This is a genomic window from Bradyrhizobium sp. 164 (genome assembly GCF_023073715.1).
In the GTDB taxonomy this organism is placed as follows: Bacteria; Pseudomonadota; Alphaproteobacteria; order Rhizobiales; family Xanthobacteraceae; genus Bradyrhizobium.
This window is the reverse complement of sequence record NZ_JADPKA010000066.1, coordinates 221,756-278,345: the sequence shown is the minus strand read 5'-3', so window position 1 is coordinate 278,345 and position 56,590 is coordinate 221,756. Positions and strand designations below refer to the sequence as shown.

The window sequence follows — 56,590 nt, the reverse complement described above, 5'->3', positions numbered from 1 at the left end:
TTACGATCGTTGCGTCGTGCAGCGATGGTGCAAGCTGTCTTGAGGCAATCCGATTTCTTGTGCCGGACATCACGCTTGTCGATGCTGCACTGCCCGATGTCAGCCGACAGCAGATCCTCGCTCTTGCAAACACTGTAGGCCCAGGTGTCCCGATAATCTTCTTCGCGGGTATCGCGGGCGACAGTGAGCTACAGAGGCTGGCCTTGGACGGCGCCTGCATCATCCTCCCGAAGGACGCGAATCCGGAGATGCTGGTCGCAACCCTGCGAAAGGCTGCCCAAGGCCTAGCAGCAGGCTTGCCGAGCACCGGGAACGGCAACCAGGAGCCCCGTGCTGGTGAGAAGAGGCCGCTGACACAACTGACGGGCCGGGAGCGCCAGATCATGCGGCTCGTGTCGGAGGGGCTATCGAATAAGGAGATTGGGCGTCGCTTGAATATTGCCGACGGTACGATCAAAGTCCACCTTCATCACATCTTCCAGAAGCTGGATGTCAGCAATCGTACAGTTCTCGCGGCATTGGCGATTTCGCGAAACGAGCTGCATACAGCGCCACGTGAGCCGGATCCCCCGGATCTGTTGCGTCAGGATCCGGCCAGCGTGAAATGACGAGGACGTCTGCCGTGCTCGTGCGCGGGGGCGCGCTATGGTAGCGCCAGATGCTCAATCATATTGCGGCAAGCCCCTTCGGCCTCGGCTAATGTTCCAAAGGGCGAGCCGCCAATCTTGATTGCGGCTTGGTTCTTGTGGAGCGGACGCCAACTCGCCAAGTAGCCGGAGCGTCCGTGAAAACCCGAACCTCCAGGGCTTTCAAAACTGATCACGAACGAGAAGCCGTGGCTGCTTGCGCTCCAGATCTCCATGTCCCGGACGGATCGGTGGAATTGCAGTGGCATCACAATGATCCATTGCAGCCGAACGGCGCTCGGCCAGTTAAAGACAAATTAACTATATTAAATGCCGAGGCGCAACTCAATTCGCGCAGCAAGCCACAATGTGGGGGCGCGCCGAGAGGAAAACACGGAATTTGGAGCCGTTCTGTCGGAGCGGCGCACGTTCAGTAACTCCCGCCGGGCAAGGAACATTCCCTGGTTGAAAACTCATTTAATATATAATAAGGTATTTAAAGTTTTAAATCGAGGAGAGCGCGTCGTGACCCGGGATGGTAATGAAGATGACGACCGGCGGGCGTTTTTGAAAACCTGCGGAAGATTTGCAGCCGTGACGCCCCCTGTCATGACCCTGCTTCTGTCCACTTCCCTGACCTCAAAAGCCATTGCAAGGTCAGGCGGCCTGCACGCGGAGAGGCAGAACGACAGGGGCCAGTCGTTCTTCGACAACGATCGGTCGTCCGCGGCGGGGCCGGGGAACTCGAGCGGAGGGTCATCTGGGGGCGGTGGAGCAGCTGGCGGTGGCCCTGCTCGATCATCTCGTGCCGGAGGGACATCCGGCGGTGGCGGCGGTAGCGGCGGGTCCGGTGGTGGCGGAGGCGGTGGCAAAGGGCCGTTCGCGACCGGCGGTAGCTCTGGAACTCCAAGCGCGGAGGGCGGGGTCGATTGCGCCGACGAAGAGAACGAGGAAAAGCGCAAGGCCGATTGCCCCAGGGCTGATACTCGGATTTCGAGCGCAATCGAATCCAGCCGGTAGGAGTCTTCTCAGCCCATGCATGAGCGCTATGGGTCGCCGTACGGCCAGCAATGTCCGGGCCTTTGCTCCGGCATGCTGGAAAGTGTGGCCGAAAGCGCACCTGAGCAATCTATGGTCGGCTTCGGCGAGGGCTCGGCCCTCTAAACCGCCAAGTTTCTGAGCTCGCTTCCGCGCAGGAGTTGGAATTTGTAACGACAGAGTCCCGCGCACTTTTGCCGAATCGCGATGGTACACGCGACTGGTTCGCGAAAGCGAACCGGCTCTACGAGCCTGTCCCGGCTACTCGGCTACCGGGCGAGTGGGAGGCCCGCCGCGCTGGCGCCCCATGAACGAGTCCGACCGCGCCCTGCGAAACTATCCGATCGATTTTGCGGCTCATCACCTTGTAGCACTCGCATGCCACGGCTTCGAGCCGCGGCCGATCAATCTCGAGCTGGCCGCGCCGATTGGACTTCAGCGCTCTTGACGCGCGCATTGTGCTTACGACATGTGTGACGGTGGTGCGGCGGACGCCCAGCAATTCCGATAATGTTTCCTGGGTCAGCGGGAGGAGATCGCCTCCATTCGCCCGGTCGTGAATGTGAAGCAGCCAGCGCGCCAGGCGGGCTTCGACGGAATGCAGTGCATTGCAGGCGGCCACGTGCTGAAGCTGCGTCAACAACGATCTCGTGAAGACCTGCACCATGGATGTGATTGGAGCGCTGCGATGTTGCACTGCCAGAAATTGCACCGCCGAGATCTGCAGCGCGAACCCTGGTATGCGAACGACTGCCGTCGCGGGCGAATTGGATGCGCCGAGCGCTGACGTCAGGCCCACAGCCCCCTCGTGGCCGATGATCGCTGTGGCAACTGTCTGGCCGTTCGGCAGCGCCATGATAGCGGCGATCGCGCCGCTCAGGGGGAAGAGGAGATGTTCGACCCGGTCGCCCGATCGGGCCAGCACGGAATCGCGCTCGATCTCGACTTTCCGCAAATGAGGCGCAAGCAAAGCAAAATCTGCTGGCGGCAACGCTGCTAACAACCGATTACCAACTCTGGTCGCGTGGTCCATCATGGGATTGGTCCCCGACGGATGCTCGGCCTAGGACTCATGCCGGTTTGTCGAGCTGCTCTGCAGAGTGACAGCTCAACGGCAAGCCAACCGGCCGCCACAGATATGGTTCCTATGATGGATGGTGAGCATGCGCAGGACCCACAGCCGCACGCTGTAGCGGAGATCCTATGCCTCTGGCTTCAGCTGGCGCTCGGCAAGGCCGCCGCGGACATCACAACCGATCGCATCAAACTTTGTCGCGAGCAGGCTGCGCGAGTGCAGAAGAGTGTCCTCGCCAGGGAACGCTCTCCGAACGAGCTCTTCGACCACGATTAGAGAAGCGCAAGACGCCTGCAAACGCGCTCTGAATCACTCAGTGACAGTATCGAACTGCTTCCAGGAAAGTTTTCTGACCGATCGGACCAACACTGGTGGAAAGACGGTCATGAATGCGCCGCGATGCCCATATTCTGCCAGACGATCCCCGGGACGCGATCGGCAAGTCATTGATGGTCTTCAACCCGTTGCTATCTCTTAATCAGCGGGTCCCAGATTCGAGCCCTGGTGCGCCCACCATTCCATGGCTTCGCCTCCCAGCTCGGCTGAGCCGCGTGGATAATTGACTTTGATCGGCTGAGCGGATGTCCGCTTCTCAACTGGGATCCGATCCAACGAGAAGCGCGTTGATCTTAATCCGCAATCTTGAGCATGCCGCGCGTCGGACCTCTCTTTCGCCGTGCAAGAGCCGGCACCAGCGTCGGTGACTCATCCGCGACGCGCAACGCGAAATAGGCGATCGTCGCCTGAAGACCATCCTTCAGCGCTACGCGCGGACGCCATCCCAGAAGTCGCGCGGCGGTGTCGATGACCGGCTTGCGACGCTTCGGATCGTCCTTCGGCAGCGCCACGAAGCGGAGTGGGGAGGCCGACTCCGTGTACGTCAGGACCTCCCGGGCTATGGCCTCGATCGTGACCTCGTGCGGATTGCCGAGGTTGCAGGGGCCGGTTACCGAGGCCGGGCTTTCCATCAGCAGTTGAAGGCCCCGCACCAGATCGTCGACGAAGCAGAAGCTCCTTGTCTGCGTGCCGCCGCCATAGATCGTGATCGGCTCGCCGCGCAGCGCCTGCACGATGAAATTGGAGACGACACGGCCATCGTTCTCCAGCATGCGCGGGCCATAGGTGTTGAAGATGCGCGCGACCTTGATCTCGGTTCCGTGCGTGCGGTGGTAGTCGAACATCAGCGTCTCGGCGGCGCGTTTGCCCTCGTCGTAGCAGGCCCGCGGCCCGATCGGGTTGACGTTGCCAAGATAGGATTCCGGCTGTGGATGCACCTCCGGATCGCCGTAGACTTCGCTCGTCGAGGCCTGCAGGACGCGGGCGCCCTTGCGGCGGGCGAGCTCGAGCAAATTGATGGTGCCGAGCACGCATGTCTTCATCGTGCCGACCGGATCCTTCTGGTAATGCCGGGGTGAGGCGGGGCAGGCGAGACTGTAGACCCGGTCGATCTCGTCGTCGATCTCGATCTCCTCGCGCACATCATGTTCGATGAAGCGAAAGTTCGGATGGTTCAGCAGCGGCCTGATATTGTCGATTGTGCCCGTGAACAGGTTGTCGAGGCAGATCACCCTGTTGCCGCGTTGCAGAAGCGAATCGCAGAGATGAGAGCCGATGAAGCCGGCGCCGCCGGCGATGAGCACTGTCGGCGAGCGACGGAGCGTGGGAATGCGGGTCTGGAGTGTCATGGCAAGCTCCCTCAGAGTTCGGCGACTTGAACCGGTCGGCCAGCCGGTAGCCGCGCCGACTTGCGGCGGCGGCGCGCGGTTGCTTCGGCGCAGTAGACCTCCAACTGGCGGGCTCGATGGTCGGAGGTGTGATCGGTCAGAACGCGGCGGCGCGCGCTCTCGGCGATAGTGCGTCGACGTTCCTCGGGCATGTCGCGCAGGATCTCGATGACGTCGCGCGCCGTTGAGGCCAGCAAGATTTCCCGCGACGGCTCGAAGATGGTCTCGATCCCCGGCCATCGGTCGGAAATCACGGGCGTGCCGCAGGCGGCAGCTTCGAACAGCCGAACGCTCGGCGAGAAGCCCAACGCGCGCATGTCGGCGCGGGTCGCATTCAGGGCGAACCGCTGCTCCGCGTAAAACATCGGGTGCTGCTTTGGCGCGAGGTGCTCGATCCGCATGACATTGTCGGGCCAGGCGATATGTTCAGGATATTGCGCGCCCGCGACGGCGAATTGCTCGGACGGCAGCATCCGCGCCGGGGACAACAGCAGTTGTTCAAGGACGGGCTGCCGATCCTCGCTATAAGTTCCGAGATAGCCCAGTGCCCATTTCGTCTTGGCCTGTTGCGGCACGTAGGCGTCCGCGTCGGCGCTGCAATAGAGAACCCGTGCCATCGGGCTGCCGTAACGCGCCTCGATCATGTCGGGCACCGGGCCACCGGCGAACGATAGATAGAGGTCGAAACGCGGGATCATCGCAGCGGAGAGATAGTCGAGGCCCCGGTCGAGTCTCGCCAGCGTCACCGGCGTGTCGATGTCGTAGAAGGCGGTGATCCCTCGCGCTTGGCTCGTGATCCATTCGGAGATGGCGATACCGTCGGGCACATAGGAGCCGATGATGACGAGGTCGGCGTCCCGGATCAGCTTTCCGAAGCGGCGAGGGACATCCTTCAGTGATTGATAGAGCTCGACAGTCCATGACGACGGCTTGGTGAGATCGCGATGCTCGCGATACCAGGCGACGTCGCGCTCCAGGAAGGTGACATGGTGGCCTCGTCGCGCGAGGGCCTCGATCAGGGCGCGGTAGGTCGTGGCGTGACCATTGCCCCATGATGACGTGACCGAAAGACCGACGACGACGATGCTAAGGTTCATTCTGCTGCCTCGATGTGCGAGCTGCTTCCGACGAAGAGATCGTTGAATTGGCGGGCGCGATGCCTGTAGGTGTGTTGGCTGAGAATGTGCGCGCGGGCACGGCTGGCGATCGCGGCGGCCCGATCAGGGCTGAGGGCGCCGAGATGGCCGGCAATCTCGGCTCCATTCGCGGCCACCAGCACTTCGCGATCCGGCTCGAGGAAATGGTCGATGCCGACCCATTGATCGGTGATCAAGCAGGCGCCTGCGCCGATCGCCTCGAATACCCGCGTCGGCGGCGAGAATCCGTATCGCGCCATGCTGTCGCGATTGACGTTGAGCGTGGCAAGGCCGGAGCCGAAGAATGCGTTGTGCTCGCCAGTGCCGACATGCCCGACCTTTCGGAGGTTGCCGGACGTATCCTTGGTCTCCCAGCCGGAGCCGCCGAGAACGAACGTCTTGTCCGGCAACTGGCGCGCGATGTCGAGGAAGAAGTGCTCGACGCGCTGCTCGCGATCAGGCAGGCGATTTGCCAGCAGGCTGAGATCGCAGGTGAAGTCCGGCTTGGGCGGCGATGGAAAATGCGTTTCGGGGTCGAGGGCGTTGTAGATCGGAACGCAGTCTCGCGCACCAATAGCGCGGTAGGCCGATACGACGCCATCGCCGCCGCCGTAGGTCAAGACCATGTCGTAGGATGGAATCGCACGGCGCAGATGATGCTCCGGATCGTTTGCCATCGCTTCGAGCGTGGCGGGAGCATCGACATCCCAGTAGATGCGCATGGTTCGGGAGGGTAAGGCAGCAACGGCGGTCTCCAGCTCCTGATCGAAGACGCCGACGCCGCTGGCCTTGATCAGCATGTCGGCCGATCGCGCCGCCGCATCGAGCGAGCCGCGCCAGCCGTCGGCGGTCGCGGGGTACACGACGACCCTGGCCCAGCCGGGGTCGTCGATGTCGCGGTGGGCCTGCCGCTCGAAGGCGTCAGGCTCGAAGAAGATGACGTCGTGTCCGAGCGCCGCAATCTGCTTGAGCATGCCGCGATAATAGGTGGCGGCGCCGTTCCAGTAGGACGAGACAAGGCTGGATCCGAAGAAGCAGATCTTCATGCGGAGGCTCCGATGTAACGCAGCGGCTGTGACGAGCTATCGGAGGCACAAATGGCCTCCACGATGCCCACAAGCTGTTGTGCGCGGTGACGGCAGGTATGGCGCTCCTGAATGGTCCGAAGGCCGGTCTCCACCATCGCGGAAGACAGCTCCCGATCGTCGAGAACGGCGCCGAGCGCGCGCTTCATCTCCGCGCCATCGGCCGCCTGGAGATAAGCGCCGTCCGGAAACAGGCTTTCCGCATCGGACCACGGCGCCGAAAGCAGAGGAATGCCGCAGGCGAGGGCCTCGAACACACGGATGGTAGGGATGCCCGGAAGCGACCGTACATAGGGCCCGCGCGGGACATGAATGGTCGCGCGCGCGCCGGCGAATGCCACCGGAGCCCAATGCGCAGGCAGCCAGCCGCCGTGGCGGATACCTGTGGCCCGGATGGCCTGGAGCGCGGCATCCGAGTAACGCACGCCATAGACGCTCGCGCGCAAATTCAGCTCGGCAACAGGCTCGACCAGGAATTCGTTGAGCTCAGTGCTGCGTTCGCCGTCGCCCCAATTGCCGATCCAGACCAGATCGTCGGTAGGTTCGACATTCGGCAGCGGGTGGTACAAGGCGATATCGGCGGCTTCGTGCCAAGTATAGGCCCGGTCGGCCCAGCCGAGCTTCACGTAGATCTGGCGAAGCACCTCGCCGAAGGCGAGCACGCCGTCGAATGCATCGAGGTCAAATTGTGCAAGTTCGTCCGGCGCTGTAATCGCACGATGGTGGGTATCGTGGAACAATAATGTGAAGGGAGCGCCGTGCGCGCGCCTGTGCCCGATCTGCTCGATCACATCGGGCGAGTTCCATTCGTGCACGACGACGAGATCGGCGCCATCGAGCGCTTCGTCGAAATCGAGCGAGGCATCATAGCGACGAATGGAAATGCCTGGGAAGAGCTGTCCGATGTCTTGCAGGACCTCGCTGCCGCTCTCGCGGATGGCATTCAACCGACTCCAGCCGTCGATCGGCTCGAAAACGACGACCTCGTGACCAAGCGCATGCAGCTCGCGGGCGTAGCCGCGCAGGAAATGAGCGTTGCCATTGTTCCAGCAGGAGGTGAATGCGTGGTAGAACAGGACGCATTTCATGCGCGCACCTCGATCTGGCCGGCTTGAGGTGTCGTGCGGTTGGCAGCGAGCAGCCCTTTGTAGAGCTTCAGATAAGCGCCGGTCGTGCGCGACAGCGAATAGGTCAGGGAACGCTCGTAGGCGGCGCGTTGCAGCTGTGCTCTTTCGAGATCGTCCGCACAAAGTTCTGCGAGAGCTCGGTGCAACGCCTGACTATCGCAGGGATCGAAAAACAGCGCGGCTCCGCTCCACAATTCCCGGAACGTCGGGATGTCCGACAGCACGAGCGCGCAGCCGGCGGCGGCTGCCTCCAAAACGGAGAGGCCGAACGGTTCATAAAGTGCTGGGCTTGCAAAGATCGCCGCGCGCTGGAGATGTCCGCGCAAGGCGCTGTGCGGCAATTGCCCAAGCCAAGTGACGCCCACGGACGGATCTGCTTCAGCGGGTCCTGCGACCTGAACCGGCCAATCCAGATCCGGTGCAGCCGCAGCCAATACTCCGATGTTCTTGGCATGATCCCACAGCCGGCCGGCCGCGAAGATCAGCTCCTGCTTTCGAGTTGAGAGGTCCCCAGCAGTAGTCCCGTTCCAGATCACGGCGCCGGGAGACCGTGGCCGATAGATCTCCATGATGTCATCGTGGAACGACCGGCTCGGGCAGACCCAAGCTTGCGTGCTGTTGAGCGCCGCGGCCACCCGTTCCGTATAACGCGCCCAACGGGGCTCGCCGAGCCAGGTCGTATCCCGACAGGCCAGCGCCCATGAGTTGACGCAGGAGTGCGCCACGAGAACGGTTGGCGCACGCCACGACAGGGTTGCCTCCCGGAAACTGTTGAGGTGGACAATGTCCGGCCTGAACCGTGCTTCGAGCCCTAGAAGGACACGCCTGGCATTGCAGAGGTCACGCCCTTCCGGGTCTTGCCATTCCAAAGCGAGGTCGGTTTCGATGAGGCGAACCCCCGAGCCGTGCAGCATCTCGCGCTGGTCCGCGCGCGCGGATGGACCCATCGTCGCCAGCGTCAAGTGGGCGCCCGCGGCGGCAAGGCTCGAGGCGAGTGAGCAGGAATAGGTCCACACGCCGCCCACAGTGTCGGTCGTCATCAGGATCCTGATGTCGGAACCGCGGCTCATGGCGCCACCGGATGTTCGAGGGCGTCGAGCGGGACCGGCCGATCGTTCTGCACGTCGCTGAACTGGTCGAACATTCCAAGATAGTGCTGATGCGCGCGCTCCCAGGCGAAGTCGTCGGCCTCGCCCCACAGCTTTCGGTAGTCCGGCGAGCCGGGGTAGGGATAGAGCGGGACCGGGTCGTTCGCCCAGATGCCGGCATCCTGCATCTTGCGGCGCCAGCGCTGCACTACGGGATCGTCGTCCTCGGGGAGCTCGATCAGATTGGCCTGCACGAAGGGGACGTAGCGTCGGGCTTCGACCAGGCGGTCGGCGAGCTGGTCGGTGGTCATCTTGCAGTTCTTGGCGAGTGCCGCGCGGCCCTCGACGGTGAGACTTTCGATGCCAGCCTCGATCGAGACGCAGCCTGCGCGACCCAGCAAGGCGAGCATGTCCGGCTTCCAGAGATCGATGCGGGTCTGGACACCGAATTTGAGGCCCCGCGTACTCAGCCCTTCCAGAAGTTCTGGGTTCGGAAGGAAGATTTCGTCGATGAAGTAGACATATTCGACGCCTTGGCCGCGCAGCCGATCAATCTCGTCGAGAATGATCGAGGGTGGCCGTTTGCGGTAGGCGTTGCGGAAATTCTCCTTGGCGCAGAACGTGCAATTGTAGGGGCATCCCCGCGACGCCTCGACCTCCGCGCCGGGGCCCACCGGTTCGGCCTCGAAGCGATGATGGTGGTGACGATGCCGCCGGATCATCTCGTCCGGCCAGTCGAGCGCTGGCTGATCCTTGAAGTCGACCGCCTGCGGGCCGCCATTGACCCGGACCGTGGCGCCGTCCGCCAAGCACAGGCCGGGGAAGTCCCGCTCCCCGTTGGCCAACCGCAGCAAAGATGCTTCGCATTCACCCATGACGATTATGTCGACCGCGAGCTTCTTCAGGGCCGCCCGCGGCGTGGTCGAGCCGTGCGGCCCAACGGCGACCAAGACCGGTGCAAGATCCCGTACCGCCAGTGCAAGCTCCTGCGGAACGCGCAGCTCCGGCGGTGCGCAGCGCCAGAACAGGTAGGTCGGTGCCGTCGTGATGACGATCAGGTCAGGCTCGAAGGCGCGCAGCTCAGCCTCGACGTCCCCGAATGACAGATCGAACATGTGCGCATCGAGCAGCAGCGTCCGGCGCCCGGCCGCTTTCAAATAATGCTCGGCGATCCCGAGCTCGAGCGGAAGGTGGGGGGACCGGCAGCCGAAATAGATGCTGCCGCCAAAATCCCAGTTCGGATTGATCAGGGCGACGCGCGTCATGCGAGAGCCTCGCGGTTGCCCCGAGTTGTTCCGAAGCGGCTGTCCAGCCAGGCATGAAGCGAGCGAAGGCCCTCGGCGACTGAGACCTGCGGTGCCCATCCGAGGGCGGTAGACAGCGCACGGGTGTCGGTGACGTACCAAGGCTGATCGCCCGGACGCCAATCGGCAAAGCGGTATGTGACCTGATGGCCGGTCAGTTCGGCAATGTGGTCGATCAATTCCCGGAGGCTGACCGCATTGGCTGGTCCGCCGCCGAGATTGAACACGCGTCCACGCGCTAGCGAGATCCGGTCGAGTACTGCGAGCCAGGCAGAGGCTGCATCCGACACATGCAGCGCGTCGCGGACCTGATAACCATCGCCGTAGATCGTCAGTGGGTTGCCGCGGATCGCGCTCAGCAGGAAATGTGCGATCCAGCCCTGGTCCTCGGTGCCGAACTGGCGCGGCCCATAGATGCAGCTCATGCGCATCACCACGGTCTGGAGCCCGTAAACCCGCGCATAGTCGTGGACGTACTGATCCGCCGTCCCCTTGGAACAGCCATAGGGGCTGTAGAAATCGAGGGCAGCGTTCTCGGAGACGCCTTCGGCCAGCAAGCCGCTGGTGGGCGTATAACGGCGGCCGGTGAGTGCGATCTCGCTGTCCTCGATCAGGCGGCCATAAACCTTGTTGGTGGAGGCGAACACGACCGGAGCGGTGCTGTTGTGCAGCCGAACCGCTTCAAGCACGTTCAGGGTGCCGCGCGCGTTGATCTCGAAATCGGCGGCGGGATCGCTCACGCTGCCCGTGACGGCGACCTGAGCCGCCAAATGCAGCACCGCGCGGGCCTCACGCACGGCATCGATCACCGGAATCGGCTCACGAATGTCGGCCACCGCGATGGTGATGAGGTCGCGATGCCTGGATTTCAGCCATTGCGCGTTCTCGCGCACGCCGGCGCGGGCCAAGTTGTCCAGCACCAATACGCGCTCGCCGCGCTCCGCCAGCCGGTCGGCAAGATTGCAACCGATGAAGCCGCAGCCGCCTGTGATCAGAACCGGCCTATTGTCTCGCTCATTCATCACGCAACCAATCCTCGTTGCAGCAGCTCCTGGGTCGCCCGCTCGGCCTGGTCGTCGGCGATCTGGTCTGCGAGATATTCCGCGAGCTCCTCCAGGCCTTCCCTGAAAGCCACATGCGGCTCGAAGCCGAGAAGGTCGCGCGATTTGCCGATATCTGCGAAGCAGTGCCTGATGTCGCCGGCGCGGTATTTCCGCGTGATCTCGGGCGCGATGTCGCTCCGGCCCATGACCTCGGCGAGGTCCTCGGCGACCGACAGAATGGTCCGGCTTTGGCCCGAGCCCACGTTGAAGACGTCCTGCGCCTGCTCCACTTGCAGCGCGATGCGGCAGGCGCGGGCGACGTCGTGCACGTGAACAAAATCGCGCCGTTGCTCGCCGTCCTCGAAAACAAGCGGCGGCCGACCGTTGAGGAGCCGCGCGGCAAAGATCGCGAGTACGCCGGTGTAGGGATTTGACAGGGCCTGACGGGGACCGAACACGTTGAAGAAGCGCAGCGCCAGGGTCGGGATGCCGTAAGCCTTGCCTGTGATCAGGCACATGCGCTCCTGCGCAAACTTGTTCAATGCGTAGACCGAGCTCAGTGACGGCAGCTTGCTCTCCGGCGTCGCCACGGGGACGAGTGGGTGACCCGCGCTGTCGCGCAACTCCCATTCCCCTCTGCGCAGCTGCTCGATCGGCCGTTCGTCGCAGGCGACGACGCTTTGATCGGGCCTGCGATAGAGGCCCTCGCCGTAGATGCTCATGGAGGAGGCGACCACCAGCCGTTCGACTGGGCGCCTCGACAGCGCCTGGAGCAGCACCGCTGTGCCGAGCTCGTTGGTCCGCACAAAAGGCTCGATGTCGTACATGCTCTGGCCGACGCCGACGGCGGAAGCGAGATGCAGGACCATGTCGGCCCCGCGCAGGGCATGTTCGACCGCAACGCTGTCAGTGACGTCGCCAACGACGAGCTCGGCCTCATCGGCGAGATAGGACGGGCGCTGGCGGTTGCCGCCGTGGACCTGCGGCGAAAGATTGTCGAGCAGCCGGACCTCATAACCGGCAGCGAGCAGCATGTCGGTTACATGCGAGCCGATGAATCCCGCGCCTCCAGTGATTAATACCCGCGTCATGCACCACTCCGTGCCGCCGTAAGATCGATCCCTTGGGAAATCGACCGATGATGGGAGCTGAAGCGCGCCTTACTGTCTGGTCGGACGACCTGCACGCCAGTCACGTTTGGAGTCAGAAGCGATGCAAGGAATGTTCGTTCCTCGAAATTGTACAAACGAATATTTCTCTAACCTGGATCAATAACCTAGGTGAATCCCCAGCCCTGCTGCCCGCTAGAAGTGCGCGCCGTGCAGCGGTTCCGGCAGGTCCAGATGCCTTGCTGCGGTGGCGCCGATATCGGCAAAGCCGGCACGCCGGCCGATCGGAGCAGATGATTGCGTCGTCCGGGCCAGGATCGGCACCTGTTCGCGGGTGTGGTCGGTGCCCCTCCAGGTCGGATCGCAGCCATGGTCTGCGGTGATGATCAGAAGATCGTCGCTCCGCAGACGTGACAGTAGCTCGGGAAGACGTTCATCGAAGACTTCGAGTGCCGCGGCATAGCCCGCGACGTCGCGGCGATGGCCGTAGAGGGTGTCGAAGTCGATGAAGTTGGCGAACAGCAATCCTCCATCCGCAAGGCTGGCCAGCCCCTTGAGCGAGGCGTCGAACAGCCCGTCATTGCCGTCGCCGCGCATGTTTCGCCCAGTTGCCCGATGAGCGAAGATGTCGTCGATCTTGCCGATCGTCACGATGTCACGGCCGGCGCTTTCAGCGAGATCTAAGATGGTTCGCCCGGGCGGCGGCACCGAATAGTCGCGCCGGTGTACGGTGCGCTTGAAGTCGCTCGCATTTGTGCCGACGAATGGCCGGGCAATGACGCGGCCGATGTTGAGGAGATCGATCAGTCGCCTTGCGATCGCGCAAATCTCATACAGACGTTCGAGCCCGAAGGTCTCCTCATGCGCTGCGATCTGGAACACGCTGTCGGCTGAGGTGTAGCAGATCGGCATTCCCGTTCGCATGTGGCGCTCGCCGAACTCGGCGATGATCTCCGTGCCGGAGGCGTGACAATCCCCGAGGATGCCGGGCAATCCGGCTTGCTCGCAGAAGGCCCTAGTCAGATCCGCGGGGAAGCAGGGCATCGTTCGAGGGAAATAGCCCCATTCGAACGGTACGGGCACTCCGGAGATCTCCCAATGACCTGACGGGGTGTCCTTGCCTTTCGAGATCTCGGTTGCGCACCCAAATTGCCGGTGCTCGACCCGACCGTCCAGCCCCGGCGGCACGCGCCCGGTGGCGAGGCGACAGGCTTGGCCGAGGCCGAGCGCGACGAGATTGGGAATCCGGAGCGGACCCTCGCGGGCGGCGCTGTCGGCGCGACCGGCCATGCAGGCTTCAGCGATGTGGCCGACAGTGTCGGCGCCATCGTCACCATAGCGAGCGGCATCCGGCGCGCCGCCGATGCCGACGGAGTCCATCACCAGGATCAGGGCACGCATGTCGGTTCCCTGATAGGGGGATTGGCGGACGTTGCGGAGGATGCAACACCCGTCTTCGTGCAGTAGCGATCGACCATCGATGCGCAGAAATCGGCAAATTCATTGACGTCGAGTGGCGGGCTGGTGTGATGCGGCTCGATGCCCAGATGCTCGGGCGTGAAGCAGAACGTCACCGTGACCTGAAATTCCGCCAGCGCCTCCATCTGGCGGTCGAACCATGCGAGCGCATTAGGACGGAAGCTGTCGGCCCATGAAAGACCTGTCCTGAGATGGGTCACGCCGAGACGGCGCATCCAGTGCACGGCGTCGTCGAGGCGATGATCCTCGAAGTGGAACCACTGGCACAGACCCATTGCAGGCGCATAGATGCCAAACTGATCGGCCGCCGCCTTTGGCGTGCCGTCCTCGCGCAGCAGGCCCATGTGGAAATGCCTGTAATACGAGGAGCCTTCGGCTTCCTTGTGCCGTGTCGTTGCTTCCCAGGCGGAGGGAAGGTCGTAGAGGCTGTACCAATGGATGCGCGGGGCACGGCCGATCAGGAGTTCGGCTGTGCGCGACAGGCCCCAGGCTTGCACCTCTTCGGCGCCGAACGAGGAGACGCCGACCTCCGTCACCCAGACAGGCAGGGTGGTGACCGCCTTGATCTCCTCAATCTTGGCCGGCCACTCGCCGATCTGCCACAGGTTCCAGTCGAGCGGAAAGCCATGCACGGCGACTGCATCGAAATTGTCGAGCACGCCGCGGCTCTGCATGTTGCGCATGAACGACGGATCAATCGGCGAGATGCCGCCGAGCACGATTGGCAATGCGCGCCGCGCACTGCGGATCGATTTGCCGGCAGCGATGGCCAAGTTCGCGAACATCGCCCAATCCGGATCGATCAGGATATTCCAATGCGACTTGTTGTTCGGCTCGTTCCAGATCTTGGCAGCCTCGATCATCGGTTTGTGCTCCGGCAAGGATAGACGGGTCCATCGGCCTGAGGGCGCTCCGTTCGCTCGCAGAGATAGACCTCCTCTTCGGGATGCGCAGTGATGGCAAAGCCGGCGCTGCGCAGCATGGCCTCGACGCAGGCCCGGTTCGGGACCCACCAATTGGTGGGGTCGTCGGCGTACTTGTGCTCGATGAAGTGCAGTTTGGGATAGCCGGCGGAATCGAACTGGTCGGTGGTCCAGAAATCGTAGTTCTTCTCGATCGCGTCGACGTGACTGTCGCCGCGCTGCATCGACTGGAACAGGAGGAGGTCCTTGGCGACGTGCTCGTGGATGAGATCCAGCGCCAGAAGCGGATGGCGCAGGTGGTAGAGCACGCCCATGAACATCACCAGATCGAACTTCTCGCGGAGCTGCCCGACGTCATAGGCCGACATCTTGCGGAATTCGATCCTGAGGCCTTTCACTTCGGCGGCGAAGCGCGCCTGCGCCAGGTACTCCTCGTCGGTGTCTAGTCCAAGCACACGCTCGGCGCCCCGCTGCTTCATCTCCATGGCGTAAAAGCCGGCGTTGCAGCCGATATCGAGCACGGTCTTGCCTTCGAGGCGGTTCGGAATGATTCCGGAAAATCGCCGCCATTTCACGCTGGGATAGTCGCCAAGGAAGTGGGCGGGGGCGGTCGGCACGCCGTTCAGGTCGAGATTGTGAAACCACGGCCCGAGCGCATCGACGCGCTTGCGAATTTCCTCGCGCGTAAGTAGCGCTCTCGTCATGCAGTCGCTCCGTTGTCCATTGCGGGGATCGGTCGAGCTCCATCCGACGAGGTGCCGACCCGCAACCTCGACCGGCCGTCAGCGCCGGCGCTGTCCGCGAGAAGAGCCATAGCCTTGCGATAGCCGTCGACGGTTCCGACATCGACATAGGACTCCCCCGCCTTGATCCCGATGCCGACGCCGCCTGCCTGGAGGTAGGCATTGACCAAAGTCCCAAAATATTCGTCTCGCCGGTCTCGCGCGTTCCAGAGCGCATGCAATTCGCGGAAGCCGGTGGCCGACATCCTGAAAGCGCCCCAGATCCACCGCGAAGTTGGGGTCGGCTGCTTGACCTGGATCTCCCGCACGCTGTCTCCCTCGACCACGACGGCGTCGAAGAATTCCGGGCGCTCGACTGGGAAGAGGAGGAAGGAGAGGTCGGCATCGGGCAGAGCCTGCAAGGCGGCCTTTGGAAACCACACGGTATCGGGCAGGCCGACGACGACGTGCTCGTCATGTCCGACCACGGTGCCGGCCCGGAAGACGGCGTCGCATAAGCCGGATGCGTCGGGCTGGACCACATAGGCGAGCTGAGCACTGCCGTAGTGATCGCCGAAATATTCCAGAATGTCGGATTTGCCCGGCGAAATGACGAAGCAGATCTTGTCCGCTCCGCCGAGGATGAGGCGCTCCAGGAGATACTCGGAGACCGCGCAGGGGCGCTCCGTGCCGTCGTCGCGCCGGCTGCCGACGGGCAGCAGCTCCTTGGAGAACGCTAGCGGTTGGATGCGGCTGCCGCGGCCCGCGGCCGGAACGATGCCCCACATGGTCAGGCCTCCTCGGATTGCTGGCGATGCGTGCCGCTGGACGCCGCCTGCTCGAGCAGCGACACCAGCTCGCGCGCGCGTTTGTCGGATGTGTGCTGATCCAATGTCCGTTCATAGGCGCATCTAGCGATCGATTGGAGCTCGGCGCTCGGCATCGCCAATGCCGCCAATGTGTCCTGCGCGTCGCGGGCGATCAGGATCTCCCTGCCAGGCGCGAAGAACTCTTCGATACCCGGCCAGTCGTCGCTCAGGAGCGGGACGCCACAGGCAGCCGCCTCGAACAGACGGCCGGAGGGGCACCAGCCCATCTCCGCCATGGCTCTGCGTGTGACGTTGAGGGTCAAGCGGGAGGACGCAAAGAAAGGCGCATGCTCCGATGGCGGCAGATGCCGCACGAAGTAGATGTTGGGCGACCATGGGAAGTCGTCAGGATATTGCGCCCCGCCGATCAGGAAGCGCAGGTCCTGCCGCGCGCGTGCCGGTTCGACGAACAGCGCTTCAAGTCCGCGCTGGCGGTCTTCGGAATAGGTGCCGAGATAAGAGAGATCTGCGCGGTAGTGCGGTCGGGGCGGCACCGGGCGATGAATATCGACATCGACGTGGCCGTATAGGGGGCGAATGTCGCGGGCGCCGAGCCGGTCGCGGAATTCGTGGGCAACGCGGGGCCCGCCGGTGAAGCTGAGGACGAGCGCGAAATCCCGTAGGCCCCGTGGGCTGATATAAGGAACGGATCCACCCTCCATGAGCCGCGCCAGCGTGATCGGGGTATCCAGATCATAGAAGACGGGAACGGCGCGTCTTTCCGACATGATCAGGTCGGTCGCCGCGATCGCGTCGGGACAATAAGACGTGACGATCGCGACATCGGCATCCCCGACGTCGCCGCGGGCGAGGGAGCGGGTCTCGTCCCAAGTCGAAAACAACCGCAGCTGGCCGCCCGGCAATTCATTGAAGTCGCGGGCGCCGGCGTAATAGGGCACATCGCGCTCGTAGAAGACGACGGTATGGCCGAGGTGTGCCAGATGCTTGCAGAGGCCGCGCCACAGGGTCGCGTGGCCGTTGCCCCAGGAGGAGGAGATGGTCAGCCCGAAAATGACGATCTTCACGCCGGCACCCGCTGATTGATCCCGGTAATCCTGAACCCGCGGCTGTCCACGCTGAGAGTGGAGATGCTGGCTGGGTCGATTTCGATCGAGAGAAAGTCGTCAAGCCGCATGCGCGCGTAATGCAAGAGCGCAGCACGGATCGGCTCGGCATGACTGACGGCAATGACGGTGCCCGCAGAATGATCGTTGCGCAGCTGCTCCAGATGGCCGACGACGCGATTCTGGAGCGACCGCATGCTCTCGCCCCCGGGTGGGCGGCTAGCCCCGCGCCGCCTGTTCCAGCGCGACCATTGCGGGTCCTGACGGAGCTCCTCAAAGGACCGGCCGCTCCATTCGCCATAGTCGAGCTCGTCGAGAGCGGGGACGATCTCGATCGGCAGTCCGAAGTGCGCCGCCAGAATGGAGGCTGATTGCATGCAGCGCCGCTGCGGGCTCGACTGGATCAAGGCTGGCCACGGGCTGATCGTGATTGCACAGCGCGCCATTTCCTCGCAGCCGATGTCGTCGAGCGTGACGCCATTCATCCGGCCGCATAGCGTGCGGCCGAGCAAAGCATGGTGACCGTGACGCACGAGATGAATGATCCTCGCCATCAGGTATACACCTTGTCGTCGATGAAGGCGCGCGTTCGCCGTCTGGCCTCTTCGTCGGTGAACTGCTGCGGCGGCGATTTCATGAAATAGCTGGAGGGACCGGTCAGGGCGCCGCCCTGACCGCGATCCATGGCAAGTTTTGCGCAGCGAACCGCGTCGATCACGACGCCTGCGGAGTTCGGGGAGTCCCACACTTCGAGCTTGACTTCGGCGCTCAGCGGCACGCCGCCGAATGTCGTGCCTTCGAGCCGGATGAAAGCGAGCTTGCGATCGGTCAGCCAGGGCACGTGATCGCTCGGCCCGACATGGATGTTGTCGGGATCGATCGGAACGTCGAACTGGCTGGTGACCGCCTGAGTCTTCGAGATCTTCTTCGAGGTCAGCCGCTCTCGTTCGAGCATGTTCTTGAAATCGGTATTGCCGCCGACGTTGAGCTGGTAGGTGCGGTCCAGCCGCACGCCGCGATCACGAAACAAATTGGCGAGCACGCGGTGCAGGATGGTTGCGCCGACCTGGCTCTTGATGTCATCGCCGATGATCGGAAGGCCTGCATTCTCGAACCGCTGCCGCCAGTCCGGATTGGAAGCGATGAAAACGGGGATGCAATTAACGTAGCCGCAGCCGGCTTCGATGGCGCGCGCTGCGTACCATTCACTTGCGCGTTGCGAGCCGACGGGCAGGTACGACACCAGCACGTCGGTCCGTGACATCGCCAGGACCTCCGAAACATCGGCTTCCGGGACGTCGGCGACCGGAACATCATCTTCGAGATAGTGCCCGATGCCATCCATGACCGGGCCGCGCTGAACGATCACGCCGGTCTGTTCGACATCGGAGAACCGATGCGTGTTGTTCGGCTTGGCAAAGATGGCGTCGGCGACATCGCGTCCGACCTTGCCGGCGTTGACGTCGAAAGCTGACGCGATCTGGAGGTCGCTAATGTGATACCCGCCGAGATCGACGTTCATCAGGCCGGGCACAGGCTCGTTCGATTTGGCGTTTCGGTAATAGGTGAGCCCCTGGACGAAGGAGCTTGCGCAATTGCCGACGCCGACGATGCCGACGCGCACGCGGCGCCTGTCCTGAAGACGGGAATGCATGGACTAAGACCTCCGGGAAGACGATGGCATCAGCGTAAGTAGATCGGCGAACGTGTCGGAAGGTATGTTCGTTCCTGTGCTGGAGCCGCCGAGCCCGCGTGCGCATCGATTCAGGGCAACAAAAATGCAGCGCGCTTAACTTGGGATAAGATCCGCAGCCGGATCAACGGAACGAACATCATCCTGGATGAAGATGAAGAAGATGATGCTGGTTGTCCGGCGTTGGCCCCGGCGCGCCGTGAAGAACAAATCCTGCCGGCCCGCGTTTCATCGCAAATGGCTTCGGCGATGGCCGTGCCTGCACAAGCGAGGTGCCACATGACGTCCAAGACGCAGAACAACGAAGCCCAGCAGACCACCGATCACGCCGCGATCCGCAAATGGATCGAAGAGCGCGGTGGGCAGCCGGCGACGGTCAAGGCGACCGAAGAGGATGGACACGCCGGCATCCTGCGCATCGATTTCGATCCGCCGGATGAGGGGCTGGACCGCATCGGCTGGGATGAGTTCTTCGAGAAGTTCGACGAGGCCGGCATTGCCTTCCTGCACCAGGACCGGACCAAGGACGGAAAGCTGAGCCGCTTCCACAAATTCGTCCGTCGCTAGCCGGATCTCGGGACGTGACGAACGGCTGGGTGGAGGCCATGCGAGCAGGCGACTTTGCGCGTGCCTGGGCCATCAATGACCACGATCTCGCGATGTCCGGGTACCCGCCCAAGCATACCGGTCCGCGTCACCTTCAGCGAATCTGGCGGGGGGAGTCGCTTGCGAACAAGCACGTGCTCGTGCGGTGCTATCACGGGCTCGGCGACACGATCCAGTTCCTGCGTTTCATGCAACCTCTTCGCGGCATAGCGCGCAGTGTCACGGTCTGGTGTCAGCCCGAACTGTTGCCGCTGGTCGAGCGCACGGCAGGCGTCGATTGCGCGCTTGCGCTCCATTCGGGTACGCCTGAAGCTGACTTCGAGGTGGACATCGAGATCATGGAGGTGCCGCACGCGCTCAGGGTGGAGAGAGGGCAGATTGAGATGAGCGCGCCATATTTGACGCTGCCGCCGAGAAGTATGCCTGTGTCGCTCGACTGCGAAGGTCTGGCCGTCGGCTTGGTCTGGGAGGTCGGCCAATGGGATAAGCGGCGCGCTATTCTCCCCGCATTGTTGCGACGTCTCGCCGTTCCTGGCGTAGCGCTTCATTCGCTCCAAAGAGAGGCGGGGACCGAAGAGCTCGCGCAGATCGGCGCTCGCGACATCAGCACGCCCGATATCGCGGCTCTCGGTCGTCTTCTCTGTGAGCTCGATCTCGTCATTTGCGTTGACACCATGGTCGCACACCTCGCGGGAGCACTCGGATGCGAAGCCTGGGTGCTGCTGCACGCCGATTGCGACTGGCGCTGGCCTTCATCCGGGTGCCGTACGTTTTGGTATCCGAGCCTGCGCCTGTTTCGTCAAAAGACGGCCGGCGATTGGGGCGCTGTCATTCTGGAAGTGCGCGAAGCCTTACAGGAGCGTGTGAGGTGTGAGCAGAAGGTTACGCAATATCATCTGGCCGACGCGACGGCACCTTTGGTCAATTCCAGTTGCACTGGTCGGCGGCCTTGATCAGGTGGCCGGATGCCTAGATACGCGGGATCGAAGCCTGCCAGCCGGACCAGTCCGGGCCAGTCGGAGATCATCAAGGTCTTGCCGTGCCAGTGCAGCAGGTTGCAGCGGCGCAACTCCCGGATGGTGCGGTTGACATGGACTGGGGAGATGCTGCAGGCCGCCGCGAGGTCGGATTGGGTGAACGGCGAAGCCAATCTGAAGTCCTTTGCGAGCCCGACATTCTGCAGGCGTGTCGTGATCTCGCAGAGCAGGTGCGCTACACGCGTCAAGGCGTCCCGGCTGCCGAGGTTTACGGCCCAGTTGCGCTGTCTGGCGTGGTCGCCAAGCAGCATCAGCAGGAGGGTACGCGACATCGCGGGCGAGCGCGCCGATAGTTCGCGAAAGAAGCGATGCGGGACTAGCGCGACCACGGCAGGCCCGAGGGCAATGAGGTTGCCGTTGATGCGGGGCCGATAGAGTGTTTGGAGGTCAGCGATGTCGCCGGGGACCGAGATCGACGTGATCTGCCCGTCTGCGCCCTGGGCGTCCTGCCAGGACAGGTAGCCCTGGAGCAGCAGGCAGCATTGATGGCTGTCGTCGCCGTGGCGCAGGATAGCCTGATGTGAACTGAAGTGCGCGATCGTGCTCGGCATTTCTGCCAGCAGATCGAGGTCGTCGGCCGTCACGTCACCGATACTCGCCAGGTGATCGGCAAGCTTGGAAAAGGCAAATCCCGTCTGCATCGGTCATCCGATCGCCCGCCGCCTACCGCAACTCTGACCCAAATGGCAAAGGGCAGGCATTAACCTGTGATACGCTCCCTCGATCGGGGTATGATCGATTGGTGCGAGTCGACGTTCGCCAGTCTTCAATGTTCCTGTGAAATGAAATTAGGGAAAGCGGCAGTCGTCCGCACTTCGAGGCGTCTGCGATCTTTCGCCGGCACTATTGCGTAGCGTGAGGTCTTTCCGCGGGAGGCGGTCCCCTGTTCGACACCGACACGATGGCGATAAGGGGACAGACCTCTCTTGGCGGTTCTTGGCGGTCCTCCGGAAGGCCGGTTCCAGGGCCTTGTCCGAAGCCTCAGCCATGCAGCGGTAACGGGCGGGAATGGGGCTATGGCGAACTCGCGACGCCGGCACCTGCGCGGCTCCCCTGAACGATTTGCTCCTGTACATCTTTGAGTCATCGAAGCTTTTGCGCCGGGCGCCTGGCTAGGAACGAGCGTCATGTCAGGGATTTGAGCAAGGTCCCGACCGGAAGACGCTCATGCACAGATTTGACGCCGCTTTATCGACCGCCGCCCTCACGAGGGTGACGGATGACATCTGGATCGCGGACGACGCGCCAATTAGCGCGGCGGGTCTGCGTCTGCCTGTTCGCATGACGGTCATTCGGCTGTCGAATGGTGACCTCGTGCTGCACTCGCCGGTGCGATATTCGCCTGCTCTGCGCAACGAGCTGGAGCGGTTGGGATCAATCAAATATCTGGTCGCGCCGAATGTGGCGCACTGGATGTTTCTGCCTGCCTGGCAGAGGCATCTGTCGCAGACGTTGACCTTTACAGCGCGAGGACTGTCTGCGCGGAACCAGGTGCGAGAGGCCGGGCTTCGCGTTGACCGCGAGCTCGGCGACACCACCCCCGGAGAGTGGGCCGCCGAGCTTGAGACCATCTCGGTGCATGCCCCGATGTTCTCCGAGGTGGAGATATTCGACAAGCGGAGCCGCACGCTGATCCTGACGGATCTCGTGCAGAACCTTGATTCCCATGATCTTTCCGCGTCAAATCAGGCCGCCGCAAACCTGCTCGGCATCGCCAAGCCTGACGGCAAGGCGCCGATTTATCTCCGGCTCTTGTTGCGCCTCGGCGGCCGTTCGGTACACGCCGCGGCCGAACGGCTCGTGCGCCTGGCGCCTGAGCGGGTCATCTTCGCGCATGGCGATTGGTTCAAGGCGGACGCGGCCGTGCGCCTCCGGCGGTCGTTGCGCTGGCTTGTCCCAATGGATGCCTCGGGATCTTCGCGGCGGCCAATGGCGGGCACACGGGTCGTCATTACGGGAGCATCCAGCGGAATTGGCCGAGCGGCGGCGCTGGCGTTTGCGCAGCAAGGGGCGAGCGTGGCGCTTGCCGCACGTCGCGGCGAGATCCTGGCAAGCCTCGCGGCAGAGTGCGAGGCGCTGGGAGGCCGTGCCTTGGCGGTCCAGACCGATGTCAGCGATGCGGAAGCGGTGCAGCGATTGGCAGGGCAGGTTGACGATGTATTCGGCGGAATCGACGTCTGGATCAATAACGCCGGCACCGGTGTATTCGGCGCCTATCAGGACGCCGACTTCGCGCTTCACCGCCGAACCATTGAAGTCAATCTCCTGGGAATGATGCACGGCGCCTTCGCGGTGCTTCCGATCTTTCTCCGCCAGAACCGAGGCATCCTGATCAACAACATCTCGCTGGGGGGTTGGGTGCCGACGCCGTTTGCGGCGGCCTATTCCGCAAGCAAGTTCGGCCTGCGCGGTTTCACGGCGAGCCTGCGCCAGGAACTCGGCGCGCATCCGAACATCCATGTCTGCGGCGTGTTCCCGGCGATGGTGGATACGCCGGGCTTCGTCCACGGCGCCAACATGTCGGGGAAGAGGCTCGATCCGGGGCCGCTGCTGTACCAGTCAGAAGATGTCGCTCAGACCTTTTTGAACCTCGTTCGCGCGCCGCGCGATGAAGTGGCCGTCGGCTGGCCCGCGCGCGGTGGCCAGATGGCCTACGCCATCGCGCCGAAATTCACTGAAAATCTGTTAGGTGGCGCATTCCGATTCCTCCTATCGCGCGCCGGACGCGCACCGATCAGCGAGGGGAGTATCATCGAAGCCTCGCCGCTCGGCACGTCGGTAGACGGGGGGTGGCTGGGGCGGAAGCAGCTTCCACCGGCTAGGATCATCAGCCAGGGGCTTGCACTTGTGGGAATGGTTGCGTGTGTGGCTTTGGTGGCCTCGGTAGCCGTCCGGCCGCGTCGGCCGCAGATCAGGACCAGGCGTCGCCGGACGTCGACGGACGTACCGTACCAAGGCTGTCTTGACCGACGGACATCATGGCAGCGCGTAGGCTCGCACGTAGTCCCCGAGCCTGGTGCCGAACGAGCCGTGGCCGCCATCGACCGTCACCACGTATTGCTTGCCGCCGGTCTCGTAAGTCATCGGCGTTGATTGGCCGCCAGCGGGAAGACGGTCCTGCCAGAGCTGCTTGCCATCACCGACGTCGAATGCCCTAATATAGTCATCCATTGTTCCCGTGATGAAGATGACGCCTCCCGCGGTCACGATCGGCCCGCCCAGCATGGGAACGCCCAGCTTGAACGGAAGCGGGACAGGGGCCTGATCGCGAATCGTGCCGATGCGGTGTTGCCACACCACCTTGTGCGTCTTGAGGGCAATGGCCGCGATATTCCCCCAGGGCGGGGCGAGGCAGGGTATGCCGAGCGGCGACAGGAAGATGCCGAGATCGACGCCATAGGGAGCGCCGTACATCGGCTGAACGCCGAGTTCGGTGCCGGGTGGATGCGCAGCGTTCGGCGCGGCCGGATTGTCTTTTCCACGCGGCACCAGGCGGGAAATGAACGGTATCGATTGAGGGTTTGCGATCGCGATCTGCCGCTGTGGATCGACGGCAATTCCGCCCCACTCGAACATGCCGAAATCACCCGGGAACACCAGCGTGCCTTGCTCCGAAGGCGGCGTGAACGGCCCTTCGTAACGGAGACGCTTGAACTTGATACGGCAGGCGAGCTGGTCGAACATCGTGCTGCCCCACATCTGCGCGTCCGTCAGCATGCCGGGTGGGCGGAAGCTCAATTCCGAGAAGGGTTGGGTGGGGGACAGCCGGTCGCCGGGTGCGGCGCCCTGCGGCACGGGCTTCTCCGGCGCGGGCACCAGCTGATGCCCGTCGCGGCGGTCGAGCACGAAAATGTCGCCCGTCTTTGCCGGAATGTAGATCGCCGGCGTGGTGCCGCCATTCGAACGCAGATCGACCAGGCTCGGCTGCGAAGGCATGTCCATATCCCAGAGATCATGGTGCACGTTCTGGAACGACCAGCGTAGTTTTCCGCTGGCGATATCGAGCGCGATCAGCGCCGAATCGTAACGCTCCTTGTCCGACGAACGGCCGCCGCCCCAGATATCCGGAGAGCTTGAGCCGAGCGGGACGTAGACGAGCCCGAGATTTTCGTCGACCGCCGAGATGCTCCACGAATTGGGTGAACCAGCCGTGAAATGATGCGAGGCGGAGGGCATCTCGTTCGGATCGGGATTGCCGGCGTCGAACGCCCATATCAGTCGCCCGGAATAGATGTCGAAGCCGCGGATCACGCCTGAAGGCACGCGGTCGGAATAATTGTCGATGACGGCGCCACCGACGATCAGAACCTTGTCGGTCACCACGGGCGGCGAGGTACCCTCGTAGAAGCCGAGCGTCTGGACCTCGCTTCCCTCCTTGAGGTCGATCTGACCTTGGTTGCCAAAGCTGGCGCAGGGCGTGCCGCTCTGGGCATCCAGCGAAAACATCCGGCCGTCATTCGTCGGCACGAAAATGCGCTGCGGACAATCGCTTGGGGCCGGCGCGCCGTCGGCCGTGACCGCGCCAAGGCTTTGTTGCGTGATAGGACACGCCGCGGCAGGTCATGTGCTGGAAGGCCTGGTTGTGTTGGATCTGAGGGTCAAACTTCCAGCGCAACTTGCCGGTCGCAGCGTCGAGCGCGAACACGATTTGGTGTGGCGAGCAGGTATAGAGGAGATCGCCAATCTTGAGCGGCGTCGCCTGGTTGGTGATCTCTTCGGGATCATCAGGACCCTTGTGGTCGCCGGTGCGGAATTCCCAGGCGAACTTGAGGTCCTTCACGTTGGCTTTGGTGATCTGGCTGAGCGAGGAATAGCGCGTCCCCCAGCCAGTGCCGCCGTAGGCCGTCCAGTTTTCGCCGGCGGCGGGCGGGGCTGCTTCGGAGGAGGCAATGGCGCCCGTCGTTTCGCTCTCCGGCACCGTGCCGGCAAGATCGTGGCGATCGCGCGTGAGGGAGAGAGCGAGCACGGCCGCCGCCGCCATCAGTACGAGGCCGAGCGCCGATCGCGCGGCACGCAAGCGAGGTGCCAAACGACGCGTAATGAAGGGCAACAGCAGCCAGACGCCCAGCGGCGCAAGCACGTCGCCGCGCGGCGCCAGGGACCAGAAATCGAGGCCGGCCTCCCAGATTGCCCACGCAATCGTGCCAAGCAGCAGCGCGGCATACACCCAGAGCGCCTCGGCACGCCGGCGCGTAAGCAGCCACGCGGTGAGCAGAAGCATGGCCCCGGCGACGAGATAGTAAAAGGAGCCCCCAAGCACAGCGAGCCAGGCGCCGCCGCCGGCGAGGGCCAATCCCATGATAGCGACGATCACAATGGTGATCGCGAGCAGTGGCGCGTCACGGAACAAGTGGATGGGAGTCATATTTCCTACTTCAGCGTATAGAGAAACGCCGCGATATCACGCGCGTCCTTCTGCGGGATGCCCATTCTCGGCATGGCGTTGCCCGGCAACGTCCGCTGCGGATCTTCGATCCAGTCGGCCATGTTGTCCGGCGAATTCTGGATGTAGCCGGCGATGTAGGTCCGCGTGCCGATCCGGTGCAGAGGTGGACCGACGTTGCCGTCGGCACCGGCGATGCCGGGAATGTCGTGACAGCCGCCGCACTGATATTGCTTGACGAGGTCGGTGCCACGGCGCGCATCGCCGATGAAATTGTCCGGGCCGGCAGCCGTGCCTTTGTCGCAGGCCACCGCCGTCAGGGCCAGCAGGGAGGCGATGAGCGATCGTGTCGTTGGAGTCCCCATCGGCTGCTCCGCTTTCCGGATCAGGGTTTTCGGCCGAAATTGAAAGTCTTGGTGGCGGACCACGGATCGGTCGTCGAGACCTGCTCGCTCGGCACTTGCTCCACTTCAGGGGATAGCGGATTTGCCGAGAAGGTCCGGCCCCATTGCCGGTTCGGCTCGTTGCTGATCTTGCTGATATAAGTGACGAGGTCCCAGATCACGCTGTCGGGCAGCACGCCGCCCCAGGCCGGCATTCCATTGGGCCGCCCCTGGTAGATTGACAGATAGATGCTCTCGGGCTGCGAGCCATAGGTGAAGATGTTGTTGCTCAACGCCGGCCCCATGCCGCCGCCGCCGTTCGGCGCGTGGCAGCCCACGCAATTGAAGCTGACGTAATAAGTCATCCCGCGCTGCTCCGCATTGGGATCGCCTTGCACGGGATTCTTGATCTGGGGTCGGTCCGGCTGCGCGCCGGGGAAGAGGTGGCTGACCGGGACCTGCATGAAGACGCCGGGCCTACCGTTGCCGACGCTGCCGCCGAAATTGGGGCGCGGTGCCGGCATCGGCATCTGCGCCTCCTGTGACTGCGGCAGAGTCTGCTGGGCAATTCCGGCGCCGTTCGACACGATCGCGAGGAGCAACGATAGGAAGCTCATGCGTAATGCTGGAGCAGACATCACTCATGCCCTCCGGACGCCGTGACCGGCTTTTCGACCAGCGGCACGCCGAAACTGCGCAGCAGCGACATGATCTCGGATCGATGCTCGTCGATGAATGCATTCAGCCGGTCGCGCAGCGCGTGGTCGTCCTTGCGTACGCCCATGGCAATGGAAAACTGGAACTGCTGAGGGCCAAAGCGCTCGTAATCCTGAATTGGCGTGACCGTCAGCGGGACGGGAGAGCGCTGCGCGAAATAGCCGCCCAGCGGCCCCCAGGCGGCAGCAACATCGATCTCGCCGTTCTCGACTGCCTCGATCAGGCGCGCGGGCGGATCAGCTCGGCGATAATCGCCGTAGATGGAATAGCCGCGGACATTGTCGACGATGCCTTGTTCGCCGAGCGCCTGCGCAGGCGGTGGATTGTTGCCGTCGTCGCCGATCAGATGCACGCCGATCACGAGGTGATGTAAGCGCGGGTCGAGCAGCGACGAAAGATCGAGCTGCTTATCCTGCCGAGCCACGAACACGTAGCTGGAGCGATAATACGGCTTTGTCGTCTCCACGAGATCGTAGCCGGCCGGTACGCCCATCACGACGTCGCATTTGCCGGCATTCAACGTGTTGCGGACGAAGCCGCGTCGCTGCGCCCACCAAGTGTAGGCGACCTGTTGGCCGAAATGCTCGCCGACTATGGCTGCGAGCCTGTTCTCGAATCCCGCTTCCGCGCTGTTCGAGAATGGCAGATTGTTCGGATCGGCACAGACGCGGAGTTCGCCATCCGATGCCGCCGTTCCGGGGCTCGCGAGCCCGATCAGAATGCCGAGGGCGATGCCCGGACAATTACTTCGAGGGCGCATGGCTGGTGTCCTCACCCTTTGCGTCTCCAAGCTTGAACACCAGCAACTCGCTCCCGCCGGCGGTGTAAAACGGCAAATCCTGCGTCGCGCCCGCAAAGCCCAGTGCGGCATTGCGCACGCGGGGATCGACCTCAGCATTGGCCACCACCCCGGGCCAACCGCCGACGCCCGAGAGGATCGCGATGTATTGCTGGCCGTCGGAGCCGCGATAGGAAACCGGCTGGCCGATGAACCCGGAGCCGGCACGGAATTGCCAGAGCACACGCCCATCCCTGGCGTTCACCGCCTTGAAAAGGCGATCCATCGTGCCGTAGAACGCCACGTCGCCGGCCGTCACCAGCGCGCCGCTCCAGACCGGAAGCTTCTCGTGGATCTCCCAGATCTTCTTGCGCGCGACCGGGTCCCACGCCATGAACTCGCCGCGATACCCACCAGGGCCGGCATACATATCAACGTCTGCGCCAACATAGGGCGTGCCGGCGATATAGCCGACCTGCGAGGCCTTAAAGTCCATGCAAAGGTGCTGATGCGGGACGTACAGCAGCTTGGTCCGCGGTGACCAGGCCGACGGTTGCCAATCCTTGGCGCCGGGCGCGCTCGGGCAGATGTTCTCGACGGTCTTGCCGACCAGCGGCGTCTTCTCCTCGTTCGGGATGATCTTGCCGGTCTTCAGATCGACGCCCTTGTAGCTGTTGACGAACTCATAGGCATCCGCCGAGATCACTTCGCCTGTCGCGCGATCCATGACGTACATGTAGCCGTTGCGGCCGGGATGGATCAGCACCTTGCGGGTCTGGCCACTAAGCTCGAGGTCGACAAGCACGTTCTCGTTGACTTCATCGTGGTCGAACAGATCGTGCGGGTTGATCTGGTAGGCCCATTTGGCTCGACCGGTGTCCGGATCGCGCGCAAAGATCGTGGTACTCCAGAGATTGTCGCCGCTGCGCTGGTTGGCATTCCAGGGACTTGGATTGGCAGTACCGTAGTAGATCAGGTTCAGATCAGGATCGTAGGAGATCCAGCCCCAGACCGTACCGCCGCCGACCTGCCAGCGATCGGCCGGCCAGCTCTTCACGCCGAGATCCGTGCCTTTGAGATTGTCATAGAACGGCTTGAAATCGTCCCCGATCAGCACCTCCTTGTCGGGACCCGTCGAATAGGCGCGCCAGGCAATGGCGCCGGTGTTCTCATCTAGCGCCGTGACCCAGCCACGAACGCCCATTTCGCCGCCGCTGTTGCCGACGAGAATCTTTCCCTTGACCACGATGGGTGCCATCGTGATGGTCTCGCCCTTATTGATCTCGCCGAGCTTCGTGTGCCAGAGCTCCTTGCCGGTCTTCGCATCGATCGCCACGGTGTGGTTATCGAGTGTATTGAGGAAGACCTTGTCGTTGTCGAAAGCGAGCCCGCGATTGACGACATCGCAACAGGCAACGCCCGCGGCCGCCGGCTCCGGCTTCGGCGCGTAGGACCACTTCAACTCACCTGTCGTGGCATCGAGTGCGAACACACGGTTGGGGTAGGGGCCTGCATAAGGGCCGACCACGTACATAGTGCCGTCCACCACGAGCGGCGCCGCTTCCTGGCCGCGATCGGCGCCAACCGAGAAGGTCCACGCAAGCTGGAGGCGCGAAGCGTTGGTCGCGTTGATCTGGGCGAGCTCGCTGTAGCGCGTGTTGGCGTAGTCGCGCGCGGCCATGGGCCATTGGCCCGGATCCTTCATGCGGGTAGCGAGATCGGTTTGTGCCGACCCCGACGACAGCAGCGCGCCGAATGCGCAAAGGACACTCAGCAACCGCGCGAAACCACGCACTAACATGTGTAAGGCACTCCATGGCGGTGACGAGGCCATGCCGCGTTGCAGGCCGGTGCGAACGTACAAACGTTGCGCTTCCCCTTGGTTCCAAAAGGAGGGATTCGCAGCTATCTCACGACGTTGCCCGATACGCCTGCGCCGAGATCGACCGCGATCTGATCCTCCTTGCCGTTGCACTTGGGGTGGCCGAATCCTGACGGGCTTCTGCCGTCCGGGCCGATGTCATAGATGATCGCGTCCTTCATATTGGGACTGACTCCGGCCGGCACGCGGTCAAGTCCAAGCAGGTGGCGGACGCGCCAGGCAACATTGTGATCGGCGCAGGAACTGTCGCCGCTGATACCAAGCGCACCGGCGATCCCGTTGCCGTCATAGAGCGCCAGCCCACCGCCAAAGACGATCACGCCGCCCACGGGCTTTCCGACCATTGGATCGTGCGCCGTGCCGAATTCGTCGGGCGAGCCCGAGTACAGAACCTCTGGCGATGGTGGGTTGCTGAGACCTGCGCCGAACAGAATTCCGCCAGGTTGCGCGCCCGCGTAGAGGTTGGCCGTGGCGATCGCCTTGTCCTTCAGGCTGAACGCATTCGCCGTATTCGCCTTTTCGGCTGCGATTGCTCGGCTGCCCAGCCACTGATCATCGACTTTACTGCCACTGTAGGCGACCGCGCAGACAAGACCCTGTCGATTGACGACAGCAGCCCATTCGTTGTTGTCGAAGCCTCCATTGCCCGGCCCACCGCCGGGCTTCACACTCTTTTTGAGGATATCGGCGAGCTGCTCATGATCGACCGGACACGACATAGCCGGCCGGGGTTGGTCCTGCGCGTTCAAGATTGCAGGCACCAAGAACGCCGTGGACAAGACAGCCGTTGCTGCCATGACAGATCGTTTGCCCATGTGGCCTCCCTGGAGTGTCGCACTCAGCAGGCGAACGTCCGAAGAGAAGTTGCGGTTCCTATGCAGGACCGCTCATGAGCGGCAGGTGCGAGTGGCCACCGTCGTGGTCAGCCACCGGTGAGCAAAGAACAATGCGGCGGCTGTGTAGAGTATGCCCATGGGCACCCACATCAGGATGCCTGCGAGCTGCTGGTCTTCAAGGGGCGAAAGGCCGAATTCCCCGGCGAGGGCGCCCTGGGCCGGGATCCAGAGCCGCGGCGATACGGTCAGCAGGGCCCCGAGCACACCGGAATGCAGGATGGTGATGAACAGGCAGGCGACGGCGATGCCGTCGCGAGTTCGGGTGCTGCGGCCCCGTCCGCGGCCATGCAGCAGCACCCACCAGAACAACAGCGCGGTCACAAAGAAGCTGACGTGTTGGAGGCGATGGATCCCGGCGTTGTCGAGCGCCCACGCGTAGAGCGGTGGTGCATGCCAGATCCAGAGCGCCGCGCCTTGGAAGATGGTCGCGCTGATGGGGTGGCTCACAAAAGTCCACGGCCAAACCAGCATCGGCAGATTGAGAATTCGGCCCGCCGATGGCCGGAACGAGGCTGGTAGGCTCCACAGCAGCGGGCCGTTGATCCGGGCAAACGCCATCAGTGGCGCCGCGACGAGCATGAGCAAGCCGTGCTCGACCATGTGCGCGGTGAACAGCCGCTCGCCCAGCCAGTGCAGCGGCGAGGTCACCGCCAGCGCGAGGACGAGCCAGCCGGTCCAGAACGCGGCGACCTGCCGGAAGCTGACGCCGCGGCCGCCTCCCGCGTGCCGCCAGAGTCGCTGCGTTCCAACATAGAAGCCAATGCCCATGGCATAGAGCGGGGCCACGAGCCAGGGGTCGTAGCTCCAGAGTGATCCCGAATCGACATCGGATAGTCCGTGCGCGGCGGCCGGCTTCGCGAGCAGCGCAAGCAATAACGCCGCAAAGCTCAGCGCAGACATGGGCTGATCATGAGCGACGCGGCGAGCTGGTTCGCGATGACCAGCGCGAACAGCACGCCGGAGCCGACGCCGAGCCACGCCATGAACGTCCTGGGACCGCCACCTTGCGCATCGGACCATTCAGCGCTGGCACCGCGCCGAACCGCGCGTGCCGATATGACGGTGCCTGCAAGAGCGAGGATGGCCAGAACAGCGCTCAGGATTGCTCCGCTCATCCTCGTCTTCTCGCACGAGAAGTGCGCGAACACGTAGACACCTTGCAAATTAATACCCCATGCAATGGGCCCGAGCGCAACGCCGGCCCAATACAGCCATCTGGAATGTCCGTCAGCTTCGGTCATAGGCGCGGCACCCAATCCAGCAGCACGTACAGAGGCAGCCAGGCAAGCACGACAAAGTTCCAGTAGAAGACGTTGTCGGTTACATCGCTGAAGCGGCGCGGCTTTGCGTGCCTCGTGAACATCAGGACCGCAAGAACGATCGTGTCGCCAACATCGGTGGCGAGATGGGTCGTGTGCAATCCGAGAATGAGCCACACGATCGATCCGTAGGCGGAATTGTCCCAGCGCGTATTGAGATGGGCGAACTCGAAGCCGCGCAGAACAAGAAGGGCGGTGCCGATCACGGCCATCACGATGAGACCGACCCGCACTTTGGCAAGATCCTGCCGGTGCGCGGCCCGATTGGTGATCTCGTTCGGGATGATGCTGAGCAGATAGACCGCGACCTCGGCCGTGCCTGGCCAAAGATCGGGCGGCGCGGCGCCGATCGGCCAGTTCGGATTGACGGCGTAGAGATAAAGATAGGCGCCGATCGCGATGGCGAACCCCATGCCTTCGAGCGCCATGAAGCCCATGGCGCCCCACCATGGTCCACTGCGTGGGCCGTACCCGTAAGTCGGCAGTTCGGCGACATTGCGAACGATGGTTTGTCTCACTCCTCGTCCTCCCTGCTGCCGGTCGGCCAGAACCAGCCGATCAAGGCGACGGCCATCGGCGGCGTGCCCCAGAGCACCGCCCATGGCGTGAAGATCGAACCGATGAAGAACACTGTGGTTGCGATGGCTGTGAGCAGTGGCCAGATGCTGGGTTCGGGCGATGCTTCGCGGATTTGCGGCTCGGCCTCTGCCAGTGAGGTGAGCAGGACTTCGCGCCGCTCCGCGCTCAGACCCGCGACGACAGGCAGGCTCATGCTATCGGCCCACAGCGGATCGCGGTGTTTGACGACCGGAATGCGGTCGAAATTCTGCGGCGGCGGTGGCGAGGACGTCGCCCATTCCAATGTTGAAGCGCTCCAAGGATTGTCGCCCGCGAGTTCACCCTTGCGCAGGCTGTAGATCACATTGACCAGAAGCAGCGCAAAGCTGAGCGCGAAAACGAGCGCGCCGCCGCTGGACAACAGGTTCAAGTGCGCCCAGTCCATGTTGGCCGTGTAGGTGTAGACCCGACGCGGCATTCCGATCAGCCCGAGAATGTGCATCGGGAAGAACGCGACGTTGAAGCCGATGAAGGCCAGCCAGAAATTCCAGCGACCGAGGCTCTCGCTGAGCATCCTGCCCGTGATCTTCGGAAACCAGTAATAGACGGCACCGATGAGCGGGAACACCGCGCCGCCGATCAGGACGTAGTGAAAGTGCGCAACGACGAAGTAAGTGTCGTGCACCTGGGTGTCGATCGGGACAGAGGCGACCATCACGCCGGACAGGCCGCCGAGCACGAAGATCACGATGAAACCGATCACGAACAGGAGCGGCGTGCGGTAGACCGGCCGTCCGTCCCAGAGCGTTGCCAACCAGCAGAAGATCTGCAGCCCGCTCGGCACCGCGATCAGCATACTGGACGCCGTGAATAGGCCGGCGCCGAGCTGGGGCAGGCCCGTGACGAACATGTGGTGGACCCACAGGCCAAACGATAGGAAGCCAGTCGCGATCAGGGAGAGAATGACGACGGGATAGCCGACCACCGGCCTGCGCGCGAAGGTCGCCAGGATTGCTGAAACCATGCCGGTGCCTGGAATGAAGATGATGTAGACCTCCGGATGGCCGAAGAACCAGAACAGATGCTGCCAGAGCAGCGGATGCCCACCGGAGGATGAATCATAGAAGCGGGTGTTGACGAGCCGGTCGAGGATCAGCGACGTCGATGCGACCATGACCGAGGGCATCGCGAACATCACCAGGAAGGCCGTTATCAGCATGGCCCACACGAATAACGGAATGCGGTCAAGGGTCATCCCGGGCGCACGGAGCTTGAAAACGGTGACAATGATCTCGACGGCGACTGCAAGCGCAGCGACTTCGGTGAAGGTGATCATCTGCGCCCACACGTCCGGGCGCTTCGTCGGCGTGTATTGCAGCGAGGAGAGCGGGACATAGGCAAACCAGCCAACGTCCGGGCCGACATTGAGCGCAAAGGAAATCCAGAGGAAGCACCCGCCGAACAGAAACATCCAATAACTGAAGGCATTGAGGCGCGGAAAGGCGATGTTCCGCGTGCCGACCATCAGCGGCACGAGATAGACGGCGAACGCCTCCATGACCGGCACGGCGAACAGGAACATCATCGTCGAGCCGTGCATGGTGAAGATCTGGTTGTACTTGTCGGCCGACAGGAACGTCTTCTCCGGTCCGGCAAGCTGAACGCGCATCAGGATCGCGAGAATGCCGCCGAGAAGCAGGAAAGCGAAAGCGGTGACGATATACCGGCGGCCGACGACCTTGTGGTCCACCGACGTGAGCGCACCCGTCCATCCGGACGGCGTGCGCCACACCCGCTCCAGCTGCGTGGACAGCTGAAGGCCATTCAGGACGTCGTCCCGTATCTCACGTGGTTCAGCGGCGATGCTCACTTGAGCTGCTCCAGATAGTGTAGGATCGCGATGAGCTCGCCCGACTGCAGCGGCATCTTTGGCATGAGATTGCCGGGCTTGATGTGCTGGGGATCGGCGATCCAAGCCGCGAGCGTCGCCGGCGTATTCGGCAGCGTTCCCGCCGCGATCGTCGTTCTGCTGCCGATATGCGTGAGATCCGGGCCGAGCTGCCCGCCGGCCAGCGTGCCGCTGATGTTGTGACACAAGGCACATCCGCGGGCCCGGAAAAGAGCCTCGCCCTGCTTGCCAAGCTGATCCGTAGGGCTGTTCGCGCTCTGGTTCTCGTGGTCGCGCCAGCGGCCGAATTCATCCGGCGGCAGCGCGAGCACGGCGAAGGCCATATTCGCATGCTGGAGGCCGCAGAATTCGGCGCATTGCCCGCGATAGACGCCGGCATTCTTGGCCGTGAATTGCAGCTCGTTCTTTTGCCCGGTGATGAGGTCCATCTTCCCGGTCAGGCTCGGCACCCAGAAGCTGTGGATCACATCGGCGGATTCCAGCTCGACCTTCACCGGTTGGCCGGTCGGGACGCGGATCTCGTTCGCGGTCACGAAGCTCCGATGCGGACTGTCAGCTTCATAGCGGACTTCCCACCACCATTGGTGGCCAATGATCTTGAGCGTGAGGGCGTTCTCGTCCTTGGCAAAGATCGTGCGCTGACCGGCATAACTGACAATGGAGAGTCCGAGCACGACGACGAGGGTTGCGAGCCCCAGGACAAAGATGACGCGACCGCTCGTCCGCTCAAACGGCTGGTGCAGCGCGAGTGGTTGGTCGGCCGGGCGCTTTCGGCGCAGCAAACTGACTCCAAGCACGACCACGACGGCGATCCAGACGGCGGCCGCAACGGTCAGGAAGATGAAGATGGTATGAAGGATCTGGCTGGACTGAAGTCCCTGCGGGTCCAGCACGGACTGCCGGCCGGCGCAAGCGGCCAGCGGCAACGTCGCAAATGGCACCAGAGCCGTTCGCATCCGGACAGGCATCGATGTTCGCCGTGCTCCCCTGTTCGAGGGCGAACCGGTCAATCGTATGAAGGTTCCTATCTCCGCGAAATGGCTGGTTCACAGCATCTCAGAAAGGCCATCCTCTGGTCGCGATGAAGATTGCCGCATCGGCCACGGCCATCAGCAGCAGGACGATCAGGACGGCTATCATGGCCCCTGGCTGGGTAATCGCGCGAAGGTCTTCAAGCATTGATCATCCTCGACTTTGCGGTTCGATCACCTTGCCATCTCCTCTTGTGGATCGTGCGGCGCTGTGCGGCTTCGGTGCTTCGCTCCCGTTGCGCGCTCGCTGCGGCAAATGCCAAAAGCACGCCGACGCCGCTATTGCCTGTTTGAGTGCTCCCGTCAGACATGCGGGAAAATGCCAGCGTGCTGTCGTGGTTCCTAAGCCTCGTGTATCGCCAGGACGCCAGGTGATCGCCAGGACGCCAGGAGAGGCGCTGTGATCAGAATTGGCGTGATTTCGTTGCGAGCGGCCGGCTTGTATTCCGGCCGGCGGGCAACTGCCTCGAATGCCGCGGTTACCTATCGGACTTCGATCGCTGACATCGTCGCCGAGCACAAAGGTTGAGGAAGTAAGTTCAATATTAGAACTTATATTGCTTCGCCGGCTGCGCCGAGGCCTTCTGCCCGGCGATCAGAGCTGTCGCCACTGCGCAATGATGGCATTTGAAAGTCGAATTCGGCACCTCCCGGGCGCGCACGGGACTTTCCGCGTGCCGTCATCTAATCGCTTGACCAGTTCTGAAATAGAACTGTAGGATGGACCGAGAAGATGGCCGATCATGACGGCCGCCCCTTCTACGGATTGCCGCGCCGGACCAACTCAGGCCTGCGGGTGAGGCGGGGCGTGCAGCCGCGCGAATAAACAGGACCACGTACCAGGAAGGTGCGGGTTTGGGAGGACGGACAATGTTGACGAAATGGAAGGCCGTTGCGGCCCTGGCTTTGCTTTTGAATGGTCCGGCGTTTGCGGCCGACGAGGTCGGCGTTACTGCGACCGAGATCAAAATTGGCGGGGTGTTTCCGTTCAGCGGACCGGCGTCATCGATCGGTCTCGTCGGCAAGGGCCTTATCGCCTACATTCAATCGGTGAATGACCGCGGCGGCATCAACGGCCGCAAGATCAACTACATCGCCTATGACGACGCCTACAGCCCTCCGAAAGCGGTAGAGCACGTCCGCAAGCTCGTCGAGAGCGATGAGGTGGCGTTCATGTTCGGTCAGCTCGGCACGCCCGGCCTTTCGGCCACGGCAAAATACCTGAGAGCGAAAGGCGTGCCGAGCATCGCGATCATCAGCGGCTCGTCCAAGTTCACCGACGTCGCCAGTTCCCCGCTGACCACGACAGGTCTTGTCAGCTACGACACCGAAGGAAAAATCTACGCGAAATATCTGACCAGGACGCTGCCGAACGCCAAATATGCGATTCTCTATCAGAACGACGATCTTGGCAAAGATTACGTCAATGCCTTCAAGGCCTTTCTCGGCAAGGACTACGATCGAAAGGTCGTCAGCGCGTCCTATGAGGTCACCGAGCCGACCGTCGACTCACAGATCACAAACCTGAAAAGCTCCGGTGCCGACGCCCTGGTGATCGCGGGAACGCCGAAATTCGCCGCGCAGGCGATCCGGCAGGCTTCTGTGATCGGCTGGAAGGCGACGGTGATCATCAACTTTCCATCCGGTTCGGTCGGGGGCACGCTCGCGCCGGCTGGCCTCGACAAATCAGTCGGCGTGATCGTCGGGACGATCAACAAGGACGTCGTGGATCCGACATGGAAAGACGATCCCGCCATGCAGACCTATCGGGCGTTTCTCGACAAGTACCTGGCCGGCGTCGATATCACCAACGGCAGCTATCTGACCGGCTATCAGCAAGGCATCCTGCTCGAGCAGATCCTGAAGCAATGCGGCGATGATCTATCCCGCAAGAACATTCTGGCGCAGGCCAAGAACCTCAGGGATTTCGTCGTCCCGACCGCGCTGCCCGGGATCAAGGTGAACACCAGCGAATCCGAGAACATGATCTGGACGCAGATGCGCTTGCAACGATGGACCGGATCGACCTGGGAAGCCTTCGGCGAGGTGCTCGACGCCAGGTCCGAATGAACTCGCCCCAGCCAGATGCCGCATGAGCTGCGTCCCAAGCTTGCAATGCGCCGGTAGGCCGCCGCTGGGCATTACGGGAATGCACGGCATGTGGTCGCCCTTCAGCAATTCGGGAGATCATTTTCGATGTCGACGACGGCACTGACGTTTGCCCCGCGCGAGGTTTCGATCGAGCGTCGCCCCGACGGCACGCTCATCTTGAGCTCGCCTCTTGAATGGACGCCGTGCGACTGGCGCATCACCGATTTTCTGCCGCGTTGGGCCAATGCCGTTCCGGATCGGGTTTTCCTTGCGCAACGCAATGCGAAGGGAGGATGGGACGAGATCACCTATGGTGAGGCATGGTCGCAGGTTCAGGCGGTCGGCCAAGGCCTGATCGATATGGGCGCAAGGCCAGCCGACAAGCTGGCGGTCCTTTCCGGAAACTCCATCGAGAACGCGGTGATCTCGTTTGCGGCGATGTCGATCGGGGTCATCCTGGCGCCGATCTCGCCGAACTACACCGTGATGCCGGGGGGCCTCGCACGTCTCAAGGACATCGCGGAAGTGCTGCGTCCGAGCTTTGTGTTCGTTCAAAGCGGACGCGACTTTTCCGCCGGCCGCGCCATTCCGGAATTGGTGGCCGCGACCTGGATCAGCGTCGATGGTGCGCCCCACACAGTGCCTTTTCAGGTTCTGACGGCGCGAACCGGGCGCGAAGGATTCGAGCGCGCATCGCGGGAGGTGCCTTGTGACGCCGTCGCGAAAATTCTCTTCACGTCCGGTTCGACCGGCTTCCCCAAGGGCGTGCTCAACACCCACCGCATGATGGCAAGCTCCCTGCAAATGGGAAGTCTGCTGGTGTCTCCGCCCGATGCGCCGGTCCAGGTGGAGTGGCTGCCCTGGCACCATACGATGGGTAGTAATGTCATCCTTCACGGCATCCTCAGGAATGGCGGGACGCTCTATATCGATGATGGCCGGCCGCTGCCGCATCTCTTTCACAAAACGGTCGAGAATCTCAGGGAGATCTCGCCAACCGCCATGTTCAACGTGCCTGCCGGGTATAACCTCTTATGTGATGCAATCGAGAACGACCTCGACCTTGGCGCCAGCGTGTTCAAGCGGATGGACCGATTGAGCTATGCTGGCGCCGCAATTTCTCAGGACACTCTCGAGAAACTCTATCGATTGACATTTGCCGCCACCGGCCGGCGAATTCCGGTCATGTCGGGTTACGGCACGACCGAAACCGCGCCGACGATCAGCACGACGCATTGGGCAACGGATCAGCCCGGAGAGATCGGTCTTCCCGCGCCGGGGCTGCAGCTCAAGCTCATTCCGGTCTCCGATACCTACGAGGCCCGGGTCAAGGGCCCCAACGTTACGCCCGGCTATCTCGGACGGCCCGATCTGACGGAAAAGGCCTTCGACGAAGAAGGATTCTATCGCATTGGCGATACCGTCTCGTTTCTGGATCCGCAGAGACCGGAGCGGGGCCTTCGCTTTACCGGGAGAATTTCCGAGAACTTCAAGCTTGCGAATGGCACCTGGGTCTCAATCGGAAACATGCGTGCGGCAATCCTGGCCGCCACACGTGGCGTCTTGCTGGACATCGTTGTTGCGGGCGAAAATCGCGAGACGTGCGCGCTGCTGTGCTGGCTGAACCCGACCGAGGCAGGCCGGATATCCAAGACTGCAGCCGTTGATTTGAGCTGCGATCCTGTCGTGGTTCAGTTTCTGAAGGACCGCTTTCGGGAATACAACGAGGCGGTCGGAAGCAGCGAACGAGTCTGCGCCTTCTCCCTGCTGAAGGATCCGCCGTCGATGGCAGCAGGAGAAATCACCGACAAGGCCTATGTCAACCAGCGCGCGGTGCTCAAAGTTCGCGCCGAGCAGGTTGAACGTCTCTATGCGAACGAACCATGCCGGGACGTGGCGCGGGTGTAGGGCAGGGCAATCGCATTTGAAAGACCGCTTCGCTGCGACATTCAACGAGACGCCCGTCTTCGGCGGGCCGCCAGATCAGGACGGAGTGTGTGGCAGCAGGTTCAATGGGCGCCGACGCCGCTTTCCTCCTCGTATTGCCATCTCTGGCACGAGGCCCTCGATGTGCAGGCCTCAAGCGGCGCGCGAGCGTGCCTTTGTCTTTCGGACCTCCGGCGCCGCCGTCGCCGGGGTGCTGCGCGCACCCGGCCCAGGGTGAGTATGAACCTCCTTGGCCGACAGCGGCTCGCCGCATTCAGAGCACACCATGACCGGATCGAAGTCCTTTCCGCACTTGCGATGCTGGTGCAGCAAGGGCCGGCCGCGCTCGTCGACCATGTGGGTATCGCCCCAATGCACGATCGCCATCATGATCGGATAGAGGTCGAGGCCCTTCTGGGTCAGGATATATTCGTGGCGCTTGGGGGAGTCCTGGTAAGGAATGCGGCGCAGGATGCCCTGGCGAACCAGTTTCTTCAGCCGTTCGGCGAGCAAGTGCCGCGTGATCCCGAGCGCCGATTGAAATCCCTCGAAGCGGCGCGTGCGCAGGAAGCATTCGCGCAGGATCAGAAGAGTCCAGCGATCGCCGATCACGCCGATGGTTCGGGCCATCGAACATGGCTCTTCCTCGAGCTCTTTCCACTTCATTCACCCACTCCAATCGTCCCGGCATGGGCCGTCTCCAATCGCCACGGAGGCCGGCCACGGGCTTCGCATTCTAGATAGGTACTGAATTCCAAACAATACCCCTCCCGGTAGGCCAAATCAGCAGATTGCAGGTACGTTTGACAGTTCTATTTCAGAACTATATGCTTGACCGAACCTCGGGCTGGCGATCGGATCGCCGGTGACCGCCATTCGCTCTCCGGGAGAAGGCCCAGATGACCCTGAAGATTGAATTCCAGTTCGATTTCGGCAGCCCGAACGCCTACCTGGCGGAAGTTGTCATTCCCAGCATCGAGCAGCGCACCGGCGTGAAGTTCGCGTATGTCCCGGTTCTGCTCGGCGGCATCTACAAGGCGACCGGCAACATGTCGCCGTTCGACTCGCTTCGCGGGATCAAAAACAAGCCGGAATACCAGGCGTTGGAGACCCAGCGGTTCATCCGCCGCCACAACATCACGAAGTTTCGCCAGAATCCATTCTTCCCGGTCAACACGCTGATGCTGATGCGTGGCGCTGTCGCCGCCCAGCTCGAGGGTATGTTCGAGCCCTACTTCCGTGCCGCCTATCATCATATGTGGGAAGAGCCCAAGAAGATGGATGATCCGGAAATTTTCCGGAGCGCGTTCGTGTCCTCGGGGATCGACATCGACCGGTTGATTGCGCGCGCGCAGCAGGATGACGTCAAGAAGAGGCTGATCGATCTGACCAATGACGCCGTCAGCCGCGGTGCATTTGGTTCACCGACATTCTTCGTTGGCAAGGAGATGTTCTTCGGCAAGGACCAGATCCGCGACGTCGAGGAGTCGATCCTCGAGCAGACCAGACAACCTGTTTCCAAGACGGCTTGACGGCGCCGACTGTCCAGGTTGAGTGGCGAAAGCCAGTCGGACCCAAAGCAAACGCAAATTCAGGGAGAATGCCCATGCCCGGACCACTTCACGGCGTTCGAGTGCTCGATTTGACCGGCGTGGTGTCGGGTCCGTTCGCGACCATGTTTCTGGCGGACCAGGGCGCCGACGTGCTGAAGATCGAGCCAATCGGTGGCGACATCACCCGCCGCAGCCGTGCCACCATCGACAAGGAGGGCGAGTTCTCCGCACTGTTCATCTCGTCAAACCGCGGCAAGCGTTCGCTGTCGATCGACGTCAAGAGCGCGTCCGGGCGCGAGGTGCTCGCCAAGCTGATCGCGCAGTCCGATGTCCTGGTGCAGAATTTCCGGCCAGGTACCATGGAACGCCTCGGTCTCGGGGTCGAGGAATTGCGCCAGCGCCATCCGCGCCTGATCTACGTCTCGATCAGCGGCGTCGGTGATAGCGGCCCCTACGTGAAGAAACGGGTCTATGATCCGATCATTCAGGGCTTGTCCGGCTTCGCCGATATCCAGTCGCAGCCGGTCACGAACCGCCCGCAGATGATCCGCACCATCGTCTGCGACAAGACCACCGCGGTGTTCACCGCGCAGGCCGTGGCTGCTGCGCTCTATGCCCGTGAGAAGACGGGGCAGGGCGACCACATCCAAGTGGCGATGCTGGATACGATGATCTCCTACCTCTGGCCGGAAGGAATGATGCAGTACACGGTGGTCGGCGCCGAGGCAGCCGCGGCCGATCCGAATGATCGGCCGGACTTGGTGTTCAAGACCAGCGACGGCTACATCACCGCCGGTACCATCTCCGATTCCGAATGGCAGGGCTTTTGCCGTGCCTCCGGTGACCCCGAGCTCGCCAAGGATTCCCGCTTTGCGACGCCAGCGGCGCGCTCGGTCAATGCCACCGCGCGGATCAACAAGATGGCGGAATACATCAGCCAGCATACGACAGCCGAATGGCTGGAACGCCTCGACGCAGCGGATGTGCCTTGCGCGCCGATCCTGCGTCGGGCCGAGATCATCCACAACGAACAGGTCCTGGCCCGCGGCATCATCGCCGAATTCGATCAGCCGAAGGTCGGCCGGGTGCGGCAGCCGAGGCCGGCAGCTCGCTTCGAGGTCAACCAGGCCGCGATCGGCGGGCCGGCCCCCCGGGTCGGCGAGCATTCGCGCGAGGTACTGCGCGATCTGGGCTACGACGACCGTGCCATCGACAAGATGATCGCCGAGCGCAGCGTGCGCGCGGCCGTATAGACGGAAGCGCGCACCGGCGATTGCTCTCAGACGGTTGCCGATACCGGCGTAATTGGCGCCACGGGAACATTCGCCGCCTGGGCTCTGCAATACGCGTCCCGCCCGTGAATGCGCTCAAGGTATGGGTGCGCATTGTCGCAAATGTCGACCCCATAAGCGATGGCCCAATCGAGGCACGTCGTGAGCAGGAGGTCGGCGCTGGTGAATTGGTCGCCCATCAGGAACTGGCGCCCGTCCATCAGCGCGACCTCCACATGCCGCAATTGTTGCTGGAAATATTGGCCGGCTTGGGCGACGACCTCGGGGGCGACGCCATAGATGTGTCCGAGCGCATCCGCCCGGTGACGGCGCATGACATAGAGGCTCGTCGAATCGAGCTCGGCCACGACAAAGAAGCACCATTCGAGCCACGCGGCATAGTCGCGGGTGGCTTCCGGAATCAGCGAGCGCTCCGGCGTGGAATACATGCGCGACAGGTACGCGACGATCGCGGCGCTTTCACCGATGCAGAAGTCGCCATCCTGCAACAGCGGAATCTTCTGGCGGGGATTGAGCCGGGTGTATTCAGCGGTCTTGGTTTCGCCTGTCCGTGGTCCGATCGGCTTGACCTTGTAGGACAAGCCGAGTTCGTGCATCGCCCAATGTGCACGAATGGTGCGGCTTGTTCCGGCACCCCACAGGGTGAGGTCGGGTGTCGTACTCATCACCACTTCTCCACCGACGGGCGAAGATCGAGTTCATGGGTCCAGCCGTCGCGGCTCTGCTGATGCGTGAACCAATAGGCTTCTGCGATAGAAGAGGTCTTCGTCAGGCTGTCCGGCGGGATCTCGCTTGCCTCGATCCCCTTCGCCGCTTTCATGCGCTGGTGGATGGCTTCGCTGTCGACACCGGCGTCGATGATGAGATGGACGACGTGGATGTTCTTCGGCCCAAGCTCGCGCGCCATGGCCTGAGCCACCGCGCGAAGCCCGAACTTCGCCGACGAAAACGCCGCAAACCCCTGGCCGCCGCGAATGCTGGCCGTCGCACCGGTAAAGAAAAGGGTGCCGTGCCCGCGCGGCAGCATGACGCGCGCGGCCTCGCGCCCGACGAGAAATCCGGCGTAGCAGGCCAGCTCCCAGGCCTTGAAAAACAGTTTTTCGGAGGTCTCCACGAGAGGCTTGTTGACGTTCGATCCGGCATTGAAAAGGCAGACCTCGATCGGTCCGATCTTCTTTTCGATATCGGAAAAGAGCTTCTGGACCTCGGCTTCCTGCCGCGCATCGACGCTGAAGGCATGGATGCGATGGCCGTCAGCCGTCAGCTCGTCCACCAGCGCCTGGGATTTGGTTGCGTCACGCCGACAGATGCAAACTGTGTAGCCGCCTTTGGCAAAGCGCCGGGCGACGGCGGCCCCGATCGCATCGCCCGCGCCCACCAGGATCGCCACGCCGGGACCTTCCATGATCGCTTCTCCCTATAAGTTCTTATTTGATACCTATAGCTAGCCGTTCGCAGCAATGTTGTAAACGACGTTCTGTAAGTCCAAAGAAAAGCGACAGCTACTCTGCCGTTCCGGCGCGAAATCGCCGGATGGCAATTTAGCAATTGACGAGTTCTAAAAAAGAACGTTAACTCCAATCCGAATAGGCCTTGACAAAGAACCGGGCCGATCGTTCGGGAGGTTGGCAGTGGCGGGCTCTTTCAGGCGCGGTCGATATCACCGGCGACCGGGTGATCACGGTGCGCGGACAGCGCATTATGCGGGATGCTCCGGCACCGGCAGAGCAGCTTCAACAGATCTAACCTAATCCGGGAGACGACCCTTGCAGAAGAGAAACGCAACCGTGGCCGTGATTGGTGCCGGCGACTATATCGGCAGCGAGATCGCAAAGAAGTTTGCCTCCGAGGGCTTCACAGTGTTTGCGGGGCGCCGCAACGGCGCCAAGCTCGATCCGCTCGTCAAGGAGATAGAGGCGGCCGGCGGCGAAATCCACGCGCGTTCGCTCGACGCGCGCAAGGAGGAGGAGATCATTTCCTTCCTGGGAGACGCCGACAAACATGCGCCGCTCGAGGTCTGCATTTTCAACATCGGGGCCAACGTCAACTTCCCTATCCTGGAAACGACCGAGCGCGTCTTTCGCAAGGTCTGGGAGATGGCCTGCTATTCCGGCTTTCTCGCCGGCCGCGAAGCCGCGCGGCTGATGCTGCCTCGCGGCAAGGGCAACATCTTCTTCACCGGCGCCACGGCGAGCCTGCGCGGCGGCATCGGCTATGCCGCCTTCGCCAGTGCCAAGTTCGGTCTGCGGGCCGTTGCCCAAGCCGCGGCGCGCGAACTGGGGCCGAAGAACATTCACATTGCGCATCTCATCATCGACTCCGGGGTCGACACCGAATGGGTGCGCCAGCGGCGGGTCGAGGCGCTCGGTCCGGACGCCCTCGACAATCCCGATCTCTTGATGCCGCCGTCGTCGGTCGCGGAATCCTATTGGCTGCTGTATCAGCAGCCGCGCAGCGCCTGGACCTTCGAGCTGGAGATCCGCCCCTTCGGTGAGAAGTGGTAGCGGAGACCGCTGCGATGGAGCTCAATCTTTCCAGTGAGGACGCTGCCTTTCGCGATGAGGTGCGCGCCTTCATCGCAGAGAATTATCCGGCGGAAATGCGCGTTCCGAATCCCGAGACCGATTTGACCAAGGAGCAATCGCTGCTCTGGCATCGCATTCTCTACAATAAGGGCTGGATCGCGCCGTTATGGCCCAAGAAGTATGGCGGTCCGGGCTGGTCGATCACGCAACGCTTCATCTTCGAGCAGGAGACCTCCCGGGCCGGAACGCTGCCGCCGCTCGCGTTCAGCGTGACCATGGTCGGGCCGGTGATCTACACGTTCGGCAACGAGGCGCAGAAGAGGCGCTTCCTGCCGCGGATTCTCTCCGGCGACGATTGGTGGTGCCAGGGCTATTCGGAGCCGGGCTCCGGCTCGGACCTTGCGACCGTCAGAACCAAGGCGGTGCGCGACGGCGACCACTACATCGTCAACGGCCACAAGACCTGGACCACGCTGGCGCAGCACGCCGACTGGATTTTCTGCCTGGTGCGGACCGACCCGAACGCGAAGCCGCAATCCGGCATCTCCTTCCTGCTGATCGACATGAAGTCGCCCGGCGTCACCGTGCGGCCGATCATCACGATCGACGGCAGCCACGAGGTCAACGACGTCTTCCTCGAGAACGTCCGCGTGCCGGTGGAGAACCTCGTCGGCGAGGAGAACAAAGGTTGGACTTACGCCAAGTTCCTGCTCGGCAACGAGCGGACCAGCATGGCGGGCATCGGCCGGTCGACCCGTTACATCGGGAAGCTGAAGCAGATCGTGAAGGCCGAGATACCAGCGCACGATCCGGCACATCTCGAGTTTCTGCGGGACATCGCCCGCATCGAGCTCGATGTCCTGGCTCTGGAGGCGACCGAATTGCGCGTGGTCGCCCAGATGGCGCGCGGCATCGACCCGGGGCCGGCGGCGTCGCTGTTCAAGATCCGCGGCACCGAGATATTCCAGAGCATCACCGAACTCACTCATCGCGCGATTGGCAATTACGGCCTTGCGATCCGCGAGCATCCGATCAGCACCAACCACTTCATGCCGGGCCCGGAGTACGCTCATACCGCGTCGGAGAAATATCTGAACGCGCGCAAGCTCAGCATCTACGGCGGATCGAACGAGATCCAGCGAAACATCATCGCCAAAGCAGTGCTCGGTCTTTAGGCGCGGCGCATCGGGAGGATCGGATGGACATCCAGTTTACGGAAGAGCAGGACATGCTGCGATCCAGCGTCCAGCGTTTGCTGCGCGACCAATACGATTTCGACACGCGCCGCAAGATCGTGGCGAGCGAGCAAGGCTTCAGCCGGAAGCATTGGGAGGCCTTCGCGGAGCTCGGGTTGCTCGCGGCGCCGTTCTCCGAGGAGGTCGGCGGTCTCGGCGGCGGTCCCTTGTCGACCATGATCATCATGCATGAGTTCGGCCGGCACCTCGTCATCGAGCCTTTCGTCGAAACGGTGGTGCTGGCCGGCGGCCTGATCGAGCAGATTGGCACGCCGGAGCAGAAACAAGCCTTCATCCCCGGCATCATCGACGGCACAAAGACCTGGGCTCTGGCCTGGACGGAGAAGGAATCGCGCTTCGATCTTGGCAATGTCACGACGACGGCGCGGCGCGAGGGCAATGACTACATCCTGAGCGGCGCGAAGACGATGGTGATCGCCGCGCCGTGGGCCGACGATCTGATCGTCTCGGCCCGGACCTCCGGCGATGACCGTGACCGTGGCGGCGTCAGCCTGTTCGTGGTCGATCGCCGCGCCGCCGGCGTCGATCTTCAGAGCTTCAAGACCATCGACGGCCGCCGCGCCGCCGAGATCAGCCTGCGCGAGGCTCGCGGGCAATTGCTCGGACTGGAAGGCGAGGGCGTTGCCGCGCTGGAGGCCTGCCGCGATCGCGCGATCGGCGCGCTCTGCGCGGAAGGCGTCGGTGCGATGGGCGAGCTGAATTCCGCCACACTGGAATATTCGAAGACCCGCAAGCAGTTCGGCACCACCATCGGCTCCTTCCAGGTGCTGCAGCATCGGATGGTCGACATGTTCATCGCGCATCAGGAGGCGCTCTCCCTGCTGCAACATCTCAACCTCAGCCTCGCTGCGGGCGATGTGGGACTCCCGCGGCTCGCCTCGGGCGCCAAGTCGAAGATCGGCTATGCCGGCAAGTTCGTCGCCGAGCAGGCGGTACAGCTTCATGGCGGCATGGGAATGACCGACGAGCTCAACGTCGGACATTATTTCAAGCGAATCTCCTCCATCAACATCCAGTTCGGCGATCCCGCGTTCCACGTGCTGCGCTACGCGCAGCTGGACGCAGCCGCGTAAACAGAGAGGCCAGCATGACGACTGAAGCAGTCATCGTTTCCACGGCTCGGACCGGCGTCGGCAAAGCCTATCGCGGCGCGCTCAACAACACGGACGGCCCCACCATGGCCGGGCATGTGATGGCCGAAGCAGTGAAGCGGGCCGGCATCGCGCCCGGCGAAGTCGAGGACGTGGTGATGGGCTGCGCGATGCAGCAAGGCACCATGGTGATGAACGTCGCCCGCAAGGGCGCGATCCGCGCTGGCCTGCCGGTCACCGTCGCCGGCACCACCATCGACCGCCAATGTGCGTCGGGGCTGCAGGCCATCGCAGTTGCAGCGCGGTCGGTCATGCTCGATGGCGTCGAAGTCGCGATCGGCGGCGGCATCGAGTCGATCAGTCTCGTGCAGAACGAGCACATGAACAAGTTCCACGCCGTCGACGATGAGCTGATGGCGATGAAGCCCGAAATGTACATGTCGATGCTCGAGACCGCCGAGATCGTCGCCGAGCGCTACAAGATCGGTCGCGACAAGCAGGATGAATATAGTCTCGAATGTCAACGGCGCGTCGGCGCTGCTTGGCAGGCCGGCCGGTTCAACGACGAGATCGTGCCATTCACGACCAGGATGGCGCTTGTCAACAAGGACACCAAGGAGGTCACCTACGAGGAGGTGACGCTGACAAAGGACGAAGGCCCACGCCCCGAGACCACGGCCGAGGGCCTGTCGAGGATCAAGCCGGTGTTCGAAGGCAAAACGATCAGCGCGGGCAATGCCAGCCAGCTTTCGGACGGTGCTTCGGCCTGCGTCATCATGAGCGACAGGATCGCGGCCAGGAAGGGCCTCAAGCCGCTCGGCATCTTCCGCGGCTTCGTCGCCGCTGGCGTCGAACCCGACGAGATGGGCGTCGGCCCGATCGTCGCGATCCCGCGCTTGCTCAAGCGCCATGACCTCAAGATCGACGACATCGATCTTTGGGAGCTGAACGAGGCTTACGCGGTGCAGGTGATTTATTGCCGCGACAAGCTCGGCATCGACCCGGACAAGCTCAACGTCAACGGCGGATCGATCGCGATCGGTCATCCCTACGGCATGACCGGAGCGCGGCTTACCGGCCACCTCCTTCTCGAGGGCCGGCGGCGCAAGGCAAAGTACGGCGTGGTGACCATGTGCATCGGCGGCGGCATGGGCGCGGCGGGACTGTTCGAAATCATTCACTGAGCGGAAAACGCGGGGAGGTCATTCGTGAAGACAGCGATCACTGAACTGTTCGGCATCGAACATCCGATCATCCAGGGTGGGATGCACTATGTCGGCTTTGCCGAACTCGCAGCCGCGGTGTCGAATGCCGGCGGGCTCGGAATCATCACCGGCCTGACGCAGCGAACGCCGGAACTGCTGGCTAAGGAGATCGCGCGCTGCCGCGACATGACGGATAAGCCATTCGGGGTGAACCTGACTTTCCTGCCCACCTTCAGCGCGCCGCCCTATCCGGAATACATCGCTGCGATCAGAGAGGGCGGCGTCAAGATCGTCGAAACCGCCGGGCGCAGCCCCGAACAGTACATGCCGGCCTTGAAGGCGGGCGGCATCAAGGTGATCCACAAATGCACCTCGGTCCGACATTCGCTGAAGGCCGAGCAGATCGGCTGCGATGCCGTCAGCGTCGATGGCTTCGAATGCGGCGGCCATCCGGGCGAAGACGACATGCCCAACATGATCCTGTTGCCGCGTGCGGCCGAGGAACTGACGATCCCGTTTGTTGCCTCCGGTGGCATGGCGGACGCGCGCAGCCTGGTTGCGGCGCTGGCAATGGGCGCCGCCGGCATGAACATGGGCACGCGCTTCATCGCCACCAAGGAGGCGCCGGTGCACGAGAACGTCAAGAATGCCTTGGTGCGGGCGTCGGAGCTCGATACAAGGCTGGTCATGCGGGCGCTCCGCAACACCGAGCGGGTCCTGAACAACAAGGGCGTCGAGCAGCTGCTCGGGGTCGAGCGGGAGAAAGGCAAGAGCCTCAAGATCGACGACATCCATGATCAGGTGGCGGGCGTCTATCCCAAGGTGATGATCGAGGGCGATATGGACGCGGGCGCCTGGAGCTGCGGCATGGTCGTCGGGCTCATCCGCGACATTCCAACCGTGAAGGAGCTGGTCGACCGCATCATGGCGGATGCCGAGCGACTGATTAGGGGCAGGCTTACGGGATTTCTCGACGCCGACAGCGGGGCCGCGCTGAAGGTGGCGTGAAGCCGCGGCGAGCGGCTCGGCCTTTTGTGGATCGAGCAGCAAAGAGACTTGGCCTGCCGCATCGATGCGAGCCAAGGTTCCTCGCGCTCAATTGACGTTGTCGCCGAACATGTTGCGAAAGGCCGTCGCCACCGCGGCGACGCCGCTCACGCCTTGCATCAGCGCGATCTCACCTTGCTGCTCATGGCGGAGGGCATGAGCCATGATGCGCAGGCGCGGATCGCCACGGCTATGCCACATCTGGTCCGCCATCTTCACCGCACCCCGATGATGCAACGTCATCATCTCGACAAAGAGGCGGGCGAACGCCTCGGGCGCGGCGATCCTGACTTGACGCATCTCGGCCGGCGTCAGAAAGCCCGGCATGGCGGAGCGCTCCTGCGCGGTGCAGTCCGGCATCTCCGTGTCGAACCAGCTCAGCCACCAGTTCTCGAAGATTGTTTTCTCGCCGGTCTGGCTTGCGATCATCAGCATCGCGAGCTTCTGCAAATGCGGGTCTTGCGCACGCTCGGTTGCGATCCGCGCAAGCTCGATGCCTTGCGCGTGGTGGGTGGTCATGTGCCGGATATAGGCTTGGTCGACATCCCTGTCGCGTCCCATCCACGGCAGCTCGTAGCCATGGCGGCCGAAAAAAGCGATCGTCCCGAGCAGTGCGATCACGACCAGGGCGCCGGTGATCCAGGCATTGGTGAAGCGCAGATCGCGGGCGGGCGTATCGCCGTGGGCCCAGCGCAGCCGCGCGAACAGGGGATACATCACGGCCGACGAGCCGTGCACCAGAAGCCCGATCCAGTAGGGCTGCTGCAGCGTGAACAGGGGCTGCCAGAACGGAAAAAGCGGTACCAGCACGAACCATTCCATGCCTGAGGAAAACACCGCCCAGGGCAGCGCGAGCAGCAGGATCGTCAGCGGCCGCAAGTCCGCCGTCCAGCGTCCCAGCACGCCGAAGAAGACAACCGCCCAGGAAAAGTCCGCCCATTGATGGAACGCGATGCCGGTGACGACCGCGCTCCATGAGGGCTCGGCGCTGATCGCCCAGTCGCGCGCCGGAATGGTGGCGACAATCATCCAGTCGACCGCTGCATCGCGGCCGATCCGGGCGGCGAAGAGCTGGCTGACGATGGTCGAGAAGGTGCTGCTGATCAGGCCGAGCGCGATGGCCGCGGTCCAGCGCGAGCGGCGTCGCCTCCTGGTGACGTAAAGCGCCGGCTCGGACGGCGCGTTCACGTCAGCTGCTGGAGCTTCTTCAGCGGATTGAGCTCGCTCGGTTTGTCCTGTTCGTCGCGGCCGCGCTCCGCCTCGGCCTTGCCGTCGTCGTGGAGTTCCTGATCCCCGACGATCTCGCCGACGGCCTGTTTCGCCTTGCCGGCGATCCGCTGCTTAAGACCCTTCACCTTGCCCATTGCAGCCTCCAAGCTCACGCCGCCGCCCCGGCCCCAAAGGGGGGAATGAGCGCCGGAGCTAGCGGTTTCGTCCAAAATGCGTCCGGCAGCACGGGGGGAGATGCCGGAGGCGTTGATCAGACTCCTCGGCGCGCCGATGGTTCCTCCGATCATCGCCGCGCGAGCTCGATGATCACGCCTTCATTGCCCCGAAGCAGGATCGATGCATCCGGCAATGCTTCGCACGGCCGGTCCAGGTGCGTCGACATCAGCAGGCGCCCGCGGCCCTGCCAGTGCCATCTTCGCGGCTCGGCGGCCATGTTGAGCGCGACCAGCACTTCGCTTGGGCCCGCCAGGCGCTTGAAGGCGAGCACGTCGTTTTGCGAGCGTAGCGGCGCGTGGCTGCCGTCGCGCAGACAGGCATGCTCGCGCCGTAACGCGATCAGCGCGCGAAACAGCGCCAGGAGGGAACGCTCGTCCCGTCTCTGCTGCGCCACGTTTGGCGCATCGCCGGGCCCGAGGGGCAGCCACGGGCTGCCCGTGGTGAATCCGCCGCTCTCGCCGTCATCCCAGCGCATCGGCGCGCGCTCGGGGTCGCGGCAAAGTCCATAGCCCGGCACGAGCTTCTCGAAGGAATCGTGAACGCGATCGGCCGGAATGGGAACGCGCTTGCGGCCGATCTCGTCGCCCATGAAGAAGAACGGCGTTCCACGCAGCGTCATCAACAGCATCGCGAGCACGCGCATCTGCGCCGCACCGATCTTGCTCGCGATCCGCTGCTTGTCATGCCCGCCGATCACCCACACCGGCCAAGCGCCCTTGGGAATGGCGTTGAGATAGGCGTCGATGGTCGCCTGGAGCGACAGCGCGTCCCATTGCGAGTCCAGCAGCGCAAAATTCAGCGGCAGGTGCAGGCGAGGTCGATCGTTGCCGTAGAAGTGGCCGATCCGGTCGATCTTGCCCTGAACTTCGCCGCACAACACCCGGTCCGGATAGCCATCGATCACCTCCCGGATGAATTCGATGCACGACATCGTCTCCGGCCGGTCGTCGGTAAATACGAGCGTATGGCGTTGTGGCGGCGGCCTGTCCTTGGCTTTCGGGTTCGGTGGATTGTCGCGCAAGAGATCGTCCTTGATCAGCACGGCGCTGGCATCGACGCGAAAGCCGTCGACGCCGCGGTCGAGCCAGAAGCGTATGACGTCGGCGATCGCTGCTCTCACGTCCGGATTGCGCCAGTTCAGGTCGGGCTGCTCGACCAGGAAGGAGTGGTAATAATATTGCCGCCGCGCCTCACACCATTCCCAGGCGCTGCCGCCGAAACGACTGAGCCAATTGTTCGGCGGCCCGCCATTCTCGGCCGGATCGGCCCAGACGTACCAATCGGATTTCGCGCTGTGGCGCGAACTGCTGCTCTCGACGAACCAGGCATGGTCGTCGGCGGTATGATTGGGGACAAGGTCGAGAATGACCCGGATGTCTTCCGCGTGCAGGGCACTGAGGAGGCGATCGAACGCGTCGAGCGTGCCGAAACTCGGGTCGATTGAACAATAATCGGAGATATCATAGCCGAAATCGCGAAAGGGGGTGCGGTAGATCGGCGTGAGCCACACCGCATCGACGCCGAGCCATTTCAGGTAGTCGAGCCGCGACATCAAGCCGGCGAGGTCGCCTTTGCCGTCGCCATTGGAATCCTGGAACGAGATCGGCGCGATTTCATAAACGACTGCGGATTGCCACCACGCGCGTTCGTCACGGGATTCGTTCATTGCCTCGATTCACCTCGTTACGGTTGGTCTCTCGCGCGAGCTCAGGATCGCTCGGGCATGGGGTGCGCGGCGATCTGCTTCGCGCCGCTTCTGGCGTTTTCCAGCCCCTTGGGGAAGCCGCTGCGGTTCGGATAGAGCTTGCGCCTTGCTTCGCGCGGCGGCCGCCGCGGCCTGGTGTCCTGCGCGGCGCGATAGTCGAGCATGGCGATGCCCCCGACCATCAGGAGGGCCAGCGCGATATTGCTTTTCTTGGGATTGTCGGATGTCAGTCCGGAGAGCAGCGCGGCGGCATCGAGGCCGTCGCCGCCGACGCGGGCCCAGAGGCCGGCGTTCTTGTCCACGGACAGCGACATGATCCCGGCAAGGATCTCCCGCACGCCGAAGGCGCGGACCAGCGTCTCATGGCCTTCCATGCCCAGCGTCGCGGTGATGCGCCGTGGCGCAAGGAATTCCACGGCGCCGAGACCGATACTGAACCAGCCGAGCGCGCGGGCGAGCTGGTCTTCCGGTCGCTTCAGGCTCGGCCCGCCCTCGAGGATTTTCGGATCACCCTTGGTGCGGACGATGTTGGAGAAGTGAAACATGGCGGACTTCCTCAGGGCTTCAGCACGACCTTGACGCAGGAGTCCCGCTTGTCGCGAAACACCTGGTACATCTCGGGGCCTTGGCTGAGCGGCACGGTATGGGTGATGACGAAGGACGGATCGATCTCGCCTTGCTCGATGCGGCGGAGCAGGTCGTCGGTCCAGCGATTGACGTGGGTCTGGCCGGTCCGCATCGTCAGCCCCTTGTTCATGAACGCGCCCATCGGCATCTTGTCAGAGAAGCCGCTATAGACGCCCGCGACCGAGATGATGCCGCCGGGACGGCAGACATAGATCATCTCGCGCAGCACGTGGGGCCGGTCGCTCTCCAGCATCACCATCTGCTTGGCGCGGTCGAGCAGCGTGTCCGGTTGCGAGGCCATCACATGCGCCTCCATGCCGGCGCAATCGATGCACTTCTCCGGTCCCTTGCCGTCGGTGAGTTCGTTCAGCCGTTCAACCACGCTCTCGGTCTCGAAATTGATCGTGGTGGCGCCGCCGGCTTCCGCCATGCTGAGCCGCTCGGGCAGGCAATCGATCGCAATCACCTGGTTGGCGCCGAGCAGGATGGCGCTGCGGATCGCCATCTGCCCGACCGGGCCGCAGCCCCAGATCGCGACAGTGTCGGTCGGTTCGATGTCGCACTGCACCGCGGCCTGCCAGCCGGTCGGGAAGATGTCGCTGAGGAACAACAGCTGCTCGTCGGGGATGCCGGCGGGAACCTTGATGTGCGTGGCATCGGCATAGGGCACACGCAGATACTCCGCCTGCCCGCCGGGATAGCCGCCGGTCAGATGCGTGTAGCCGAACAGGCCGGCGCAGGAATGACCGAACACCTTCTCAGCCAGATGACGCTTGCGGTTGGTGGTCTCGCAGACCGAGAAATTGCCGCGCTTGCACTGGTCGCATTCGCCGCAAATGATGGTGAACGGCACGACGATGCGGTCGCCTTTCTTCAGCTTGCCGTCGACGCCGGAGCCGACCTCGACCACTTCACCCATGGTCTCATGGCCCATGATGTCACCGGGCAGCATGCCTGGGATGAAATTGTGGAAGAGGTGCAGGTCCGAACCACAGATGGCGCAACTCGTGACCTTGATGATGGCGTCCCGCGGGTCTTGGATCTCCGGGTCGGTGACGCTGTCGCACCGGATGTCCTCCTTGCCATGCCATACCAGCGCCTTCATCTCCGTCCTCCGCCATCAATCACGTGGCATCTAAGTCCAGGAATGAACGATGGTTGCTATGCGACGCGCAAATTCCTCGCACTGCACGAGCTTGGGGCGAAATTGGAACAGGGTGGCCGGTCGGGCGATTGGGCGTCATCATCCCAATCCGCAAGGATATGCCCTATGCCCGCCAATCAACTCGCCGTCGTCACCGGCGCCTCAACCGGTATTGGCCTGGAACTCGCCAGGTGCTGCGCCCAGGCAGGTTTCAATCTCGTCATCGCCGCGGACGAGCCCGCGATCGAGCGGGTGGCCGTCGACCTGCGTAGGCTCGGCGGTAGCGTGGAGCCGGTCGAGACCGATCTCGCCACCACTGAAGGTGTCGATAAGCTCTGCGCCGCGATTGCCGACCGGCCGATCGACGCGCTGCTGGCGAATGCCGGCATCGGCCTCGGCCGGGCCTTCCTCGATCAGGATTTCCAACGCATCAGGCGCGTCGTCGACACCAACATCACCGGCACGCTTGACCTGATCCACCGCGTCGGCAATGCGATGCTGCGCCGCAACTCCGGGCGCATTCTCATCACGGGCTCGGTCGCCGGCTTCACGCCCGGCAGCTTCCAGGCGGTGTACAACGCCTCCAAGGCTTTTCTTGACTCGTTCTCCTTCGCTCTGCGCGAAGAGCTGCGCGATAGCGGTGTCACCGTCACTTGCCTGATGCCCGGCGCCACCGACACTGAATTCTTCCGCCGGGCCGAAATGATGGACACCAAGGTCGGCACCGAGCAGAAGGATGGCGCTTACGACGTAGCCAAGGCCGGCTTCGATGCAATGCTGCGGGGTGAGGCCGATATCGTCACCGGGTTGAAGAACAAGATCCAGACGACGGTCGCCAACATCACGCCGAACGAGATGCTGGCCAAGCAGCATCGGAAGATGGCCGAGCCGGGCACGGCAAAATCGTAGCGCGTGAGTGCACCAACTCTCGCGGCTCGCCGTAAACGGCGTCTGGTTCCGTCCGCTTTGCCGGCGAAAGCGCTGACCTTTGCGTAACCGGCGGGGCCGCCGACTGCAGAGGAGGACTGGCGTTGGTGAACATGGCCGCTGCATCATCATCGAAGACCGCCGTCTATGCCGCGCTTGCCGGCAATTTGCTCGTCGCGGTCACCAAGATCGGCGCCGCCATATGGACGGGAAGCTCGGCGATGACCAGCGAGGCCGTGCACTCCGTGGTCGATACCTCCAATGAGGTGCTGCTGCTCTACGGCTACCGTCGCGCCAGCCGTCCAGCGGACGAATCCCATCCGCTCGGCTATGGGCGCGAATTGTATTTCTGGAGCTTCATCGTCGCCCTGCTGATCTTTGCGCTCGGTTCGGGCGTCTCGCTCTATCAGGGCGTCGTGCATGTCGTCGCGCCTGACCCGATCGAGGATCCCATCGTCAGTTTCATCGTGCTCGGGCTGTCGTTCCTGTTCGAGGGCGCCTCGTGGCTGGTCGCACTGCGGCGTTTCCGCTCGGACGCGGCGCGGTTTGGCTACTATCAGGCCTTTGTCCGCAGCAAGGACCCGCCCGCCTTCATGGTGCTGCTCGAGGACAGTGCGGCGCTGGTCGGTATCGTCATTGCGGCCGCGGCAACGGCGGCGGCGGTATGGCTGGCGCAGCCGGTGTGGGACGGCGTCGGCTCGATCCTGATCGGGATTCTCCTGGGGATCACGTCCGTCGGGCTCGCCCGCGAGAGCAAGAGTCTATTGATCGGCGAGCCGGCGCACCCTGAGCTTGCGCGATCGATCCTCGAGATCGCGCGGCGCTCGCCGGGTGTGCTACAAGCCAACGGGCTCCTGACGGTACAACTATCCCCTGACGAGATCGTCGCCGCCCTCAGCGTCGAGTTCGCCGACGAGAAGCGCGCCGACGATATCGAGCAATGCGTGATCTCGCTCGAGAGTGAAATCCGCAAGCATCATCCGAGCGTCGCGGCCCTGTTCATCAAGCCCCAGACGAACGCGCGCTTTCACGCCGTTCGGGCGAAACGCTGGAGCCGGAGGTCCTAGCCACCGGCGGCGTTTGCGGCGCCCGGCACCACCAAGCCAAAGAAAGCTCCGAGCCTTGGCAGATGTGATGCAGCGAGCGTATTG

At 63.0% G+C, this 56,590-nt stretch carries 52 protein-coding genes and 2 pseudogenes (1 of these 54 only partly in view); 16 read left to right on the top strand and 38 right to left on the bottom strand.

Going from position 1 to position 56,590, the window contains the following annotated elements:
• On the top strand, nt 1-608 hold the 3' portion of the coding sequence (locus tag IVB01_RS21500) for a response regulator transcription factor (protein ID WP_247494838.1). Its footprint begins 85 nt before the window's first position; the window shows 608 of its 693 coding nt (coding positions 86-693); the start codon falls outside the window, past its left edge; the stop codon is at nt 606-608.
• Between the two features lie 35 nt (nt 609-643).
• Here the strand turns inward: IVB01_RS21500 and IVB01_RS21495 are convergent, their stop codons facing one another.
• Nucleotides 644-895, bottom strand: coding sequence for a hypothetical protein (locus IVB01_RS21495; protein ID WP_247494837.1), 252 nt, complete (start codon nt 893-895; stop codon nt 644-646).
• A 256-nt stretch (nt 896-1,151) separates the two neighbouring features.
• Here IVB01_RS21495 and IVB01_RS21490 point away from each other — a divergent pair.
• A pseudogene (locus IVB01_RS21490) lies at nt 1,152-1,418 on the top strand (hypothetical protein); the annotation flags it as partial.
• Nucleotides 1,419-1,908: 490 nt separating this feature from the next.
• Here the strand turns inward: IVB01_RS21490 and IVB01_RS21485 are convergent.
• The 16 genes from IVB01_RS21485 to IVB01_RS21410 form a co-directional block, all read right to left on the bottom strand.
• Entirely contained in the window at nt 1,909-2,700 is a 792-nt protein-coding gene (locus IVB01_RS21485; RefSeq protein WP_247494836.1) for a Crp/Fnr family transcriptional regulator, read from the bottom strand.
• A 668-nt stretch (nt 2,701-3,368) separates the two neighbouring features.
• Nucleotides 3,369-4,424 carry a UDP-glucuronic acid decarboxylase family protein gene (locus tag IVB01_RS21480; protein WP_247460446.1) on the bottom strand — a complete coding sequence of 352 codons (1,056 nt, stop codon included), beginning with the start codon at nt 4,422-4,424 and terminating at the stop codon, nt 3,369-3,371.
• Between the two features lie 11 nt (nt 4,425-4,435).
• Nucleotides 4,436-5,560 carry a glycosyltransferase gene (locus IVB01_RS21475; protein WP_247280410.1) on the bottom strand — a complete coding sequence of 375 codons (1,125 nt, stop codon included), beginning with the start codon at nt 5,558-5,560 and terminating at the stop codon, nt 4,436-4,438.
• Entirely contained in the window at nt 5,557-6,645 is a 1,089-nt protein-coding gene (locus IVB01_RS21470) for a glycosyltransferase (protein WP_247280411.1), read from the bottom strand. The genes IVB01_RS21475 and IVB01_RS21470 overlap by 4 nt, the downstream gene beginning before the upstream one ends.
• Nucleotides 6,642-7,772, bottom strand: coding sequence for a glycosyltransferase (locus IVB01_RS21465; RefSeq protein WP_247494835.1), 1,131 nt, complete (start codon nt 7,770-7,772; stop codon nt 6,642-6,644). Before IVB01_RS21465 ends, IVB01_RS21470 begins: the two co-directional genes overlap by 4 nt.
• Complete coding sequence (locus IVB01_RS21460; protein WP_247474002.1) at nt 7,769-8,881, bottom strand: glycosyltransferase family 4 protein; 1,113 nt, start codon at nt 8,879-8,881, stop codon at nt 7,769-7,771. Before IVB01_RS21460 ends, IVB01_RS21465 begins: the two co-directional genes overlap by 4 nt.
• The gene (locus IVB01_RS21455; RefSeq protein WP_247494834.1) at nt 8,878-10,164 is read right to left on the bottom strand and encodes a TIGR04295 family B12-binding domain-containing radical SAM protein; all 1,287 of its coding nucleotides are present in this window, start codon (nt 10,162-10,164) and stop codon (nt 8,878-8,880) included. Before IVB01_RS21455 ends, IVB01_RS21460 begins: the two co-directional genes overlap by 4 nt.
• On the bottom strand, nt 10,161-11,225 hold the full coding sequence (locus IVB01_RS21450; protein ID WP_247280415.1) for an NAD-dependent epimerase/dehydratase family protein: 1,065 nt from the start codon (nt 11,223-11,225) through the stop codon (nt 10,161-10,163). The genes IVB01_RS21455 and IVB01_RS21450 overlap by 4 nt, the downstream gene beginning before the upstream one ends.
• Entirely contained in the window at nt 11,225-12,337 is a 1,113-nt protein-coding gene (locus IVB01_RS21445; protein ID WP_247280416.1) for an NAD-dependent epimerase/dehydratase family protein, read from the bottom strand. The genes IVB01_RS21450 and IVB01_RS21445 overlap by 1 nt, the downstream gene beginning before the upstream one ends.
• A gap of 213 nt (nt 12,338-12,550) precedes the next feature.
• Nucleotides 12,551-13,756 (bottom strand): phosphopentomutase, encoded by a 1,206-nt coding sequence (locus IVB01_RS21440; protein ID WP_247494833.1) that lies wholly within the window; start codon nt 13,754-13,756, stop codon nt 12,551-12,553.
• Complete coding sequence (locus IVB01_RS21435) at nt 13,744-14,697, bottom strand: beta-xylosidase (protein WP_247280418.1); 954 nt, start codon at nt 14,695-14,697, stop codon at nt 13,744-13,746. Before IVB01_RS21435 ends, IVB01_RS21440 begins: the two co-directional genes overlap by 13 nt.
• Nucleotides 14,694-15,461, bottom strand: coding sequence for a TIGR04290 family methyltransferase (locus IVB01_RS21430; RefSeq protein ID WP_247280419.1), 768 nt, complete (start codon nt 15,459-15,461; stop codon nt 14,694-14,696). Before IVB01_RS21430 ends, IVB01_RS21435 begins: the two co-directional genes overlap by 4 nt.
• Nucleotides 15,458-16,267 carry a sugar phosphate nucleotidyltransferase gene (locus IVB01_RS21425; RefSeq protein WP_247460434.1) on the bottom strand — a complete coding sequence of 270 codons (810 nt, stop codon included), beginning with the start codon at nt 16,265-16,267 and terminating at the stop codon, nt 15,458-15,460. Before IVB01_RS21425 ends, IVB01_RS21430 begins: the two co-directional genes overlap by 4 nt.
• A 2-nt stretch (nt 16,268-16,269) precedes the next feature.
• Nucleotides 16,270-17,373, bottom strand: coding sequence for a glycosyltransferase (locus IVB01_RS21420; RefSeq protein WP_247280421.1), 1,104 nt, complete (start codon nt 17,371-17,373; stop codon nt 16,270-16,272).
• Nucleotides 17,370-17,966: a histidine phosphatase family protein gene (locus IVB01_RS21415; RefSeq protein WP_247280422.1), complete on the bottom strand. Its 597-nt coding sequence runs from the start codon at nt 17,964-17,966 to the stop codon at nt 17,370-17,372. The genes IVB01_RS21420 and IVB01_RS21415 overlap by 4 nt, the downstream gene beginning before the upstream one ends.
• Nucleotides 17,966-19,066: an inositol-3-phosphate synthase gene (locus IVB01_RS21410; RefSeq protein WP_247494832.1), complete on the bottom strand. Its 1,101-nt coding sequence runs from the start codon at nt 19,064-19,066 to the stop codon at nt 17,966-17,968. Before IVB01_RS21410 ends, IVB01_RS21415 begins: the two co-directional genes overlap by 1 nt.
• A 318-nt stretch (nt 19,067-19,384) precedes the next feature.
• Between IVB01_RS21410 and IVB01_RS21405 the strand changes: the two genes are divergently transcribed.
• Together IVB01_RS21405 and IVB01_RS21400 are read left to right on the top strand one after the other, a co-directional pair.
• Nucleotides 19,385-19,672, top strand: a complete 288-nt coding sequence (locus IVB01_RS21405; RefSeq protein WP_247280424.1) for a hypothetical protein — start codon at nt 19,385-19,387, stop codon at nt 19,670-19,672.
• A 14-nt stretch (nt 19,673-19,686) separates the two neighbouring features.
• Nucleotides 19,687-20,664 (top strand): hypothetical protein, encoded by a 978-nt coding sequence (locus IVB01_RS21400; protein WP_247280425.1) that lies wholly within the window; start codon nt 19,687-19,689, stop codon nt 20,662-20,664.
• On the opposite strand, the gene IVB01_RS21395 is transcribed toward IVB01_RS21400, so the two are convergent.
• Nucleotides 20,604-21,389, bottom strand: a complete 786-nt coding sequence (locus tag IVB01_RS21395; RefSeq protein WP_247280426.1) for a Crp/Fnr family transcriptional regulator — start codon at nt 21,387-21,389, stop codon at nt 20,604-20,606. The two genes, IVB01_RS21400 and IVB01_RS21395, sit on opposite strands and share 61 nt — an antisense overlap.
• Nucleotides 21,390-21,915: 526 nt before the next feature.
• On the opposite strand from IVB01_RS21395, the gene IVB01_RS21390 reads away from it, so the two are divergent.
• The gene (locus IVB01_RS21390) at nt 21,916-23,841 is read left to right on the top strand and encodes an SDR family oxidoreductase (RefSeq protein ID WP_247280427.1); all 1,926 of its coding nucleotides are present in this window, start codon (nt 21,916-21,918) and stop codon (nt 23,839-23,841) included.
• Here IVB01_RS21390 and IVB01_RS21385 read toward each other — a convergent pair.
• From IVB01_RS21385 to IVB01_RS35485, 12 genes and pseudogenes are all read right to left on the bottom strand, one after another.
• Nucleotides 23,725-26,113, bottom strand: a pseudogene (locus IVB01_RS21385) (glucose/quinate/shikimate family membrane-bound PQQ-dependent dehydrogenase). The gene IVB01_RS21390 and the pseudogene IVB01_RS21385 overlap by 117 nt on opposite strands.
• A gap of 5 nt (nt 26,114-26,118) precedes the next feature.
• The gene (locus tag IVB01_RS21380) at nt 26,119-26,496 is read right to left on the bottom strand and encodes a c-type cytochrome (protein ID WP_247280428.1); all 378 of its coding nucleotides are present in this window, start codon (nt 26,494-26,496) and stop codon (nt 26,119-26,121) included.
• Between the two features lie 20 nt (nt 26,497-26,516).
• A complete protein-coding gene (locus IVB01_RS21375) occupies nt 26,517-27,152 on the bottom strand; it encodes a cytochrome c (RefSeq protein WP_247280429.1) in 636 nt (211 codons plus the stop codon).
• Nucleotides 27,152-27,991: a substrate-binding domain-containing protein gene (locus IVB01_RS21370; RefSeq protein ID WP_247280430.1), complete on the bottom strand. Its 840-nt coding sequence runs from the start codon at nt 27,989-27,991 to the stop codon at nt 27,152-27,154. The genes IVB01_RS21375 and IVB01_RS21370 overlap by 1 nt, the downstream gene beginning before the upstream one ends.
• A complete protein-coding gene (locus IVB01_RS21365; RefSeq protein ID WP_256464854.1) occupies nt 27,975-29,810 on the bottom strand; it encodes a methanol/ethanol family PQQ-dependent dehydrogenase in 1,836 nt (611 codons plus the stop codon). The genes IVB01_RS21370 and IVB01_RS21365 overlap by 17 nt, the downstream gene beginning before the upstream one ends.
• 104 nt (nt 29,811-29,914) lie before the next feature.
• Complete coding sequence (locus IVB01_RS21360; RefSeq protein ID WP_247280432.1) at nt 29,915-30,706, bottom strand: heme-binding protein; 792 nt, start codon at nt 30,704-30,706, stop codon at nt 29,915-29,917.
• Between the two features lie 72 nt (nt 30,707-30,778).
• Nucleotides 30,779-31,687 (bottom strand): cytochrome c oxidase assembly protein, encoded by a 909-nt coding sequence (locus IVB01_RS21355; protein WP_247280433.1) that lies wholly within the window; start codon nt 31,685-31,687, stop codon nt 30,779-30,781.
• Nucleotides 31,675-32,028, bottom strand: coding sequence for a hypothetical protein (locus IVB01_RS21350; RefSeq protein WP_247280434.1), 354 nt, complete (start codon nt 32,026-32,028; stop codon nt 31,675-31,677). The genes IVB01_RS21355 and IVB01_RS21350 overlap by 13 nt, the downstream gene beginning before the upstream one ends.
• Nucleotides 32,025-32,624, bottom strand: a complete 600-nt coding sequence (locus tag IVB01_RS21345) for a cytochrome c oxidase subunit 3 (protein ID WP_247280435.1) — start codon at nt 32,622-32,624, stop codon at nt 32,025-32,027. Before IVB01_RS21345 ends, IVB01_RS21350 begins: the two co-directional genes overlap by 4 nt.
• Nucleotides 32,621-34,534 (bottom strand): cytochrome c oxidase subunit I, encoded by a 1,914-nt coding sequence (gene ctaD, locus IVB01_RS21340; protein ID WP_247280436.1) that lies wholly within the window; start codon nt 34,532-34,534, stop codon nt 32,621-32,623. Before ctaD ends, IVB01_RS21345 begins: the two co-directional genes overlap by 4 nt.
• The gene (coxB, locus tag IVB01_RS21335; RefSeq protein WP_247467382.1) at nt 34,531-35,529 is read right to left on the bottom strand and encodes a cytochrome c oxidase subunit II; all 999 of its coding nucleotides are present in this window, start codon (nt 35,527-35,529) and stop codon (nt 34,531-34,533) included. The genes ctaD and coxB overlap by 4 nt, the downstream gene beginning before the upstream one ends.
• A gap of 100 nt (nt 35,530-35,629) precedes the next feature.
• A complete protein-coding gene (locus IVB01_RS35485; protein WP_256464853.1) occupies nt 35,630-35,752 on the bottom strand; it encodes a hypothetical protein in 123 nt (40 codons plus the stop codon).
• Between the two features lie 722 nt (nt 35,753-36,474).
• Between IVB01_RS35485 and IVB01_RS21330 the strand changes: the two genes are divergently transcribed.
• On the top strand, nt 36,475-37,674 hold the full coding sequence (locus IVB01_RS21330) for an ABC transporter substrate-binding protein (RefSeq protein ID WP_247280438.1): 1,200 nt from the start codon (nt 36,475-36,477) through the stop codon (nt 37,672-37,674).
• 126 nt (nt 37,675-37,800) lie between these two features.
• Nucleotides 37,801-39,603 carry an AMP-binding protein gene (locus IVB01_RS21325; protein ID WP_247280439.1) on the top strand — a complete coding sequence of 601 codons (1,803 nt, stop codon included), beginning with the start codon at nt 37,801-37,803 and terminating at the stop codon, nt 39,601-39,603.
• Nucleotides 39,604-39,774: 171 nt separating this feature from the next.
• Here the strand turns inward: IVB01_RS21325 and IVB01_RS21320 are convergent, their stop codons facing one another.
• Nucleotides 39,775-40,287, bottom strand: coding sequence for a helix-turn-helix domain-containing protein (locus IVB01_RS21320; protein ID WP_247280440.1), 513 nt, complete (start codon nt 40,285-40,287; stop codon nt 39,775-39,777).
• 233 nt (nt 40,288-40,520) lie between these two features.
• Here IVB01_RS21320 and IVB01_RS21315 point away from each other — a divergent pair, with 233 nt between their 5' ends.
• The gene (locus tag IVB01_RS21315; RefSeq protein ID WP_247280441.1) at nt 40,521-41,153 is read left to right on the top strand and encodes a 2-hydroxychromene-2-carboxylate isomerase; all 633 of its coding nucleotides are present in this window, start codon (nt 40,521-40,523) and stop codon (nt 41,151-41,153) included.
• A gap of 74 nt (nt 41,154-41,227) precedes the next feature.
• A complete protein-coding gene (locus IVB01_RS21310) occupies nt 41,228-42,427 on the top strand; it encodes a CoA transferase (protein WP_247280442.1) in 1,200 nt (399 codons plus the stop codon).
• Nucleotides 42,428-42,453: 26 nt separating this feature from the next.
• On the opposite strand, the gene IVB01_RS21305 is transcribed toward IVB01_RS21310, so the two are convergent.
• Complete coding sequence (locus IVB01_RS21305; RefSeq protein WP_256464860.1) at nt 42,454-43,131, bottom strand: glutathione S-transferase family protein; 678 nt, start codon at nt 43,129-43,131, stop codon at nt 42,454-42,456.
• Nucleotides 43,131-43,871, bottom strand: coding sequence for an SDR family NAD(P)-dependent oxidoreductase (locus tag IVB01_RS21300; protein WP_247280444.1), 741 nt, complete (start codon nt 43,869-43,871; stop codon nt 43,131-43,133). Before IVB01_RS21300 ends, IVB01_RS21305 begins: the two co-directional genes overlap by 1 nt.
• Nucleotides 43,872-44,232: 361 nt before the next feature.
• Between IVB01_RS21300 and IVB01_RS21295 the strand changes: the two genes are divergently transcribed.
• Genes IVB01_RS21295 through IVB01_RS21275 form a run of 5 tightly spaced genes read left to right on the top strand, consistent with a single transcriptional unit; the run spans nt 44,233 to nt 49,551 of the window.
• Complete coding sequence (locus tag IVB01_RS21295; protein ID WP_247280445.1) at nt 44,233-44,970, top strand: SDR family oxidoreductase; 738 nt, start codon at nt 44,233-44,235, stop codon at nt 44,968-44,970.
• A 14-nt stretch (nt 44,971-44,984) separates the two neighbouring features.
• On the top strand, nt 44,985-46,166 hold the full coding sequence (locus IVB01_RS21290) for an acyl-CoA dehydrogenase family protein (protein ID WP_247280446.1): 1,182 nt from the start codon (nt 44,985-44,987) through the stop codon (nt 46,164-46,166).
• A gap of 23 nt (nt 46,167-46,189) precedes the next feature.
• Nucleotides 46,190-47,320 carry an acyl-CoA dehydrogenase family protein gene (locus tag IVB01_RS21285; protein WP_247280447.1) on the top strand — a complete coding sequence of 377 codons (1,131 nt, stop codon included), beginning with the start codon at nt 46,190-46,192 and terminating at the stop codon, nt 47,318-47,320.
• Nucleotides 47,321-47,334: 14 nt separating this feature from the next.
• Nucleotides 47,335-48,522 carry an acetyl-CoA C-acyltransferase gene (locus tag IVB01_RS21280; protein WP_247280448.1) on the top strand — a complete coding sequence of 396 codons (1,188 nt, stop codon included), beginning with the start codon at nt 47,335-47,337 and terminating at the stop codon, nt 48,520-48,522.
• Between the two features lie 24 nt (nt 48,523-48,546).
• On the top strand, nt 48,547-49,551 hold the full coding sequence (locus IVB01_RS21275) for a nitronate monooxygenase family protein (protein WP_247280449.1): 1,005 nt from the start codon (nt 48,547-48,549) through the stop codon (nt 49,549-49,551).
• Between the two features lie 87 nt (nt 49,552-49,638).
• On the opposite strand, the gene IVB01_RS21270 is transcribed toward IVB01_RS21275, so the two are convergent.
• The 5 genes from IVB01_RS21270 to IVB01_RS21250 form a co-directional block, all read right to left on the bottom strand.
• Nucleotides 49,639-50,778 carry a DUF305 domain-containing protein gene (locus tag IVB01_RS21270; protein ID WP_247422305.1) on the bottom strand — a complete coding sequence of 380 codons (1,140 nt, stop codon included), beginning with the start codon at nt 50,776-50,778 and terminating at the stop codon, nt 49,639-49,641.
• On the bottom strand, nt 50,775-50,954 hold the full coding sequence (locus tag IVB01_RS21265) for a CsbD family protein (protein WP_247280451.1): 180 nt from the start codon (nt 50,952-50,954) through the stop codon (nt 50,775-50,777). The genes IVB01_RS21270 and IVB01_RS21265 overlap by 4 nt, the downstream gene beginning before the upstream one ends.
• A gap of 149 nt (nt 50,955-51,103) precedes the next feature.
• On the bottom strand, nt 51,104-52,702 hold the full coding sequence (locus IVB01_RS21260) for an alpha-amylase family glycosyl hydrolase (protein WP_247280452.1): 1,599 nt from the start codon (nt 52,700-52,702) through the stop codon (nt 51,104-51,106).
• Nucleotides 52,703-52,743: 41 nt separating this feature from the next.
• Entirely contained in the window at nt 52,744-53,286 is a 543-nt protein-coding gene (locus tag IVB01_RS21255; RefSeq protein ID WP_247280453.1) for a hypothetical protein, read from the bottom strand.
• An 11-nt stretch (nt 53,287-53,297) separates the two neighbouring features.
• Nucleotides 53,298-54,473 carry a zinc-dependent alcohol dehydrogenase gene (locus IVB01_RS21250; protein ID WP_247280454.1) on the bottom strand — a complete coding sequence of 392 codons (1,176 nt, stop codon included), beginning with the start codon at nt 54,471-54,473 and terminating at the stop codon, nt 53,298-53,300.
• Nucleotides 54,474-54,638: 165 nt separating this feature from the next.
• Here IVB01_RS21250 and IVB01_RS21245 point away from each other — a divergent pair, with 165 nt between their 5' ends.
• Both IVB01_RS21245 and IVB01_RS21240 read left to right on the top strand, forming a co-directional pair.
• Complete coding sequence (locus IVB01_RS21245; protein WP_247280455.1) at nt 54,639-55,421, top strand: SDR family NAD(P)-dependent oxidoreductase; 783 nt, start codon at nt 54,639-54,641, stop codon at nt 55,419-55,421.
• A gap of 131 nt (nt 55,422-55,552) precedes the next feature.
• Entirely contained in the window at nt 55,553-56,506 is a 954-nt protein-coding gene (locus tag IVB01_RS21240; protein ID WP_247280456.1) for a cation diffusion facilitator family transporter, read from the top strand.
• Nucleotides 56,507-56,590 lie beyond the last annotated feature (84 nt).

What these genes read in the sequence shown, in the direction of transcription:
- IVB01_RS21495 (WP_247494837.1), bottom strand. Translation starts at nt 895, where the DNA reads ATGCCACTGCAATTCCACCGATCCGTCCGGGACATGGAGATCTGGAGC.
- IVB01_RS21485 (WP_247494836.1), bottom strand. Translation starts at nt 2,700, where the DNA reads ATGATGGACCACGCGACCAGAGTTGGTAATCGGTTGTTAGCAGCGTTG.
- IVB01_RS21480 (WP_247460446.1), bottom strand. Translation starts at nt 4,424, where the DNA reads ATGACACTCCAGACCCGCATTCCCACGCTCCGTCGCTCGCCGACAGTG.
- IVB01_RS21475 (WP_247280410.1), bottom strand. Translation starts at nt 5,560, where the DNA reads ATGAACCTTAGCATCGTCGTCGTCGGTCTTTCGGTCACGTCATCATGG.
- IVB01_RS21470 (WP_247280411.1), bottom strand. Translation starts at nt 6,645, where the DNA reads ATGAAGATCTGCTTCTTCGGATCCAGCCTTGTCTCGTCCTACTGGAAC.
- IVB01_RS21465 (WP_247494835.1), bottom strand. Translation starts at nt 7,772, where the DNA reads ATGAAATGCGTCCTGTTCTACCACGCATTCACCTCCTGCTGGAACAAT.
- IVB01_RS21460 (WP_247474002.1), bottom strand. Translation starts at nt 8,881, where the DNA reads ATGAGCCGCGGTTCCGACATCAGGATCCTGATGACGACCGACACTGTG.
- IVB01_RS21455 (WP_247494834.1), bottom strand. Translation starts at nt 10,164, where the DNA reads ATGACGCGCGTCGCCCTGATCAATCCGAACTGGGATTTTGGCGGCAGC.
- IVB01_RS21450 (WP_247280415.1), bottom strand. Translation starts at nt 11,225, where the DNA reads ATGAATGAGCGAGACAATAGGCCGGTTCTGATCACAGGCGGCTGCGGC.
- IVB01_RS21445 (WP_247280416.1), bottom strand. Translation starts at nt 12,337, where the DNA reads ATGACGCGGGTATTAATCACTGGAGGCGCGGGATTCATCGGCTCGCAT.
- IVB01_RS21440 (WP_247494833.1), bottom strand. Translation starts at nt 13,756, where the DNA reads ATGCGTGCCCTGATCCTGGTGATGGACTCCGTCGGCATCGGCGGCGCG.
- IVB01_RS21435 (WP_247280418.1), bottom strand. Translation starts at nt 14,697, where the DNA reads ATGATCGAGGCTGCCAAGATCTGGAACGAGCCGAACAACAAGTCGCAT.
- IVB01_RS21430 (WP_247280419.1), bottom strand. Translation starts at nt 15,461, where the DNA reads ATGACGAGAGCGCTACTTACGCGCGAGGAAATTCGCAAGCGCGTCGAT.
- IVB01_RS21425 (WP_247460434.1), bottom strand. Translation starts at nt 16,267, where the DNA reads ATGTGGGGCATCGTTCCGGCCGCGGGCCGCGGCAGCCGCATCCAACCG.
- IVB01_RS21415 (WP_247280422.1), bottom strand. Translation starts at nt 17,966, where the DNA reads ATGGCGAGGATCATTCATCTCGTGCGTCACGGTCACCATGCTTTGCTC.
- IVB01_RS21410 (WP_247494832.1), bottom strand. Translation starts at nt 19,066, where the DNA reads ATGCATTCCCGTCTTCAGGACAGGCGCCGCGTGCGCGTCGGCATCGTC.
- IVB01_RS21405 (WP_247280424.1), top strand. Translation starts at nt 19,385, where the DNA reads ATGACGTCCAAGACGCAGAACAACGAAGCCCAGCAGACCACCGATCAC.
- IVB01_RS21395 (WP_247280426.1), bottom strand. Translation starts at nt 21,389, where the DNA reads ATGCAGACGGGATTTGCCTTTTCCAAGCTTGCCGATCACCTGGCGAGT.
- IVB01_RS21390 (WP_247280427.1), top strand. Translation starts at nt 21,916, where the DNA reads ATGCACAGATTTGACGCCGCTTTATCGACCGCCGCCCTCACGAGGGTG.
- IVB01_RS21380 (WP_247280428.1), bottom strand. Translation starts at nt 26,496, where the DNA reads ATGGGGACTCCAACGACACGATCGCTCATCGCCTCCCTGCTGGCCCTG.
- IVB01_RS21375 (WP_247280429.1), bottom strand. Translation starts at nt 27,152, where the DNA reads ATGTCTGCTCCAGCATTACGCATGAGCTTCCTATCGTTGCTCCTCGCG.
- IVB01_RS21370 (WP_247280430.1), bottom strand. Translation starts at nt 27,991, where the DNA reads ATGCGCCCTCGAAGTAATTGTCCGGGCATCGCCCTCGGCATTCTGATC.
- IVB01_RS21365 (WP_256464854.1), bottom strand. Translation starts at nt 29,810, where the DNA reads ATGTTAGTGCGTGGTTTCGCGCGGTTGCTGAGTGTCCTTTGCGCATTC.
- IVB01_RS21360 (WP_247280432.1), bottom strand. Translation starts at nt 30,706, where the DNA reads ATGGGCAAACGATCTGTCATGGCAGCAACGGCTGTCTTGTCCACGGCG.
- IVB01_RS21355 (WP_247280433.1), bottom strand. Translation starts at nt 31,687, where the DNA reads ATGTCTGCGCTGAGCTTTGCGGCGTTATTGCTTGCGCTGCTCGCGAAG.
- IVB01_RS21350 (WP_247280434.1), bottom strand. Translation starts at nt 32,028, where the DNA reads ATGACCGAAGCTGACGGACATTCCAGATGGCTGTATTGGGCCGGCGTT.
- coxB (WP_247467382.1), bottom strand. Translation starts at nt 35,529, where the DNA reads ATGCGAACGGCTCTGGTGCCATTTGCGACGTTGCCGCTGGCCGCTTGC.
- IVB01_RS35485 (WP_256464853.1), bottom strand. Translation starts at nt 35,752, where the DNA reads ATGCTTGAAGACCTTCGCGCGATTACCCAGCCAGGGGCCATGATAGCC.
- IVB01_RS21330 (WP_247280438.1), top strand. Translation starts at nt 36,475, where the DNA reads ATGTTGACGAAATGGAAGGCCGTTGCGGCCCTGGCTTTGCTTTTGAAT.
- IVB01_RS21325 (WP_247280439.1), top strand. Translation starts at nt 37,801, where the DNA reads ATGTCGACGACGGCACTGACGTTTGCCCCGCGCGAGGTTTCGATCGAG.
- IVB01_RS21320 (WP_247280440.1), bottom strand. Translation starts at nt 40,287, where the DNA reads ATGAAGTGGAAAGAGCTCGAGGAAGAGCCATGTTCGATGGCCCGAACC.
- IVB01_RS21315 (WP_247280441.1), top strand. Translation starts at nt 40,521, where the DNA reads ATGACCCTGAAGATTGAATTCCAGTTCGATTTCGGCAGCCCGAACGCC.
- IVB01_RS21310 (WP_247280442.1), top strand. Translation starts at nt 41,228, where the DNA reads ATGCCCGGACCACTTCACGGCGTTCGAGTGCTCGATTTGACCGGCGTG.
- IVB01_RS21305 (WP_256464860.1), bottom strand. Translation starts at nt 43,131, where the DNA reads ATGAGTACGACACCCGACCTCACCCTGTGGGGTGCCGGAACAAGCCGC.
- IVB01_RS21300 (WP_247280444.1), bottom strand. Translation starts at nt 43,871, where the DNA reads ATGGAAGGTCCCGGCGTGGCGATCCTGGTGGGCGCGGGCGATGCGATC.
- IVB01_RS21290 (WP_247280446.1), top strand. Translation starts at nt 44,985, where the DNA reads ATGGAGCTCAATCTTTCCAGTGAGGACGCTGCCTTTCGCGATGAGGTG.
- IVB01_RS21285 (WP_247280447.1), top strand. Translation starts at nt 46,190, where the DNA reads ATGGACATCCAGTTTACGGAAGAGCAGGACATGCTGCGATCCAGCGTC.
- IVB01_RS21280 (WP_247280448.1), top strand. Translation starts at nt 47,335, where the DNA reads ATGACGACTGAAGCAGTCATCGTTTCCACGGCTCGGACCGGCGTCGGC.
- IVB01_RS21265 (WP_247280451.1), bottom strand. Translation starts at nt 50,954, where the DNA reads ATGGGCAAGGTGAAGGGTCTTAAGCAGCGGATCGCCGGCAAGGCGAAA.
- IVB01_RS21260 (WP_247280452.1), bottom strand. Translation starts at nt 52,702, where the DNA reads ATGAACGAATCCCGTGACGAACGCGCGTGGTGGCAATCCGCAGTCGTT.
- IVB01_RS21255 (WP_247280453.1), bottom strand. Translation starts at nt 53,286, where the DNA reads ATGTTTCACTTCTCCAACATCGTCCGCACCAAGGGTGATCCGAAAATC.
- IVB01_RS21250 (WP_247280454.1), bottom strand. Translation starts at nt 54,473, where the DNA reads ATGAAGGCGCTGGTATGGCATGGCAAGGAGGACATCCGGTGCGACAGC.
- IVB01_RS21245 (WP_247280455.1), top strand. Translation starts at nt 54,639, where the DNA reads ATGCCCGCCAATCAACTCGCCGTCGTCACCGGCGCCTCAACCGGTATT.
- IVB01_RS21240 (WP_247280456.1), top strand. Translation starts at nt 55,553, where the DNA reads ATGGCCGCTGCATCATCATCGAAGACCGCCGTCTATGCCGCGCTTGCC.